General features: G+C 71.2%; 51 protein-coding genes and 3 tRNA genes (1 of these 54 running past the window's edge). 22 read left to right on the forward strand and 32 right to left on the reverse strand.

Going from position 1 to position 56,117, the window contains the following annotated elements; genetic code table 11:
- Positions 1–512 (reverse strand): class I tRNA ligase family protein (locus tag VF289_RS06515; protein ID WP_330882299.1); only part of this gene is annotated, 512 nt, incomplete at its 3' end.
- A 483-nt stretch (positions 513–995) separates the two neighbouring features.
- Here VF289_RS06515 and VF289_RS06520 point away from each other — a divergent pair.
- Positions 996–1,211 carry a hypothetical protein gene (locus VF289_RS06520; protein WP_330882300.1) on the forward strand — a complete coding sequence of 72 codons (216 nt, stop codon included), beginning with the start codon at positions 996–998 and terminating at the stop codon, positions 1,209–1,211.
- Between the two features lie 201 nt (positions 1,212–1,412).
- The gene (locus tag VF289_RS06525; protein ID WP_330882302.1) at positions 1,413–1,679 is read left to right on the forward strand and encodes a 2Fe-2S iron-sulfur cluster binding domain-containing protein; all 267 of its coding nucleotides are present in this window, start codon (positions 1,413–1,415) and stop codon (positions 1,677–1,679) included.
- A gap of 87 nt (positions 1,680–1,766) precedes the next feature.
- Here VF289_RS06525 and VF289_RS06530 read toward each other — a convergent pair whose 3' ends face one another.
- The 6 genes from VF289_RS06530 to VF289_RS06555 all read right to left on the reverse strand — a co-directional run bounded on the left by VF289_RS06530 (position 1,767) and on the right by VF289_RS06555 (position 7,762).
- On the reverse strand, positions 1,767–1,991 hold the full coding sequence (locus VF289_RS06530) for a hypothetical protein (protein ID WP_330882304.1): 225 nt from the start codon (positions 1,989–1,991) through the stop codon (positions 1,767–1,769).
- 329 nt (positions 1,992–2,320) lie between these two features.
- Positions 2,321–4,225 carry an ABC transporter ATP-binding protein gene (locus VF289_RS06535; protein WP_330882306.1) on the reverse strand — a complete coding sequence of 635 codons (1,905 nt, stop codon included), beginning with the start codon at positions 4,223–4,225 and terminating at the stop codon, positions 2,321–2,323.
- Positions 4,225–5,064: an SDR family oxidoreductase gene (locus tag VF289_RS06540; protein WP_330882308.1), complete on the reverse strand. Its 840-nt coding sequence runs from the start codon at positions 5,062–5,064 to the stop codon at positions 4,225–4,227. Before VF289_RS06540 ends, VF289_RS06535 begins: the two co-directional genes overlap by 1 nt.
- A gap of 63 nt (positions 5,065–5,127) precedes the next feature.
- Positions 5,128–6,033: a cation diffusion facilitator family transporter gene (locus tag VF289_RS06545; protein WP_330882310.1), complete on the reverse strand. Its 906-nt coding sequence runs from the start codon at positions 6,031–6,033 to the stop codon at positions 5,128–5,130.
- On the reverse strand, positions 6,030–6,416 hold the full coding sequence (locus tag VF289_RS06550) for a metalloregulator ArsR/SmtB family transcription factor (RefSeq protein WP_330882312.1): 387 nt from the start codon (positions 6,414–6,416) through the stop codon (positions 6,030–6,032). The genes VF289_RS06545 and VF289_RS06550 overlap by 4 nt, the downstream gene beginning before the upstream one ends.
- A gap of 86 nt (positions 6,417–6,502) precedes the next feature.
- Positions 6,503–7,762, reverse strand: coding sequence for a dicarboxylate/amino acid:cation symporter (locus VF289_RS06555; RefSeq protein WP_330882314.1), 1,260 nt, complete (start codon positions 7,760–7,762; stop codon positions 6,503–6,505).
- Between the two features lie 181 nt (positions 7,763–7,943).
- On the opposite strand from VF289_RS06555, the gene VF289_RS06560 reads away from it, so the two are divergent.
- The 5 genes from VF289_RS06560 (at position 7,944) to VF289_RS06580 (ending at position 13,278) form a co-directional block, all read left to right on the forward strand.
- On the forward strand, positions 7,944–8,738 hold the full coding sequence (locus VF289_RS06560) for an ABC transporter permease (RefSeq protein ID WP_330882316.1): 795 nt from the start codon (positions 7,944–7,946) through the stop codon (positions 8,736–8,738).
- Positions 8,731–9,582, forward strand: coding sequence for an ABC transporter permease (locus VF289_RS06565; protein ID WP_330882317.1), 852 nt, complete (start codon positions 8,731–8,733; stop codon positions 9,580–9,582). The genes VF289_RS06560 and VF289_RS06565 overlap by 8 nt, the downstream gene beginning before the upstream one ends.
- A complete protein-coding gene (locus VF289_RS06570) occupies positions 9,579–10,643 on the forward strand; it encodes an ABC transporter ATP-binding protein (RefSeq protein WP_330882319.1) in 1,065 nt (354 codons plus the stop codon). The genes VF289_RS06565 and VF289_RS06570 overlap by 4 nt, the downstream gene beginning before the upstream one ends.
- A gap of 120 nt (positions 10,644–10,763) precedes the next feature.
- Complete coding sequence (locus VF289_RS06575; protein ID WP_330882321.1) at positions 10,764–12,056, forward strand: hypothetical protein; 1,293 nt, start codon at positions 10,764–10,766, stop codon at positions 12,054–12,056.
- A gap of 163 nt (positions 12,057–12,219) precedes the next feature.
- Positions 12,220–13,278, forward strand: coding sequence for a lipoyl protein ligase domain-containing protein (locus tag VF289_RS06580; protein WP_330882560.1), 1,059 nt, complete (start codon positions 12,220–12,222; stop codon positions 13,276–13,278).
- Between the two features lie 297 nt (positions 13,279–13,575).
- Here the strand turns inward: VF289_RS06580 and VF289_RS06585 are convergent, their stop codons facing one another.
- On the reverse strand, positions 13,576–14,352 hold the full coding sequence (locus VF289_RS06585; protein ID WP_330882323.1) for a metallophosphoesterase family protein: 777 nt from the start codon (positions 14,350–14,352) through the stop codon (positions 13,576–13,578).
- 461 nt (positions 14,353–14,813) lie between these two features.
- Here VF289_RS06585 and valS point away from each other — a divergent pair, with 461 nt between their 5' ends.
- Positions 14,814–17,492: a valine--tRNA ligase gene (gene valS, locus VF289_RS06590; protein WP_330882325.1), complete on the forward strand. Its 2,679-nt coding sequence runs from the start codon at positions 14,814–14,816 to the stop codon at positions 17,490–17,492.
- A gap of 400 nt (positions 17,493–17,892) precedes the next feature.
- Here the strand turns inward: valS and VF289_RS06595 are convergent, their stop codons facing one another.
- Positions 17,893–19,188, reverse strand: coding sequence for a hypothetical protein (locus tag VF289_RS06595; RefSeq protein ID WP_330882327.1), 1,296 nt, complete (start codon positions 19,186–19,188; stop codon positions 17,893–17,895).
- Positions 19,189–19,354: 166 nt separating this feature from the next.
- Here VF289_RS06595 and VF289_RS06600 point away from each other — a divergent pair, with 166 nt between their 5' ends.
- A complete protein-coding gene (locus tag VF289_RS06600) occupies positions 19,355–19,831 on the forward strand; it encodes a PH domain-containing protein (protein WP_330882329.1) in 477 nt (158 codons plus the stop codon).
- Between the two features lie 95 nt (positions 19,832–19,926).
- Here the strand turns inward: VF289_RS06600 and selB are convergent, their stop codons facing one another.
- The 3 genes from selB to VF289_RS06615 form a co-directional block, all read right to left on the reverse strand.
- The gene (selB, locus tag VF289_RS06605) at positions 19,927–21,714 is read right to left on the reverse strand and encodes a selenocysteine-specific translation elongation factor (protein ID WP_330882331.1); all 1,788 of its coding nucleotides are present in this window, start codon (positions 21,712–21,714) and stop codon (positions 19,927–19,929) included.
- Between the two features lie 2 nt (positions 21,715–21,716).
- Positions 21,717–23,156, reverse strand: coding sequence for an L-seryl-tRNA(Sec) selenium transferase (gene selA / locus VF289_RS06610; RefSeq protein WP_330882333.1), 1,440 nt, complete (start codon positions 23,154–23,156; stop codon positions 21,717–21,719).
- Between the two features lie 67 nt (positions 23,157–23,223).
- A tRNA-Sec gene (locus VF289_RS06615) sits at positions 23,224–23,318 on the reverse strand.
- A 76-nt stretch (positions 23,319–23,394) separates the two neighbouring features.
- Here VF289_RS06615 and selD point away from each other — a divergent pair.
- Positions 23,395–24,420: a selenide, water dikinase SelD gene (gene selD, locus VF289_RS06620; RefSeq protein ID WP_330882335.1), complete on the forward strand. Its 1,026-nt coding sequence runs from the start codon at positions 23,395–23,397 to the stop codon at positions 24,418–24,420.
- 136 nt (positions 24,421–24,556) lie between these two features.
- Here selD and nrfD read toward each other — a convergent pair whose 3' ends face one another.
- From nrfD to VF289_RS06660, 8 genes are all read right to left on the reverse strand, one after another.
- Positions 24,557–25,672, reverse strand: a complete 1,116-nt coding sequence (nrfD, locus tag VF289_RS06625) for an NrfD/PsrC family molybdoenzyme membrane anchor subunit (RefSeq protein ID WP_330882337.1) — start codon at positions 25,670–25,672, stop codon at positions 24,557–24,559.
- Complete coding sequence (locus tag VF289_RS06630; protein WP_330882339.1) at positions 25,669–26,670, reverse strand: 4Fe-4S dicluster domain-containing protein; 1,002 nt, start codon at positions 26,668–26,670, stop codon at positions 25,669–25,671. Before VF289_RS06630 ends, nrfD begins: the two co-directional genes overlap by 4 nt.
- A complete protein-coding gene (gene fdnG / locus VF289_RS06635; RefSeq protein WP_330882341.1) occupies positions 26,667–29,963 on the reverse strand; it encodes a formate dehydrogenase-N subunit alpha in 3,297 nt (1,098 codons plus the stop codon). Before fdnG ends, VF289_RS06630 begins: the two co-directional genes overlap by 4 nt.
- Before the next feature lie 131 nt (positions 29,964–30,094).
- Positions 30,095–30,757 (reverse strand): hypothetical protein, encoded by a 663-nt coding sequence (locus VF289_RS06640; RefSeq protein WP_330882343.1) that lies wholly within the window; start codon positions 30,755–30,757, stop codon positions 30,095–30,097.
- 209 nt (positions 30,758–30,966) lie between these two features.
- Complete coding sequence (locus VF289_RS06645) at positions 30,967–31,362, reverse strand: chorismate mutase (RefSeq protein WP_330882345.1); 396 nt, start codon at positions 31,360–31,362, stop codon at positions 30,967–30,969.
- Positions 31,359–32,699, reverse strand: a complete 1,341-nt coding sequence (clpX, locus tag VF289_RS06650) for an ATP-dependent Clp protease ATP-binding subunit ClpX (protein ID WP_330882347.1) — start codon at positions 32,697–32,699, stop codon at positions 31,359–31,361. The genes VF289_RS06645 and clpX overlap by 4 nt, the downstream gene beginning before the upstream one ends.
- A 254-nt stretch (positions 32,700–32,953) precedes the next feature.
- Entirely contained in the window at positions 32,954–33,616 is a 663-nt protein-coding gene (locus tag VF289_RS06655; protein WP_330882561.1) for an ATP-dependent Clp protease proteolytic subunit, read from the reverse strand.
- A gap of 73 nt (positions 33,617–33,689) precedes the next feature.
- A complete protein-coding gene (locus VF289_RS06660; RefSeq protein ID WP_330882563.1) occupies positions 33,690–34,265 on the reverse strand; it encodes an ATP-dependent Clp protease proteolytic subunit in 576 nt (191 codons plus the stop codon).
- 399 nt (positions 34,266–34,664) lie between these two features.
- Between VF289_RS06660 and VF289_RS06665 the strand changes: the two genes are divergently transcribed.
- Positions 34,665–35,492: a C40 family peptidase gene (locus VF289_RS06665; protein WP_330882349.1), complete on the forward strand. Its 828-nt coding sequence runs from the start codon at positions 34,665–34,667 to the stop codon at positions 35,490–35,492.
- 212 nt (positions 35,493–35,704) lie between these two features.
- Here the strand turns inward: VF289_RS06665 and VF289_RS06670 are convergent, their stop codons facing one another.
- From VF289_RS06670 to VF289_RS06680, 3 genes are all read right to left on the reverse strand, one after another.
- Complete coding sequence (locus VF289_RS06670) at positions 35,705–36,286, reverse strand: dihydrofolate reductase family protein (protein WP_330882350.1); 582 nt, start codon at positions 36,284–36,286, stop codon at positions 35,705–35,707.
- A gap of 130 nt (positions 36,287–36,416) precedes the next feature.
- Positions 36,417–37,802 (reverse strand): trigger factor, encoded by a 1,386-nt coding sequence (tig, locus tag VF289_RS06675; RefSeq protein WP_330882352.1) that lies wholly within the window; start codon positions 37,800–37,802, stop codon positions 36,417–36,419.
- A gap of 84 nt (positions 37,803–37,886) precedes the next feature.
- Positions 37,887–37,960: transfer RNA gene (locus VF289_RS06680), tRNA-Pro, on the reverse strand.
- Between the two features lie 137 nt (positions 37,961–38,097).
- On the opposite strand from VF289_RS06680, the gene VF289_RS06685 reads away from it, so the two are divergent.
- Positions 38,098–38,168: transfer RNA gene (locus VF289_RS06685), tRNA-Gly, on the forward strand.
- 60 nt (positions 38,169–38,228) lie between these two features.
- On the opposite strand, the gene VF289_RS06690 is transcribed toward VF289_RS06685, so the two are convergent.
- Together VF289_RS06690 and VF289_RS06695 are read right to left on the reverse strand one after the other, a co-directional pair.
- Positions 38,229–38,906: a class F sortase gene (locus tag VF289_RS06690; RefSeq protein WP_330882354.1), complete on the reverse strand. Its 678-nt coding sequence runs from the start codon at positions 38,904–38,906 to the stop codon at positions 38,229–38,231.
- Complete coding sequence (locus tag VF289_RS06695) at positions 38,896–39,606, reverse strand: CHRD domain-containing protein (protein WP_330882356.1); 711 nt, start codon at positions 39,604–39,606, stop codon at positions 38,896–38,898. Before VF289_RS06695 ends, VF289_RS06690 begins: the two co-directional genes overlap by 11 nt.
- Positions 39,607–39,815: 209 nt before the next feature.
- Between VF289_RS06695 and VF289_RS06700 the strand changes: the two genes are divergently transcribed.
- Positions 39,816–40,367 carry an RNA polymerase sigma factor gene (locus VF289_RS06700; protein WP_330882358.1) on the forward strand — a complete coding sequence of 184 codons (552 nt, stop codon included), beginning with the start codon at positions 39,816–39,818 and terminating at the stop codon, positions 40,365–40,367.
- On the forward strand, positions 40,364–41,101 hold the full coding sequence (locus tag VF289_RS06705) for a hypothetical protein (protein WP_330882360.1): 738 nt from the start codon (positions 40,364–40,366) through the stop codon (positions 41,099–41,101). Before VF289_RS06700 ends, VF289_RS06705 begins: the two co-directional genes overlap by 4 nt.
- Positions 41,102–41,170: 69 nt before the next feature.
- Here the strand turns inward: VF289_RS06705 and VF289_RS06710 are convergent, their stop codons facing one another.
- On the reverse strand, positions 41,171–41,815 hold the full coding sequence (locus VF289_RS06710) for a response regulator transcription factor (protein WP_330882362.1): 645 nt from the start codon (positions 41,813–41,815) through the stop codon (positions 41,171–41,173).
- Positions 41,812–42,912, reverse strand: coding sequence for a sensor histidine kinase (locus VF289_RS06715; protein ID WP_330882364.1), 1,101 nt, complete (start codon positions 42,910–42,912; stop codon positions 41,812–41,814). The genes VF289_RS06710 and VF289_RS06715 overlap by 4 nt, the downstream gene beginning before the upstream one ends.
- A 120-nt stretch (positions 42,913–43,032) precedes the next feature.
- On the opposite strand from VF289_RS06715, the gene VF289_RS06720 reads away from it, so the two are divergent.
- The 5 genes from VF289_RS06720 (at position 43,033) to VF289_RS06740 (ending at position 48,007) form a co-directional block, all read left to right on the forward strand.
- Positions 43,033–43,779: an ABC transporter ATP-binding protein gene (locus VF289_RS06720; RefSeq protein WP_330882366.1), complete on the forward strand. Its 747-nt coding sequence runs from the start codon at positions 43,033–43,035 to the stop codon at positions 43,777–43,779.
- Positions 43,776–44,570, forward strand: a complete 795-nt coding sequence (locus VF289_RS06725) for an ABC transporter permease (protein WP_330882368.1) — start codon at positions 43,776–43,778, stop codon at positions 44,568–44,570. Before VF289_RS06720 ends, VF289_RS06725 begins: the two co-directional genes overlap by 4 nt.
- Positions 44,571–44,666: 96 nt before the next feature.
- The gene (locus VF289_RS06730) at positions 44,667–46,250 is read left to right on the forward strand and encodes an Ada metal-binding domain-containing protein (protein WP_330882369.1); all 1,584 of its coding nucleotides are present in this window, start codon (positions 44,667–44,669) and stop codon (positions 46,248–46,250) included.
- Positions 46,247–46,771, forward strand: a complete 525-nt coding sequence (locus tag VF289_RS06735; protein ID WP_330882371.1) for a methylated-DNA--[protein]-cysteine S-methyltransferase — start codon at positions 46,247–46,249, stop codon at positions 46,769–46,771. Before VF289_RS06730 ends, VF289_RS06735 begins: the two co-directional genes overlap by 4 nt.
- A gap of 12 nt (positions 46,772–46,783) precedes the next feature.
- On the forward strand, positions 46,784–48,007 hold the full coding sequence (locus tag VF289_RS06740; protein ID WP_330882372.1) for a PLP-dependent aminotransferase family protein: 1,224 nt from the start codon (positions 46,784–46,786) through the stop codon (positions 48,005–48,007).
- Here VF289_RS06740 and VF289_RS06745 read toward each other — a convergent pair.
- From VF289_RS06745 to VF289_RS06755, 3 genes are all read right to left on the reverse strand, one after another.
- A complete protein-coding gene (locus VF289_RS06745; protein ID WP_330882374.1) occupies positions 47,982–48,725 on the reverse strand; it encodes a class I SAM-dependent methyltransferase in 744 nt (247 codons plus the stop codon). The two genes, VF289_RS06740 and VF289_RS06745, sit on opposite strands and share 26 nt — an antisense overlap.
- A gap of 91 nt (positions 48,726–48,816) precedes the next feature.
- The gene (locus tag VF289_RS06750) at positions 48,817–50,376 is read right to left on the reverse strand and encodes a hypothetical protein (RefSeq protein ID WP_330882376.1); all 1,560 of its coding nucleotides are present in this window, start codon (positions 50,374–50,376) and stop codon (positions 48,817–48,819) included.
- Entirely contained in the window at positions 50,373–51,041 is a 669-nt protein-coding gene (locus tag VF289_RS06755; RefSeq protein WP_330882378.1) for an ABC transporter ATP-binding protein, read from the reverse strand. The genes VF289_RS06750 and VF289_RS06755 overlap by 4 nt, the downstream gene beginning before the upstream one ends.
- A gap of 331 nt (positions 51,042–51,372) precedes the next feature.
- On the opposite strand from VF289_RS06755, the gene VF289_RS06760 reads away from it, so the two are divergent.
- Positions 51,373–51,912, forward strand: coding sequence for a CarD family transcriptional regulator (locus tag VF289_RS06760; RefSeq protein ID WP_330882381.1), 540 nt, complete (start codon positions 51,373–51,375; stop codon positions 51,910–51,912).
- A gap of 57 nt (positions 51,913–51,969) precedes the next feature.
- Here the strand turns inward: VF289_RS06760 and VF289_RS06765 are convergent, their stop codons facing one another.
- The gene (locus VF289_RS06765; RefSeq protein ID WP_330882382.1) at positions 51,970–53,286 is read right to left on the reverse strand and encodes an MFS transporter; all 1,317 of its coding nucleotides are present in this window, start codon (positions 53,284–53,286) and stop codon (positions 51,970–51,972) included.
- Between the two features lie 64 nt (positions 53,287–53,350).
- The gene (locus VF289_RS06770) at positions 53,351–54,061 is read right to left on the reverse strand and encodes an SRPBCC domain-containing protein (protein ID WP_330882384.1); all 711 of its coding nucleotides are present in this window, start codon (positions 54,059–54,061) and stop codon (positions 53,351–53,353) included.
- Between the two features lie 195 nt (positions 54,062–54,256).
- Here VF289_RS06770 and VF289_RS06775 point away from each other — a divergent pair, with 195 nt between their 5' ends.
- Together VF289_RS06775 and VF289_RS06780 are read left to right on the forward strand one after the other, a co-directional pair.
- Positions 54,257–55,003, forward strand: coding sequence for an HAD-IA family hydrolase (locus VF289_RS06775; RefSeq protein WP_330882386.1), 747 nt, complete (start codon positions 54,257–54,259; stop codon positions 55,001–55,003).
- Positions 55,000–56,117, forward strand: partial view of a glycoside hydrolase family 65 protein gene (locus VF289_RS06780; RefSeq protein ID WP_330882387.1) — the 5' portion only. 1,429 nt of this gene lie beyond the right edge of the window; only the first 1,118 of its 2,547 coding nucleotides appear in the window; it begins with the start codon at positions 55,000–55,002; the stop codon falls past the right edge of the window. Before VF289_RS06775 ends, VF289_RS06780 begins: the two co-directional genes overlap by 4 nt.

The raw sequence follows: 56,117 nt of genomic DNA on the forward strand, positions 1-56,117 counted from the left end.
AGGGTCTTGAACGCCCACAGCACCGACTCCATAAAGGTGACGTCGAGGGTCTTGTAGTCGTTCTCGAAGTCGACCCACCGGGCCTGGCGGGTGACATAGTCCTCCCACTCCTTGGTGTACTTCAGCACCGACGCCTGGGCGGCGTTGTTGAACTCCTTGAGCCCCATCGCCTCGATCTCGGACTTCTCGGTCATGCCGAGCTCCCGCATCGCCTCGAGCTCGGCGGGCAGGCCATGGGTGTCCCATCCGAATCGGCGGTCCACCTTGTTCCCGCACATGGTGCGGAAGCGCGGGATGACGTCCTTGACGAAACCGGTGAGCAGGTGGCCGTAGTGCGGCAGCCCGTTGGCGAAGGGCGGGCCGTCGTAGAAGACGAACTCCTCGGCGCCCTCGCGCTGCGCGATCGAGGCGCGGAAGGTGTCGTCGGTGCGCCAGAACTCCTGGATCGCGTTCTCGAGCGCGGGCAGGTTCGGCGAGGGGACGAGGGAGTCTCCGGTGACCGGGTAGACCATGGGGGCGGACCTCCGAGGAACGTCAGGGGCGGCGAAAGGACGGCATGCGCTCCGAGGACGCTTCCCGACCCGGGGGTCGGTGGCGCGGTACCACCTCGGTTGATGCCTCGCGCCGACGGATGCGACGCAGGGGCCTCCCCTTGTTCCTCAGCTGTGACGGGCTGGTCCCGGCGGGTTCTACTGCGCTCGAGCCCGAGGGCGGTGAGCGGTTCTTCCCGCGGCTCTCCGGTGATGGCCGGGTCGATGCCGATGGCGAGCAGTGTACGTGCCCGCCGAGCCGCGGTCACCCCTGCTCCGGGCCGACGAGACACGGGGAACAGCCGGACGCACAGGCGGTGCCCCGGCAGGAGACGGCCACGGGCAGGCCGCCGCCGCCGTGATCCCAGCGGATCAGTGCCTGATGCACAGCACCTGCCCAGCTGAGGACGGTCGAATGGGGTCCGACGGCACGAGGGTGCCGCCGCCCCAGCTGGAGGAGACGAGATGGACGATCACCCCCGACCCCGACGGTTGCGCGCGACGGCCGGCACCTCCGCGATGGGCGCTGCGGCGCTGCTGGTCCTCAGCTTCGGACCGTCCGCCCTGGCGGTCTCCCCCACCCCCACCACCGCCGCGCCGCCGCGCGCCGCGGTCTCCTCCCCGGCACCGCTCACCTCGCCCCCGCTCACGGCCCCGCGTCCCGGCGACGAGGACCGCTGAGCCGCTGAGCCGCTGAGCCGCTGAGCCGCTGGGCCGCTGGGCCGCTGGGCCGCTGGGCCGCTGGGCGAGTCTCCGGCCGGCGACGGCCGAGCCGGAGGAGGCACGGGTCACCTCGTCGCGGCCCGGATGTCGTGGAACACTGGGACCTCCACGGTTCCGCCCTGATCCGGGGCGGACGACGCAGAAGCAGCGAGGTTGTCGATGTTCGGAGAGCCCTTTACCGCCAAGTGCCTGAAGTCCGGGATCACGGTCGAGGTCGGCGAAGGTCAATCCCTCCTCCAGTCACTGCTCGACGCCGGCGTCTCGATGGACTACTCCTGCGAGGGCGGCGTCTGCGGGACCTGCGTGGTGCCGCTGGTCTCCGGCGAGGTCGAGCACATGGACGAGTTCCTCATGGAGGACGAGCAGGAGGATCAGATGATCACCTGCGTCTCGCGGGGTGAGGGCGAGATCGAGATCGACGTCTGAGCATTCTCCCGGCCGCGCTCACGCCGTGAGTCGCCGCGCCGGCTGAGCGGACGCGGCGCTCAGAGCCCAGGGTTCAGAGCCCGGGGATCAGAGCCTGGGGCCGGCGACGATCCACGCCGTCACCACCAGGACGATCAAGGCCGCGGCGCTCCCGATCGCGAGGGGCAGTGCGAGGCTCGGACCGGTCACCAGCAGGATGAGCACCCCGAGCGCGGCCACGGCCAGCAGGAGCGAGAAGAGCATCGGGCGACCCATGGCGGGCTTGGGCCCGCGCAGCCGGTGTGCGGCGTCCTGGGGATGCGTGATCGCCATGCTGGGGTCCTCTCCGCCCTGGTGATCCAGGAGCGTTGCGGCGGTGGGAGCCCCCGCACGGTGCGGGACGAGCTCCGATGTCCCGATCATCTCCCGGACGGCATGGCCCCCACATCCTGCGCAGGGTGGAGATGCGCCTCCCCCTTTGGTCGTACACCCGGGTCCCCCTCCTTCGGCCGCCGAACACCCGGAGCCCGGTCGCTCGGCTCCCCATCGCTCGGCTCCTGACCGCTCAGCGCCTGACCGCTCGGTGCCTGATCACTCTGCGCCTGACCGCTCGGTGCCCGATCACCCAGCGCCCGATCGCCCAGCTCCCGATCGCCCGACTCTCAATCGCCCGGCGCCGACTCCGCCTCGTCCTCGCGCCAGGCGTCCTGCCGAGCGAGCTGGGAGAAGAGTCCGCCGGCGGCCACCAGCTCCTCGTAGGTGCCGCGCTCCACGATGCGCCCGGCCTCCATCACCAGGATCTGGTCCGCATGGCGGATGGTCGAGAGGCGGTGTGCGATCGAGACGGTGGTGCGACCGCGTGCGGCGGCACCCAGTGCCCCGGACATCGCGCGCTCGGTGGCGACGTCGAGGGCGGAGGTCGCCTCGTCCAGCAGCAGCACTGGAGGGTCGCGCAGGATCGTGCGGGCCAGCGCCAGGCGCTGCTTCTCCCCGCCGGAGAAGCGGTAGCCCCGCTCCCCCACCACGGTGCCGTACCCGTCAGGAAGGCTCATGATGTGGTCGTGGATCTGGGCGATCCGGCAGGCGGCCACGAGCTCCTCCTCGCTCGCCCCGGGCCGGGCGAAGCGCAGGTTCTCCGCGACGCTCGCGTGCAGCAGATAGGTCTCCTGCGTGACCACGCCGATGCTCGCGGCGAGGGATTCCATGGTGATCTCCCGCAGCTCGTGACCGTCCAGGGTGATCCGCCCGGCGGTCGGCTCGTAGAGCCGGGCCATCAGATAGCCGGTGGTGGTCTTGCCGGAGCCGGTCGCTCCCACCAGGGCGGTGTGCTTCCCGGCCGGGACCACCAGCTCCAGTCCGTGCAGGGCCGGCTCCTCGGATCCGGGATAGGCGAAGGTGACGGCCTCGAAGCGGATCTCTCCGCGCACCGCGGTGGGGTCCAGAGCCACCGCGTCAGGAGCATCCTGGATGAGGATCGGTGCATCGAGGTACTCGAAGACCCGCGTGAACAGTGCCAGGGAGCTGTTGACCTGGTTCGCGACCCGCAGCAGCCCGTTCAGCTGCGGGAACAGGCTCGACTGCAGCGCGATGAAGGCGACCAGGGTGCCGATGGTGACGCCCTGCCCGTCGGGATCGGAGAACAGCAGGTGACCGCCGAGCAGATAGGTGAGCGCCGGGAACAGCGCCATCAGGGTGGTGAACACGGCCATCTGCCAGCGGCCCGCCATCGTGGAGCGCACCTCGAGGTCCGCGAGCTCTCGGGAGTCGGCGGAGAAGGTGCGGGTCAGGGCCTCGGTGCGGCCCATGGTCACCCCGAGCAGGATCCCCGAGACGGACAGCGACTCCTGGATCCCGGCAGAGAGATCCGCGGCCTTCTCCTGTCGGGCGCGAACGATCTCGCGGCGACGTCGGCCCACACGACGATTCATCCAGACCGCGAAGGGCAGCGCCACGAGCGAGAACAGGGTCAGGCGCCAGTCCAGGGCCGCCATCGCGACCAGGGCCATCAGCACGCCCGCTCCGGCGGAGACGATCTGCGTCATCACCGAGGTGACCACCGCCTGCATCGACCCGATGTCGGAGAAGATGCGGGACTGGACCTCCCCGGTGCGGGTGCGGGTGAAGAAGCCCAGGCCCATGCGCTGCAGGTGGGAGAAGACGGCGACCCGCAGATCGTGCATGACGGACTGTCCCACCCGGGTGGAGAGCATCGACTGGGTGACTCCGAGGGCGCTGGAGACCACGGTGACCGCGATCAGCCCGCCGACGGACCAGGCCAGCACATCGGCCCGCTGCTCGGGCAGGGCGACGTCCACGATCTCGCGGATCAGGAACGGGGAGACCACTCCGGCGGTCGCCGCCAGCACGATCAGCAGCAGCACGGCGGCGAGCGTGCCGCGGTAGGGGCGGAACAGGGCCAGCACGCGCCGCACATCGGGACGCTGCCCGGGCGCGAGTCCCAGATCCTCGCCGGGCCGCCCGCCCGCGCCCTCGGCGCGCATGCCCCCGCCGCCCAGGCCGCCGCCGCCCATGCCGCCGCCGGGAGCGCCTCCTCCGCCGAAGGTCATCAGACCCCGCGGTGGCGAGCGACGCGGTGCGCCGCGGCCTGGGCCAGGGGGCGCACGGTGACGAGGTCGAGGTTCACATGATGCGGGGCATTGAGCGCGTAGGAGATGACGTCGGCGCAGTCCTCCGCCGTCAGCGGCTCCTCGACCCCGTCGTAGACGGCGTCGGCCGCGTCCTGGTCCCCGAGCCGCACCAGGGAGAACTCCTCGGTGCGGACCATGCCGGGGGCGATCTCGATGACCCGCACCCGCTCGCCGTTCAGCTCGAGCCGGAGGGTGCGGGCCAGCATGTGCTCGCCGGCCTTGGCCGCGTTGTAGCCGGAGCCGCCCGGATAGGGCTCGTGCGCGGCGACGGAGGTCACGAAGAGCACGTCGCCGCGGCCGCTGCGGCGCAGCGCGGGCAGCAGGGCGCGGGTCACCCGCAGTGCCCCGAGCACGTTGGTCTCGTACATGCTCTGCCACTTGCCCAGATCCGCCTCGGCGACGGGCTCCACGCCGAGTGCCCCTCCGGCGACGTGGACGACGGCGTTCAGGGTGTCGCCGAAGAGCTCCTGCGCCCGCTCGGCGAGCGCGGCGACGGAGTCCTCATCGGTCACGTCCACGCCGAGCACGGCACAGCCCGTCTCCTCGGCGAGAGCGCGCAGCCGCTCCTCGCGGCGGGCGACGGCCAGCACCTCCCAGCCGTCGGCGACCAGGCGCTGCGCCGTCGCGCGGCCGATGCCGGAGGAGGCACCGGTGACGACGGCGGTGAGGCGGGCCGGGGCGCTCGCGGTGCTCACGGCGTCGCCAGCACTCGCGCTGTCGGAGGAGTTCGCACTGTCGGAGATGTTCGGGGTGGTCATGGGCTCAGCGTACGCGTGCGCCGTCGGCCCCGAGAGGGCGATCCGCGCACCCCGCGCAGGAGCTCACCAGCCGATCTCGAGGCAGCCGTGATGGTCGGTGGGCTCGGTCTGGACGGTCGCGTGCGCGATCCCGTGGGTGGTGCTGAGCATCTCCTGGGCGGCGTCGAGCACCGGGTGAGGATCCACCGCCGCCTCCACGACCAGGTGCACGGTGGCGACCTCCATCCCCGAGGTGAGGGTCCACAGGTGCAGATCGTGCACGTCGGAGACGCCCACGATCGCGGCGAGGTCGCGGCGCACCAGCTCGGGGTCGATCCCGGCCGGAGCGGCCTGACCGAGCACGCCGAGCACTTCACGGGCCAGGAGCACGGCGCGCACCGCGATGAAGGCACCGACGGCGAGCGCGACCGCCGTGTCGATCCAGGTGGCACCGGTGACGCGCAGGAGCACGGCGGCGACGATCACCCCGATCGAGCCGACTGTGTCCGCCATGACCTCGAGGTATGCGCCCTTGACGTTGAGGCTCTCCCCGGCGCCGCCGTGCAGCATCACCAGCACGGCGAGGTTCACGATCAGCCCCAGGACCCCGACCACCAGCATGGGGCCGGTGTCGATGTGGACCTCGCGGCCCAGGCGCCCGATCCCGGCGATCACGACCGCGGCCGCGACACCCAGCATGATCAGCACGGCGAGCAGGGAGGCGAACACCTCGATCCGGTAGTGGCCGAAGGTGCGCCGACCGCTGCGGTCCGGGCGCACGGCGATGACCGTCGCGGCGAGCGCGGCCGCAAGGGTGACGACGTCCGCGGCCATGTGCCCGGCGTCGGAGAGGAGCGCGAGGGAGCCCGTGAGCAGTCCAGCCACCAGCTCGACGACGAAGAAGCCCCCGATCAGGACCAGGGCGAGAGCGAGACGCCAGCGATGGGCGCCGCCGGCGTGGCCGACGGGAGGGCCGTGGCTGTGGCTCACGGGGTCGCCCTCCTGCCCGCGCTCCGCTCGGGGTGCTCCATCTCGCTGTGCGCAGTGTGGGAGATCGCGAGGTCCAGCAGCATGCGCACGTGCGGGTCGTCGAGACGGTAGAAGGCCCGCCGGCCCTCACGACGCACGGCGACGATCCGATGGGCGCGCAGCAGCTTCAGGGCGTGCGAGACGGCGGACTCCGAGTGCTCGGTGACCTCGGCCAGATCGCTCACGCACAGCTCCCCCTCGAGCAGGGCGACCAGCAGCCGCAGCCGCGAGGGGTCGCCGAGCAGGGAGAACACGTCGGCGACATCGGCGACCGCGGCCGGTGCGGGGAGGCGGCCACGGAGCGAGTCCAGGGCCCGGACCTCGACATCTGCACGATTGCTCATATGTGCAGTGTGTCAGATGTGGGGGCGGGGGTCCACCCCGGCAGCCACCCCCGCCGCCGTCGACCGTGAAGAGATCCGACGGCGGCTCAGACGCCGTGCACCTGCGGGTGGTGCTGCTCGGCGAGGTCACCGGAGACCCGGCCCTTGGACAGCTTCGTCATGACGGCGGCGATGGCTCCGTCGCCGGTGACGTTGGTGGCCGTGCCGAAGGAGTCGATCGCGATGTAGGCCGCGATCATGAGCCCCACCGCGGCCTCGCCGAAGCCCAGCATCGAGGCGAGCACACCGGCAGCAGCCATGATCGCGCCGCCCGGGACGCCCGGGGCCGCGATCATCACCACGCCGAGCATGAACACGAAGCCGATCAGCGCACCGAGGTTCAGCGGCATGCCGGTCACGATCATGATCGCGACGGCGAAGGTGGTGATCTTCAACGTCGAGCCGGCCAGGTGGATGGTGGCGCACAGCGGCACGACGAAGTCGGCGATCGCGTCGGGGATGCCGTTGCGCTTGGCGCACTCGGTGGTCACCGGAATGGTCGCGGCCGAGGAGCTGGTGCCGAGCGCGGTCATGTAGGCCGGCAACATCGTCCACAGCATCCTCAGCGGGTTGCGGCGCATCGCCCAGCCGGCGACGCCGTACTGCGCCAGCAGCACCACGACGGTCATGACGAGCACCAGCACGATCACGGCGAGGAAGGTGCCGATGACGGTCCAGATCTGACCGTTCATGGTCAGACCCAGGAACATGCCGAAGATGTACAGCGGCAGCAGCGGGATGATGACCGCCTCGATGATGCGCACGATGATCGTGCGCAGCTGCACGAAGGACTCCTGGAGCGCGCCCTTGCTCACCAGAGTCAGGCCGATGCCCAGGCAGAAGGAGAGCACCAGCGCCGTCATCACGTCGAAGACCGGCGGGATCTCGATCCCGAAGTAAGGCGCGATCGCGGAGTCCTCGGGATTCTCCAGCGCGTCGATGCTCGCCCCGTCCAGCATCGACGGCAGCAGCAGCAGCGAGAGGATCAGCGCGAACAGCCCGCACAGGATCGTGGAGAGGTAGGCGATCCCGGCTGTGGCGACGAGCATCCTCCCGGCGCCGCGGCCGAGCTCGCCGATCGCCGGGGTCACCAGGCCCACGATGATCAGCGGGATGAGGAAGCCGAGGAACCCGGAGAAGAACCCGTTGAACGTGGTGAATACGCGGGCGACCGCCTCGGGCAACACCAGGCCCAGCAGGATGCCCAGCACAATGGCGACGAGGATCCGCGGCAGCAGACCGACACGCTTCCGGCGCGGCGCGGGCGGGGAGGAGGGGTCGACGACGGTGTCGGAGGAGGAGGTCATGGGTCTGCTCTCACAGGCGGAGGGTGGGGAACCGGGCCAGCGTAGACGTGACGGGGACGGTCCCCATGCCGGGCCGAGCCGATGCGCTCGGCGCACCGGCGGGCAGAGAGATCCCATCCCAGGTGGGCGCATCGCGGGTGCACTCTTGTGGCACGTCCCACAGATCGTTAGGCTCGCGCGGGTGCCCACGTACTGGACGATCGCCGCCGCGTCCTTCCGCCAGTACTCGACCTACCGTCTGGCGACCGCCGCCGGGGTCTTCACCAACTCGGTCTTCGGCCTCATCCGTGCCTCGATCCTGTTCGCCGCGATCACGACCGCCGGCGGCGAGCTCAGCGGGTACACGATCGCCCAGGCGGCGACCTATGTGTGGCTGGGACAGGCGCTGCTGGCCCCGATCGAGGCCTTCGGCACCCGGGAGGTCTCCCAGCGGGTCCACCAGGGGGACGTGGCGATCGACCTGCTGCGCCCCACCTCATTCCTCGGGCTGTTCTACGCGCAGAAGCTGGGACGCGCCGGCTTCCTGCTGCTGGGCCGCGGAGTGCCGCCGCTGCTGATCGGTGCACTGATCACCGGCCTCGCCCTGCCGGAGGATCCGCTGTCCTACCTGCTGGGTGCGGTCTCCCTGCTGCTGGCGATCACGGTGGCGTTCTTCGCCGACATGCTGGTGAACCTCGCGGCATTCTGGCTGCTGGAGACCCGAGGCCTGACCGTGGTCTACACGGCGGTGATGAACCTGCTGTCGGGCTTCCTGATCCCGATCGTGTGGTTCCCGGACTGGCTGCTCGCCCTCGCCCGGGCCACCCCTTTCCCCTCGATGATCCAGACCCCGATCGACACCCTCTCCGGCCGGGTGCCGCCGCTGGAGGCGCTGCCTCTGCTGGGGACGCAGCTGGGCTGGACCGCGGTGCTCACCGCCGCGGCGCTGCTGATGCTGCACGCCGGGGTGCGGAGCGTGGAGGTGCAGGGTGGCTGAATCCTCCCGTCCCGTCGGCCGGCCGGATCCCGCGGATCGCCCCGTCTCCACGGCCCGGATGGTCCGGACCCTGTACGGCTCCCGAATCCGCTCGCAGGCGAGCTTCCGCACCAGCTTCCTCGCCGACATCCTGGGTCAGGTGCTGGTGGTGGGCACCGAGTTCCTCGAGCTGTGGGTGATCCTCTCCCAGGTCAGCACGCTCGGCGGGATGACCCTGCCGCAGGTCGCGGTGGTCTACGGGCTCGGCGCCCTCGCCTTCGGGATCGGGGACATGCTCTTCGGGGAGATCGACGGCCTCTCCGCCCAGATCAAGTCCGGGAAGCTCGAGACCCTGCTGATCCGGCCCGTGCCGGTGCTGCTGCAGATCTCGAGCCTGGACCTCTCGCTGCGCCGCATCGGACGGATCGTGGTGGGCCTGGGCATGTACGTCACCGCGCTCGCGATCGCCGGCTTCGCGCCGACCCCCACCACGCTGCTGCTGGCCGTGCTCGCCCCGCTGGCGGGTGCGTTGCTCTTCGGCGCCCTGTTCACGGTCGCCGGCGCTCTGCAGTTCTGGCTGGTGGACGGCCGGGAGTTCGCGAATGCCTTCACCTACGGCGGCAACTACGTCGCCACCACTCCCGGCGCAGTGTTCGCGCTGCCGCTGCGAGCCTTCTTCACCTTCGTCATCCCGGCGACGCTGATCGCCTACGCCCCCACCCTCGTGCTGCTGGACCTTCCCGGTCCGGCCCTGATCCCGGCCTGGGCCGGCTGGCTGGGCCTGCCGGTCGCGCTCCTGGCCTGGAGCATGGCCGCTCTGCTCTGGCGCGCGGGGATCCGCAGATACACAGGAGCCGGTGGATGAGCACCCCTGAACACTCCCGCCATGGTCCGTCGACCTCCCCGCCCGGCGGCACTGCGCCGCCGGACGCACGCGGGAGCGCCTCGGAGAGCGCACCGGCCGTCGTCCTGGATCGGCTGCGCCGGGACTACGTCGTCCGCGCGCCCGTCGCGGGCTCCCGTCGTCGCCGGCGACAGGTCGTGAGGGCGGTGGACGATGTCTCCCTGCGCATCGAGCGCGGTGAGACGGTGGGCTTCGTGGGCGCGAACGGAGCCGGGAAGTCCACCACCATCAAGATGATGACCGGGATCCTGCAGCCCAGCTCCGGCACGGTCCGGGTGTTGGGCCGGGACCCGGTGCCGGAGCGGCGCCACCTCGCCCGGGAGATCGGAGTGGTCTTCGGCCAGCGCTCCCAGCTGTGGTGGGACCTGCCGCTGCGGGACAGCTACCGGATCCTGGCCTCGATGCACCGCCTCACCGACCGTGTCCGCGAGGCACGGCTGGAGCGGCTGGTGGAGGGGCTGGATCTCGGCGGGTTCCTGAACCGGCCCGTCCGGCAGCTCTCGCTCGGCCAGCGCATGCGCGGCGAGGTCGCCGCGGCGCTGCTGCACTCCCCTGGGCTGGTCGTGCTCGACGAGCCGACGATCGGTCTGGACATGGTCTCCAAGGAGGGCTTGCGCCGCTTCCTGCGGGAGGACCGGGCCGAGCGCGGCACCACCCTGTTCCTCACCACGCACGACATGGGGGACGTGGAGCGGCTGTGCGATCGGATCGTGGTGGTCAACTCCGGCACGGTCGCCTACGACGGGCCTCTGGAGTCCTTCCGGGAGCGCCTCGGCGCGCCCCGCGAACTGACCGTCGACCTCGAGGAACCCGCCGCCGCGCTGGACCTGCCGGGGACGGCGAGCACCCTGGCCGTCGAGGCGGACGGGATCCGACACCGGATCGCGTTCTCCGGTGCGGAGCTGACCGTGCCGGCCCTGCTCACCGCGATCAATCGCCAGGCGGAGGTTCGCGATCTCGCGCTCACCGAGCCCGCGATCGAGGACCTGGTGCGGCAGATCTACGCCCGCGATCGCCGCTGAGCCGGACGCCGACCGACACGCCAGCCCCACGACCTGCGCCGATACCTCGTATGCAGGGTGAATACTGAGCGACTACCGTGCGGCGGAGCGACGTCCTGCACGTCCTGGAGAAGGAGGATCATGGCACGCTCGTACGCCACCGTCGGACAGATGCTCACCTATGCCGTGGATCGCTCCGCCCTCTCCCCGGACCTCGAGCCGCCGGCGGAGCGCCACGTACGGGTCGAGGTGATCCTGCGGCACATGCTCGAGTTCGTGCTGATGTCCCCGCGCAGCCGCGACGCCTTCCTGCGCACCATCGCGGGCACGGAGCACACCACCGGCTCCATCGCGGCTGCTCCGAGGTTGCGCAAGAGCTCCTCCGATCTGGTCGCGGAGCTGCTGCCCACCTCGAGCGAGACCGACGACGGCGCCCGCCTGGGGATCGCCCTGCGCGTCGGCGGCCCCTTCTCCGTCGCCCGCCTGCAGGAGATCCGTGCGGCCCTGGGCCCGTCCTCCCATCATCTGCTGGTCGCGATCGCCCGGCACACGGACCGCGACGAGCTCGACGGCGAGCTGCCGGACGGGGTCATCGCCACCAGCTGGGCGCGCGTGGGCCGACGGATGCCGAAGGCCGACCCCGGCCACGCCCATCTCTGGGAGACCCTCGCCGAGGTGGGAGAGAACGCCGGGCGGCCCGTCGTCCAGTACCCGGTGGACGCGAAGAAGCTGCTGACCAAGACCTCGACCGCCCGCGAGTTCCGGGCCCATCTGGATGTGCTCCGGCAGGCCAGCCGCAGCCTGCTGGGCACCAGTGCGCACTTCTCGACCCGACGCGGACAGACCGACGCCCATCTCCAGGCGGGGGTGGGACGGCTCCGCACGGGCCTCGAGTTCGGGGAGGTCGAGGACGGCACCCCCGTGCACTTCCGACGCACCGGGGAGGAGCCGGTGCCGCTCGGCATCGGCCGCCTCGAGACCGACGAGGAACGAGGCGACGCCCGGGCCCGTCTGGACGGGCTCGCCCGACGGACCGCCTGGCGCACCGAGACGGGGCGCCCGCCAGGACGGGGTGAGCTCATCGGCTCCCCGGCCTCCCCCGAGCTGGAGGGGGCGCGCCTGCTGCTGTGGGCGCTCTTCAACCCCATGCTGCTGCGCGATCGCGGTTTCGAACCGGCCTCGTCCCGCCGTCAGCCCGCCCTCACCGCGACCTCGATGGGACTGCGGCTGCTGCACCGCGGCGACGAGTCCGGCACGGAGTACCGCCTCTGGGTGGGCGGGGATCGCGAGTGGACGAACCTCATCCCCCGCGTCACCCGGGAGGGGACCTCCCAGCGCCCCGCCGAGACCTACGCGGTCGCCCCGCGCAAGAGCCAGTCCACCGCGGACTTCGTCTGGGAGGTCCATCGCGCGCTGCGGTCGCTCACGATCTGAGGCGCCGCCGCCGAACAGTGCCGCCGCCGCCGACCCGGGATGCTGCTCATGAACAGGACCGCCGGGCAGCTCATGCGGGACAATGGCAGGCATGGAGAGAGCAGGCATTGAGAGAGCAGGCATGGACGAGCACAGCGACGAGACCGTCGCTGACGGCACCGTGATGAACGGCCAGTACAAGGTGCGCGGCGGCAAACTGGTCTCGGTGGATGTCACGGTCACCGACGGCCGGATCGCCACCGCCCATGTCTTCGGGGACTTCTTCCTCGAGCCGGATGACGCCCTCGAGGATCTGAACGCCGCCCTGGTCGGCATGCCGACCGAGGCGACCGCGGCAGAGCTCGGCTCGGCGCTGACCGCGAGGCTGGAGGCCCGCCCGGAGCCGGTCTCGATGATCGGCTTCTCCGTCGAGGCGGTCGCGATCGCGGTGCGCCGGGCGCTCGGGCACGCGACCAGCTGGGACGACCTCACCTTCGACGTGATCGGTCCGCGGGTGCTGCCGCCTGTGATGCACGTGGCGCTGGACGAGGTGCTGCCGAACGAGGTGATCGCCGGGCGACGCAATCCGCACTTCCGGATCTGGGACTGGGACTCCCCGCTGGTGGTGATCGGCTCCTATCAGTCGCTGCGCAACGAGGTCGATGCCGAGGGTGCGGCGAGGCACGGCATCGGGGTGGTGCGCCGCATCACCGGCGGCGGGGCGATGTTCATGGAGCAGGGCAACTGCATCACCTACTCCCTAGTGGTGCCGACCTCCCTGGTGGAGGGGCTGACCTTCGAGCAGGCCTACGCGTACCTGGACGACTGGGTGATGGGAGCCCTCGCGGAGATCGGGGTCAGGGCCCACTACGTCCCGCTGAACGACATCGCCTCCGAGCAGGGCAAGATCGGCGGCGCCGCCCAGCGCCGCTTCGCCGGCGGGGTGCTGCTGCACCACGTGACGATGAGCTACGACATCGACGCGGACAAGATGGGCGAGGTGCTGCGGATCGGCCGGGAGAAGCTCTCCGACAAGGGCACCCGCAGCGCGAACAAGCGCGTGGACCCGATCCGATCGCAGACGGGCATGGCGCGGGACCAGATCATCGACGGCTTCCTGGACTTCTTCCGCACCCGCTACGACACCGTCGGCTCCGAGTACACCGAGGACGAGCTCGCCAGGGCCCGCGCGCTGGTGGAGACGAAGTTCGGCACCGAAGAGTGGACCGCGCGGGTGCCGTGAGCCGTGGGCGCGAGCCAGCGCCTGCCGCGAGCGGCCCCGGCCTGCGTCAGGCCACCCTCGGCAGCCCGCTCGAGGCCGCCCCTCCGCCGGCCAGCGCCAGCACGCGACGTGTCGCCGAGCGGCCTATGGCGAGGCCAGCTGGCATATATGCCACCGTGCGCCGCCATGGGCCGGCCCAGACCACCTCGCCCCTCCCCATGGGCCGGCCCAGAGCTCGGGCGCTCCAGACGACTGCCCGCGGCAGGGGTTGTGCATCGGAGATGGCCGGTATCTCGGTGATCAGGGCGAGATCGGTGTTCAGAGCGAGAGGAGCCCTCGCGCGGCATGCTCGCCGCGATACACACCCGTGCGCAGCTCGATCTCGTAGGCCTCGAGCTCGGGCATGCACAGGGCACGGGCCGCATCGATCTCGGTCTGCGCGTCATAGGGCACCCGGACGAACTGCACCCCGAACGGGACATCCTCGCCGTCGGCTCGCGCCGTCTTCGCGTGCCCCTCCAGGATCACGTAGGAGGGCGTCGGATCGTCGAGCTGATTGCCGACGCTGCCGGCGTTCACCAGCACCCCCTCGACTCCGGACCTCAGGTACGGCTCATGGATGTCTCCGTAGACGACGACGTCGGCACGGGGGAGCTCGCCGGTGAAGGGCGTGGGCTCGAACATCATCGCGAACTGCTCCGCGCTGTGGTCCCGGTGCACACGGGTGAACTCGTCGATCGGCGAGGCGTGCAGCAGGCGCACTCGTCGGCCTGAGAGCTCCACGTCGACGCTGCCGGGGACGCCGAGCAGCCATCGCCTGTCCTCAGCGGTCAGCTCTCCGCGCCACCAGGCGTGCGCCTCGCCCCGGCTCTCTCCGTCACCGGCGACGAACACCTCCCAGTTTCCGCGCACGGTGGCCTCGCAGCGTTCCCGGGTCAGCGCCGTGCAGGCGGAGCCGCGGGGTCCTTTGCCCACCACATCACCGAGATTGATGACGCGGGAGATGCCCCGCGCGGCGATATCGGCGAGCACCGCCTCGTAGGCGGTGAGGTTGCCATGCACGTCAGAGACCAGGGCGAGGCGTTCCAGAGCCATGCCCCCACCGTACGGGGCGCGGGCGGATCAGATGCGGGGACACGGCAGCCAGTCACTTCCGTCTCTCGCCGACTGCCGCCGCCACGCCAGCACCCGGCACCTCCCGACGCCCGCCAGCCTCCGCCCCGCGTCACGCGATGTCCTGCCGGCACCCCGCCGCGTGTCACACGATGGCCTATGCCGCCGTGAGGTGGCATATACGCCACCTCACGGCGCTATAGGCCCTCCCACGACATCCGACGACGGCAGCGCCGGCCGGGGCCGGGCCGGCCAGGGCCGGGCCGGGGGTAGGGTCGGGTCGGGGGCGGGTCGGGGCCGGGCCAGGCCGGGCCGGGCCAGGCCGGGGTCGGGCCGGGTCGGGTCGAGTCCCGTCGGGCCCCGCGCGTGCCCTCGGCACGCGAGGGCGCTCACACTGTCGCCGCCTGCGTTGCACGGCGTCGCAGACCTGGAACAATGTCCCCATGACCGATACCGCACCGCGCCCTGATTCCACGATCCCGGACCGCCCCTCCCTCGAGGGTCTCGAGGAGAAGTGGGACGGCGTATGGAGCGAGCAGGAGCTCTACGCCTTCGATCCGGAGACCACGCGTGACCAGGTGTTCAGCGTCGACACCCCGCCGCCCACGGCGTCGGGCTCCCTGCACATCGGCCACGTCTTCGGCTACTCCCAGGCGGACATGATCGTGCGCTACCAGCGCATGCGCGGCAAGAACGTGTTCTATCCGCTGGGCTGGGACGACAACGGCCTGCCCACCGAGCGCCGCGCCCAGAACTACTACGGCGTGCGCTGCGATCCCACGTTGCCCTATGACCCGGACTTCACTCCCCCGCAGGAGGGCGGCTCGAACAAGTCCGCGAAGGCCGCGAACCAGCTGCCCATCTCGCGGCGCAACTTCATCGAGCTGTGCGAGCAGCTCACCACGCTGGACGAGAAGTCCTTCGAGGAGGTCTTCCGCACCCTGGGCCTGTCGGTGGACTGGAAGCACAGCTACCAGACGATCAACGCCCGCTCCCGCGCCACCTCCCAGCGCGCCTTCCTCGAGAACCTCGAGGCGGGCCAGGCCTACCAGTCCGAGGCCCCCACCATGTGGGACGTCACCTATCGCACCGCGGTGGCTCAGGCCGAGCAGGAGGACCGCGACCGCGAGGGCGCCTACCACCGCATCGGCTTCACCCGCACCGCTGCCGGGGCCGGTGAGGACGCGACCGTCTACATCGAGACCACCCGCCCCGAGCTGCTTCCCGCCTGCGTCGCGCTCGTCGCGCACCCCGACGACGAGCGGTACCAGGGCCTGTTCGGCACCACCGTCACATCTCCCCTGTTCGGGGTCGAGGTGCCCGTCCTGGCGCATCCCCTCGCCCAGCCGGACAAGGGCGCCGGTATCGCGATGATCTGCACCTTCGGCGACGCCAATGACGTCACCTGGTGGCGCGAGCTGTCCCTGCCCACCCGCTCCGTGGTGGGGCGCGACGGCCGCTTCCTGCCCGAGGCGCCGTGGATCACCACCGCCGAGGGGCAGGCCGCCTACGCCGAGCTCGCGGGACTGACGGTGTTCAGCGCCCAGAAACGCGTGGTGGAGATGGTCACCGAGTCCGGCGACCTGGTCGGCGAACCGACGAAGATCTCCCACCCCGTGAAGTTCTACGAGAACGGCGACAAGCCGCTCGAGTTCGTCACCTCTCGCCAGTGGTACCTCACCAACGGTGGCCGCGACACCTCCGAGGGCGGGCTGCGCGACGAGCTGATCGCCCGTGGCGAGGAGCTCACCTGGCATCCCGCGTACATGGAGTCCCGCTACCGCAACTGGGTGGAGGGCCTGACCGGGGACTGGCTGATCTCGCGCCAGCGCTTCTACGGCGTGCCCTTCCCGGTCTGGTATGCGGTGGGCGCCGACGGCGAGACCGACTACGACACCGTGCTCACCCCGTCGGTCGAGGCGCTGCCGATCGACCCCACGATCGATGTTCCCCGCGGCTACACCGAGTCCCAGCGCCATCAGCCGGGCGGCTTCGTCGCCGACCCGGACATCCTCGACACCTGGGCGACCTCGTCGCTGTCCCCGCAGCTGGCCGGCGGCTGGATCGACGAGGACGGGGACCTGTTCGACAAGGTCTACCCGATGGACCTGCGTCCGCAGGGCCACGACATCATCCGCACCTGGCTGTTCTCCACGATCGTGCGCTCCCACCTGCAGCAGGATGCGCTGCCGTGGAAGCACGCCTCGATCAATGGCTGGATCCTGGACCCGGACCGCAAGAAGATGTCGAAGTCCAAGGGCAACGTGGTCACCCCGCTGGGGCTGCTGCAGCAGCACGGCTCCGACGGGGTGCGCTACTGGGCCGGGCGGGCACGTCAGGGCGTGGACACCGCCTTCGACGAGGGGCAGATGAAGATCGGTCGCCGCCTGGCGATCAAGATCCTCAACGCCTCCAAGTTCGCGCTCGGCTTCGGTGCGGCGCCCGCCGATCCCGCGGGCCGTCTCGCGGCGGATCCGGCGGTGGTCACCGATCCGCTGGACCGGGCCCTGCTCGCGCAGCTGGCGACCGTGGTCGAGCAGGCCACGGCGGCCTACGAGGACATGGACTACGCCCGTGGCCTCGAGGTCGCCGAGCCGTTCTTCTGGGCGTTCTGCGACGACTACATCGAGCTGGTCAAGGAGCGCGCCCACGGCAACTCGCCCGATGGTGAGGCCGGTGCCGCCTCCGCACGCGCGGCCCTCGCGATCACTCTCGAGGTGCTGCTGCGCCTGTTCGCCCCCGTGGTCGTGTTCGCGACCGAAGAGGTCTGGTCGTGGTGGCGCGGTGGCAGCGTGCACACCCAGGCCTGGCCCGAGGCCGCTCCGCTGCGGGAGGCCGCTGCCGGTCAGGATGCGGCGCTCGTGGACACCGTGGCACAGGCAGCGATCACGCTGCGACGCATCAAGTCCGACGCGAAGGTCTCCCAGAAGACCCCGATCCTGTCCGTCACCGTCGTGGCCCCGCAGGCGGCGCTCGCCCATCTCGAAGCCGCCGCCGATGACCTGACGGCGCTGGGACGGATCGAGCAGCTCGAGCTGGCCGTCGGGGAGGGCGAGGAGATCCTCACCCGCGACGTCGAGCTCGGCGAGCCGCCGGTCAAGCAGCCCCGGAACCAGGGCTGACCCCTTCGCGGCGGCCACGAAGGGCTCTCCATGCGCTCTGTCGCCGTCCGTGCAGGATCGAGCACCTCGCTCCTGTAGGACGCGGCGGCGCTCGTCGTCATCGGATTCTTCACGGCGCTGTTCTCCGTGGCGCTACTGTTCCGCGGGGGGCTGGTGAGTGCCCTGCTCGTGGCGTTGTTCGGGCTCCTGGTGATCACGGCACCCGTGGTATCTGCGGGCCGGGGACACCGTCCTCAGTGCCCACCAGCAGTGGCTCGCCGAGCACCCTCCGCAGGGTCGCTGACCGTCCGGACAGCGGCGGACGGCAGCGGCTGGATCGAAGGGGCTGACGGGGATCGTGCCCCCACCGCACGGTCCGAGCGCTGATCACCAGAGTCGGGGCGGTGCCGTTCTCACGGGATCAGAAGGGCCAGTTGTCGGCAACCCAGTTTCCCGCGTCGCGGGCTGCACCCGAGGCGTCGCTCAGGGCGTCGTCGATGTTGTAGTCGCCCGGGGTGAAGGTATCGACGATCTCGTTGGGGTGGATGGCCACCGTGAGGTCGCCGGTCACCCCGCCACCCAGTGCGACCTCACCTCCGATGCCGAAGGAGATCTCATCGGTGGAGAAGGCGCCGCCGGTGTCCCCGCCGATGCCCGCACCGGCCTGAGCACCGGCAGAGCCTTCCGCGAAGAACCATCCACCAGGTGATGTCTGTTCGAAGGTGGCAGCGCCCTCCGCCCCCGCGAAGGCGGAGGCTCCCGCACCCCACTCCGCACCGTTGATCTGACCGTTCTCGTTCCGTGTGAGATTCGCGTAGGCGTTCGCTTCGGCATGGGCGCCCGCATACCCCTCGACACCCAGTTCATTGCTCGCCCCGAACGGCCCATGGGCCGTCACCGACAGATCCCCATAGGCGCCGATGCCGGCTCGCGCGCCCCCGCTCACACCATCAGGACCGCCACTGACCCCAGCCTCTGCATACGCCTCGGCGCCCACGCGCCCTCCGGCGGAGAGCAGCGGCTCGCCGTCGGGCCCGTACAGGGCTTCGTCAAGACCGACCTCCGCACCGGCGCGTGCCCCGGCGCTCGCTGTGTAATTGCCGAACTCGTCCTGGGTGACGTGGGCACCTGCGCTCGCCCGAGCCTCCGCACGGACGTCGACATAGCCCGCATCGTTCTCGATCTCCCGACCCTCCCAGTAGGAGCCGCCCGCATCGTGCTGCCCGATCGGTCGACCGTCGGCCGCGACCTGCCCCTCGCCGAAGTCGTCTTCGGCGCCGAACATGGACTGGTCCCCGGTCGCGCCTCCGCCGGTGAACCAGTCATCGAGCCCGTCGGCGACATCCCGGATGACGTCGGGGGTGAGCGGGGATCCGGGCACCGGTCCGACGATCGGGGGCATGTCGTCGAGGAGGTCGCGGAGACGGTCGAGAATGCCACCGCCGTCGCCGCTGCCGGAGGCCTCGTCCTGCTCGTCGGCGTTCTTGTCCAGCTCGTCCCCATGACCGCGGACCTCGTCCGAGGCCGAGCGAAGGCCCGGCTCGACGCTCCCGTGCCAGAGGTCGCGGAAGGCGTCGGCGTCCGGTCCGACCCATGCCACTGCGTCGATGAGGGCCCTCGCCCGCTCTGTCACCTCGAGGATGCTCTCGGCACCCTGCTTGCACGCTGTGCCGTGCCCGCGCATCTGCTCGGTGTCGCCGCCGTAGAAGCCCGCCATGCCGTCCACCCTCGATCGTTGCTCACCCTGATCTCTCCAACGCTAGCCCGAGCCCGGACCGACGACCATGGGGACAACTCCCCACCGGGCCCGCCCAGGGTGCTGGACCCCGACGGCAGGCAGTAATGTGGCATGGTCCGTTCACCATCCCAGCTCGGAGAGCACAGTGCCCACGACCATCCGCAGCAATGACTCACGGATAAACTTCTTCGTCGGTCCCCTGGTGATCCTGATCGGGATCGGGGGAGCGCTCACGGCGGTGATCCTGTCCATCGCGATGCAGACCGCATGGTTCCTGATGCTATTCATCCCCGCTCTGCTCGGCGTGGGCGGAGGACTGTTCATCCTCTGGATCGCCCGCCGCGCCCGACTCGTGATCGACGACGACGGCTTCCGGTGGTGCGGCTTCCTCGGAGCGGAGCAGTCCCTGCGCTGGGAGCAGGTGCACCAGCTGCTCCCGCCCCCGGCGAACCAGAAGCAGACCGTCCTGGTCGCCCAGCTGCACGACCGTCGACAGGTGCCGGTCAGGGCCCTGTGGACGTCGCAGACCTCCCCCGCCGCACTCCTGGGGGCAGCGGACCACAGCGAGGCGCAGAACGCGCTGCTCGACGCACACAGGGCCTGGCTCGCGGCGCGGCGCTGACCTCTGTCCCCCGCCAGCAGGCGCGCATCGCCGTACGGCCCAGGCACACGGCGCCGTACGGCAGAGCAGAGCACTCAGCACTCAGCGCTCAGCGCTCAGCGCACGATCTCGCGGAGTCCGGCCGTCACCCGTCGGGTCCATCCCCGGCTGTCGAGATGCTCGAGCAGCGGGATCACAGTCCGACGAGTGGTGCCCAGGGCTCGGCGCGCCGTACTGGCGGTGAAGGGCTGGGGCAGCGCCGCCAGTTCCCTCATCGCCAGCGCCGGTGAGCTCGGCAGCAGGACCACCTCTCCGGGCAGGCGCAGCAGGCGTCCCTGTGCTGCAGCCGCGGCGAGCTCGCGCGGTCCGAGGTGCAGTGCGGCGAGTTCCTCCGCCTCCGGTGCCGCGAAGGGGGCGATGAGCAGCCGCTGCTCGAGGGAGGAGATGCCGGCCTCCGCGGCACCGAGCCCTCTCGCGACGGAGCCGTCGAGCACGCGGCCGTCGCGTCGCTCGAGGCCTGCGGCAGCGATGACGGTGTCCAGCAGCGTGGCATCGGGCAGGGCGAGTGCATCGACCGCTGCTTTGCGGGGGATGCCTGAGGAGAGCGGATCTGAAGCGCGGTCCCGGTCCAGCAGAGCGTGCAGCTCTGTGGTCCAGCGCCCGAGCGCGTCGGTCGAGAACAGCCAGCCCTGCGCTCTGTGGAGACCTTCGGGGAGCGGGGACCGCACGATGATCCCGAAACGCTCGAGCGATGCCTCCCGCAGCGCGCCCCGTCGCTGCACCTCCACTCCGGCATCACCACCTGCGGGCATCGATTCCAGGGTGGCACGGCGGCGCGCACCGTCCCCGCGGCGCCCGAGCACGGGCGGATCGACGTCGAGCACCAGCGCACCGCCGTGCACCGATCGACTGCCGCTGCCCCGGAGCACGATCGGGTCCCCGACTCTCACCGGGAGCGGTCGCGCCAGGGTGAGCCGGGCATGGTCCGCGCCGAAAGGGCGCACCCTGGCAGGGACAGCAGCGGTGCCCATATGGACCATGATCTCGGGCGCGGCATCGTCCAGCGCTCGCCCCGTCGTCCGGCGCACATCCAACTGAGCGGTGATCTCCCAGGCCCCGGGGGTGAGCAGCGCGTCACCGCGCCCGATCTCCTCGGTGCTCACGCCGCGCAGGTTCACCGCGGCACGACTCACCGGACCCAGCTGCTCGAGCGCCCCACCCCGACTCTGCACTCCGCGCACCACCACGTCGCGGCTGAGCCCCGCCCCGCACAGCGCCAGCTGGTCTCCTCGGCGCAGCGTGCCGGCGGCGAGTGTCCCGGTGACCACGGTGCCGGCGCCGGAGATGCTGAAGGCGCGGTCCACCCAGAGCCGCACCCTGTGATCCGCCTCGGGCGCTCGAGCAGCGGCGACGACGGCGTCCAGCTGGTTCCTCAGCTCGCTCAGCCCCTGCCCCGTGACCGCGGAGACCGCCAGGGCGGGGGCATGGGCGAGACCGGTTCCGGACAGCTCCGCACGGGCCTGGGCAATGACGTCCGCGACCCGCTCCGGAGCCAGGTCCCTGCGGGTGACGACGATCAGGCCCTGGTCGATGCCGAGCGCGGCCAGCGCGTCCCGATGGTCGCTGGACTGGGCCTGCCAGCCCTCGTCGGCCGCGACCACGAAGCACACGATCGGGGCGGGGCCGAGGCCGGCGAGCATGTTGCCGAGGAAGCGCTCGTGGCCGGGGACGTCGACGAAGGAGATCTCGGCGCCGGAGGGAAGGGCGGTCCAGGCGAAGCCGAGGTCGATGGTCAGCCCGCGGCGCCTCTCCTCGGCCAGACGATCCGGCTCGATCCCGGTGAGGGCTCTGATGAGAGTCGACTTGCCATGGTCGACGTGCCCAGCCGTGGCGATGACCTGCACGGTCAGTGACCTGCAGGGGTGTCGGACCGGCCAGGACCGGGCAGGGCGGGGCCGCGCAGGGCGGAGCCGGGCGAGGCAGACCCGGGCGAGGCTGCCCCGGGCGCGGCAGACCCGCGGAGCACGGCACGAGCTGCGGTCACCGCGGTGGCCACGCGCTCATCCGCCTCGGCAGGGAGGCAGCGCAGATCCAGCAGACAGTCGCCGTCCCGCACGGTGGCGACCACCGCCGGATCACCGGTGCGCAGCGGGGCGGCGAGCTCTGCCTCGAGGGCGAGCGCCCAGCCGGGCAGCGGCACCTCGGCCCCTCCCCCGCCGCCGACGCGACCTTCATGGACGAGCACTCGCCCACCTACCTGTGCGGCGAGGCGCTCGGTGCGCTCGCGCACGGCGTCCGGGTCCTGGCGCAGCGCCTCCAGCACCGGAGGGACGGGCCCGGTGAGGGTCGCCTCGAGCGCGGCGAGGGTGAGCTTGTCCGCGCGCACGGCGCGGGCGAGGGGGTGGCGGGCGAGGCGGGCGATGATCTCGGAGCTGCCCAGCAGGATCCCGGCCTGGGGGCCGCCGAGCAGCTTGTCGCCGCTGGCGATGACCAGGTCGGCGCCGTCCCGCAGAGCGGTGGCGGCATCGGGCTCCTCGGGCAGTCCGGGTTCGGGACGCAGCAGCCCGCTGCCGAGATCCGCGATCAGCGGGAGCCCGGCCTCGCGGCAGGGGCCGACGAGCTCGCTCAGGCCCACCTCGGAGGTGAAGCCGATGACGCGGTAGTTGCTGGTGTGGATCCGCAGCACGCACCCTGTCTCGGGGCCGATCGCCTTCGTATAGTCGGCGAGGTGGGTGCGATTGGTGGTGCCGACCTCGCGCAGGCCCGCACCGGTGGAGGTGATCAGCTCCGGCAGGCGGAAGCCGGCACCGATCTCGATCATCTCGCCGCGGCTGAGCACCACCTCGCCGCTGCCGGCGAGCGCCGTCACGGCCAGCAGCAGGGCGGCGGCGCCGTTGTTGACGACCAGGGCATCCTCGGCCTCGGGGCAGGCGGCGAGCAGCGCCGCCCGGGCACCGGCTCCGCGCCGGGAGCGGGCGCCGGTGCCGAGATCGAACTCGACGTCGGTGTACCCGGCGGCATCCTGGAGCGCTGCGCGCGCGGCGTCCGAGAGCGGCGCCCGGCCGAGGTTCGTGTGGACGATGACCCCGGTCGCGTTCAGGACCGGGCGCAGGGAGGTGGCGGAGCGGTCCCCGAGAGCGGCGAGGATCTCGCCCTCGACCTGCTCGGGGGTGATCTCCCCTGCCCGGGCACGGTCCTGGGTCGCGCGCACGATGCCGACCACCACGCGCTCGCTCAGCGTGCGCGCCGCCCCCGCGATGTCCGGATGCGCCAGCAGGTGGTCGGTGCGCGGGATCCGTCGGCGCGGGTCCGAGCTCTCCTCACCGGGCTGCGGGGGCACGGGCACGGGATCTCCTGGGGCTGGCTCGGTGGTGGGGCTGGCTCGGTGACGTCGTCATGGGACGACGAAGGATTGGCGGAGGCGGACGGGAATCGAACCCGCCAGACCGAGATGCTCGGTCTCACCGGTTTTGAAGACCGGGGCGCCCACCAGGACACGTACGCCTCCGCGTTCCAAACTATCACCGCCGGACCAGGGACGACTCGGCCTGTCACCTCCAGGCGGGACGGCCTAGGCTCGAGCCATGAGCGAGAACCCGATCCGGCCCGTGTCCCAGCCCGCGATCCGACTGACCACGATGGCGCACGGTGGCGGCTGCGCCTCGAAGATCCCGCCCGGAGAGCTGGAGGACGTCGTGTCGGCGTTGGCCGGCCAGCAGTACGACCAGGTGATCGTGGGCCTGGAGGACGGCGACGACGCCGCCGCGGTGCGGATCGGTGGGCCCGACGGGAACACCGCGGTGCTCTCCACCGCGGATTTCTTCACCCCGGTGGTGGACGACGCCTTCGACTGGGGTCGCATCGCGGCCGCGAACGCCCTCTCCGACATCTATGCGATGGGAGGTGAGCCGGTGGTGGCGATCAACCTGGTGGGCTGGCCTCGCGGGGTGCTCCCCTACGAACTGCTGCAGCAGGTGCTCGCGGGCGGGCTCGAGATCGCCGGTGAGGCGGGAGTGCCGGTGATCGGCGGGCACTCGGTCGACGATCCGGAGCCCAAGTACGGCATGGCGGTCACCGGCACCGCGCATCCGGACCGCCTGCTGCGCAATGACGCCGCCGAGGCAGGGCTGCCGATCACGCTGACCAAGCCTCTCGGGGTGGGTCTGTTGAACAACCGGATGAAGTCCACCGGTGAGGTCTCCGCCGCGGCGATCGCGTCCATGACGGCACTGAACCGGGACGCCTCGCGGGCCGCGCTCGCAGCTGGGGCGCGAGCGGCGACCGATGTGACCGGCTTCGGACTGCTGGGGCACCTGTTCAAGATGGGCCGCGCCTCCGAGGTGGGAATGGTGATCGACCGGAGCGCCGTGCCCCTCGTGGAGGGGGCGGCCGAGGCGCTGCGCGACGGCTACGTCTCCGGAGGGACCCGGCGGAACCTGGAGTGGGTGCAGGCGAGCGGTCAGCTGCGTGCCGGGGCCGGCACCTCCGAGGACGATCTGCTGCTGCTCGCGGATGCGCAGACCTCGGGCGGGCTGCTGGTGATCGGTGAGGTGCCCGGCTTCCCGATCATCGGCGAGACGGTGGAGGGTGCCGGGATCGACGTGCGCTGAGATGCCGGCACGCCCACCCTTCCAGAGAGAACGCCCTCATCAACGTCACAAAGCGGGGTGAATGGCTCGGTCTATCGCCCCGCTGTGCGTCACTGGCGCGGGGCGAGGGCTGCCCCGTGAGTGCGCGGGGCGGGGCTCAGCCGGCGGTGGTGATCGAGTCGTCGGTGGTGCCGGCGGCGCGACGGGCGGCGAGGCGTTCCTTCTGCGGGGTGACGACGCGGCGCGGGTCCTTCACGGACTCGAGTCCCGCGTACAGCACCCCGAAGCGGGTCAGCGCCGAGGAGGCGAGCAGGGCCGCACCGCTCGCCGCAGCGACATAGCGGTTGCGACCCCCGAGCAGGGTGCCGATGCCGCCGGCGATCGCGAGGCGCTCGGACCACTTCAGCAGCGTTCCGGCTCGCCCTGTCTCGAGCGGCTCGGCCTCGAGCGGATGCATCGACCGCTTCATGAGGTGCATCGAGAGCACGTCCCCCGCCACCCCTGCCGTGGCGAGCACCCGGGCGGGCCCGGCCTCCTCGACGGGGGTGGTCACCATCGCGGCACCGCCGGCGGCGAGGCTCGCGGAGGAGGCGAAGAGGAAGGAGAGGTGCTCGCGACCCGCCTCCCAGGTGGGGACGATGGTGTTGCCGAGCAGAGCTCCGGTGTAGGAGGCCAGCAGCGGGGCGAGCACGGCCTGACCGGCCGCGGTGGGGGTCTCGAGCGCGCCGAGCAGGGAGCGCAGCGGACCGAGCGGGAGCCTCTGCCCCGTCAGCCGGTCCACCTCAAGGGCGGCGAGCACCCCGGAGAGGCTCCCGAACCCGGCGAGGATCCAGGTGCCCAGGCTCATCGGCGAGCTCACCTTGACGGTGCGCATCATGTTCAGGAACCGCTCGGGCCTGCCGAGGTCCTCGATCAGGGCGACGGTGCCCACGCCGACCGCGCCGAGGGCGATCAGGCGGGTGCTGCGGCGCAGCAGGGGACGGCCGGTGCAGTGCGCTCCGAAGGCGAGCAGTCCGCAGCCGCCGGCGATCCCGCCGAGGAACAGGTACACCGCGATCGGCTCCTTCCACGGCGGAGCCTTGACGATGGGACGGCCGTAATAGGAGTCGAACTCGTCGGCGCGCTCGACCTCGACGTCCTCGACGACGGCACCCTCGCGGGAGCCGTCCCCCATCCCCACCTCGGTGAGAGCACGGCGGCGGCGACCCCTCCCGCGGCGACGACGGCGGGCCCCTTCGGGCGGGCGATCGGCGTCGAACTCGGTGAGGCTCATCGACGCCCTCCCAGGAAGGACAGCGCGGCGACGGCGACCATGCCCGCAGCGGCGAGGCCCACTCGGGCGTAGGTGGCGGGCAGGGACTTCGTGGGGACCTGCGGATCCGGCGGGAGCCCGTAGACCTCGGGCTCGTCCAGCAGCAGGAACACCGAGCCGGTGCCGCCCACGCCGTCCTTCGGGTTCGCCCCGTACAGCCGGGCCTCGGTCATGCCGCGCTCGTGGAGGTCGGTGACGCGCTGCTGCGCCTCCGTGGTCAGGTCGGGGTGATCGCCGAACTTGATGGACTGCGTGGGGCAGGTCGCGGAGCAGGCGGGCTCCTGGCCGTCGACCAGCTTGTCGTAGCAGAGGGTGCACTTGCTGGCGGTGCCCATCCGGTCCACCGGGTCCTCGCGGTGGGCGAAGGGGGAGATGGTGCCGTCGTCGCGGCGTTCGATGACGCCGAAGGGACAGGCGCTCACGCAGGTGCCGCAGCCGTTGCAGACGTCCTGCTGGACCACCACGGAGCCGAACTCCGAGCGGAAGATCGCACCGGTCGGACAGACGTCCAGGCAGCCGGCGTTGGTGCAGTGCTTGCACACGTCGGAGGACATCAGCCAGCGGAACTCGGGGGTGTCCGGCGGGGTGCGGTCGGTGTCCGAGAGGTCCCCGGCCGGCGTCGCGCCGCGGCGGCCCGAGGACTTCGGTCCGATGCCGGGCATCCCGAGGCTGACGAGCGTGCGCCCAGACTCCCGGGCCTGCTCGATCCGCTCCTGACCCTGCTCGACGAAGGCGACATGCCGCCAGGTGTTCGCGCTGAGCTCTCCGGTGTTGTCGTAGCTCGAGCCGAGGATCTCCAGATTCCCGTCGATGGGGTTGTGGTTCCACTCCTTGCAGGCCACCTCACAGGCCTTGCAGCCGATGCATATCGAGGTGTCGGTGAAGAAGCCCTTCCGCTCGTGGGTGTGGTCCCAGCCCGAGCTGGCAGCAGGTCCGTCCGGTCCGGCGAGCAGGCTCATCGGTGCTTCATCTCCTTCATCGACGGTTCTCCGCTGGGCACTGCCCCGGCCTCCTCCGGCCCCCGCACCGCATGCGCCACCGCGTCATCGGCGGGACCGGCACCCGGCGCGCCCTCGGCACCGTCGACCGCCGGGTGCTCGGCCAGGACCAGCCCGGCACGGCGGCGGTAGGCCTCGACCAACTCCCCGCGCTCCGCTCCCCGTGGCCGGCGCCCCGGGATCAGGGTGCACGAGTTGTTCTTGCTGTTCTGGATCTGGGTGTTGGCGTCGAGATTCATCCCGATGAGGTCGTTGGCACCGTCACCGGTGATGATCGCCTCGGTGCCCTGGCCCCAGTGGAAGGGCAGTCCGATCTGGTGGACCGTCCGCTCCCCCACCTGCAGCGGGACCATCCGTTCGGTGACCAGCACCTTCGCCTCGATCGCGCTGCGGGCCGAGATGATGGTGGCCCAGCCGTAGGGCTCCAGGCCCACCTCCTCGGCGAGCTCCGGGGAGACCTCGCAGTACATCTCCGGCTGGAGCTCGGCGAGATACGGCAGGAAGCGGCTCATGCCGCCCGCGGTGTGGTGCTCGGTGATCCGGTAGGTGGTGAACACATAGGGATACACCTCGCCGCCCGGACCCATCGCCCCGGGAGAGCTGAGATTGTCCTCGTCCCGGAAGGTGACCCGGGTGGGGTTGGACTGCTGCGGGTACAGCGGGTTACGGATGTTCGACTCCGGGGACTCGTAGTGGGTCGGCAGCGGACCGTCGACCATCCCGGTGGGCGCGAACAGCCAGCCGCGGCCGTCGGCCTGCATGGTGAACGCATCGGTGCCGGAGAGCGCCGCCGCCCCGCCCTGATGGGGATCACCGGGATCATCCGGTCGCTTGGTCAGGGGGAAGTCGGGGATGTCGTCCCCGGTCCACTGACCGGCCTCCTCGTCCCACCACACCAGCTTCTTCCGCTCGCTCCATGGCCGGCCCTGAGGGTCGGCGGAGGCCCGGTTGTAGAGGATGCGACGGTTCGCCGGCCAGGCCCATCCCCAGTCGGCGGCGATCTCATCCTGCTCCGTGCCGGGGGTGCGACGGCGGGCCCGGTTGATGCCGTCGGCGTAGACCCCGGCGTAGATCCAGCAGCCTCCGATCGTGGTGCCGTCGGCCCTCATCTCTGCGAAGGAGCTCAGCGGCTGGCCGGCCTTCTCCCCGACGAGGTGGCGGCCGTTGATCTCGGCGAGCACCGCCTCGGCGTCGGGCTCCCCGTGCCCATTGACGGGATAGTCCCAGGTGAGCTCCAGGATCGCGCGGTCGCGGGGATCGGTGGAGTCCTTGAGCTTCTCACGGATCCGCACCCCGAGGTCATACATGAACTCGAGGTCGCTCTTCGCGTCTCCGGGCGGCTCGACGGCCTGGTCACGCCATTGCACCATGCGCTGGGTCTGCGTGAAGGAGCCCGCCTTCTCGGTGTGGTTCGCCGCCGGCAGGAAGAACAACTCGGTGGCGATCTGCTCCGGGGAGAGCTCGCCGGATTCGATCTCCGGGCCGTCCCGCCACCAGGTGGCGGATTCGATCATGTAGAAGTCCCGCACCACCATCCACTGCAGGTGCGACATGCCCAGGCGCTGGAGCCGTCCGTTGGCGGAGCCGACGGCCGGGTTCTGTCCGAACAGGAAGTACCCGTCGACCCCGTCCTCGAGCATCCGCATCGTGGTCTGGTAGGTGCCGTGGGCGCCGGTCAGCTTGGGCAGATGGTGATATCCCCAGTCGTTCTCCGCCGTCGCGTGATCTCCCCACCAGGCCTTCAGCAGATTGATCGTGTAGACGTCCGCGTTCGCCCAGAAGCCCTTCTGCTCCTTCTTGCCGATGGTGCGGACGAACTCGGCGAAGTCGTCCTGGCCCACCTTCGGCATGGGCAGGTAGCCGGGCAGGATGTGGTAGAGCGTGGGGATGTCGGTGGAGCCCTGGATCGTGGCATGGCCGCGCAGCGCCATGATCCCGCCACCCGGGCGGCCCATGTTGCCCATCAGCAGCTGCAGGATGCCGGAGGTGCGGATCATCTGCGCCCCTCCCTGATGCTGCGTCCAGCCCAGCGCGTAGGCGAACATCGTGGTCCGCTCCCGCCCGGAGTTCTCGGCGATCGAGGTCGCCAGATGCTCGAAGTCCTCCGGGGAGATGCCGCAGGTGTCCTGGACCATCTGCGGGGTGTAGCGGGCGTAATGGCGCCGGAGGATCTGGAGCACGCTGCGCGGATGCTGCAGGGTCTCGTCCCTCTCCGGCAGACCCCGGGCGATGCTGTCCTCGTCGCCGGCGTAGGCCCAGGCGGAGTTGTCGTAGGTGGACGTCTCGGGGTCATAGCCGGAGAACAGGCCGTCGAGGTCCTCGGGGTCGCCGTACTCCTCCGAGATGAGCGTCGAGGCGTTGGTGTACGCCTGGACGTACTCCTTGAAATACAGCTCGTTCTCCAGCACGTGCCGGATCACGCCGCCGAGCAGGACGATGTCGGTCCCGGAGCGGATCGGTATGTGCCGATCAGCGTTCGCGGAGGTGCGGGTGAAGCGAGGATCCACGTGGATGACCCGCGCGCCGCGCTTCTTCGCCTCGATCACCCATTGGAAGGCGACCGGATGCGCCTCGGCCATGTTGGAGCCCTCGATGACGATGAGGTCCGCATTGGCGAAGTCCTGCACAGGCTGCGTGGCACCGCCACGACCGAACGAGGCTCCCAGACCGGGAACCGTGGCGGAGTGTCATATGCGGGCCTGGTTCTCCATCTGGATCGCGCCCGCGGCCGTGAAGAACTTCTTGATCAGATAGTTCTCCTCGTTGTCGATGGTCGCACCGCCGAGGCTGGCGATGCCCATCGTGCGCTTCAGAGGCCGGCCGTGCTCGTCCTGGTCCTCCCAGTGCTTGCGACGGGCGGCGATGAAGCGATCGGCGATCATGTCCATCGCCGTGTCGAGCTCGAGGTCCTCCCACTCGGTGCCGTACGGCCTGCGGTAGCGGACCGTGGTCTGACGGAGGTAGGAGTTCGCGAGCTGCTCGCTGGCCGCACCCTTGGGACACAGGCGGCCGCGGGAGACCGGGGAGTCCGGATTCCCCTCGATGTGGACGACCCGACCGTCCTGGTGATGGACCCGCTGACTGCAGCCGACCGCGCAGTAGGGGCAGACGCTGTCCACGACGCCGTCGGCCGAGGCGGTGCGCGAGGCGGTGCTGCGGGTCGCCGCGGACGTCACTGCGCTGCCGCGCCCCGTGGGATCCGCCCCACGGAGCTGCCGGAGGACCGGCCAGTCGAGGAACGTGAGGCGTGCCATGGCTGAATGCTATCAGCGAGCACGCCGGGAGGTCGGCCCGTCAGCAGACCCCGCCCCTGGCCCGCCGGGAGTCTCTGTCGCCGACGGATCGGGAGCCCCGGCCGCCGACAGCTCGGCGTCGGCTGCCGGGCTCAGATCCGGTAGACGTCCGGACGCGGCAGCGGCTGCGGCAGCGGCCAGCTGTCGGGGATCGGCAGCGGTTGCGGGAGCGGCTGGGGCAACGGCCAGTCGCGCGGCAGCGGCTGCGGCATCGGGATCGGTGCGGGGCCCGGCACCGGCAGCGGGGTCGGCAGCGGTATCGGCGCCGGGAGCGGCTCCAGCACCGGCGGGAAGGGCATCACCTCCGGTGTCGTGAAGCAGCGGATCAGCCGCGCCTCCGGGAACCCGAGGATCGGAAGCGTCTCACCGCGCGGCATGATGTTGCAGTCCGGGAGCGGGATCGTGGGCGTCCTGGGTGCCAGGACCGGGCCGCCGAGCTCCGGGCGTGCGAGGACGTCGGGCAGGGGCAGGATCGGTCCGATCGGTCCCCAGATCTCCGACGGGTCCGGAAGGCCGGGCAGTGTCGGGATCCCGGGGATGCCCGGGAAGCCGGGTCCCCGCACGCCGCCGCCGTCGCCGCCGGAGACCTCGTCCTGCTCCTCGGCGTGGCGGGTCAGCTCGTCACCGTCGGCGCGCAGCTGCTCGATCACCTGCTCGAGACGCGAGCGCACCTCCCCGCCCCAGCGCTCGCGGAACGCCTCGGCATCCGGCCCCACCCACTCGACCGCGTCGATCACTGCTCCGCACGCGGCCATCAGGGACTCCACCGTCCCTGCCGCACCGGTGCTGCCCCCCCCCTGCTGCCTCACAGCCCCGCTATCGGCTCCCCAGAACCCGCTCATTCCGCTCTCCTCCTCCAGGATGACTTGACTGAGAAGGAATCTACGGAGAATGCCGTGGATCGTCGATGGGGAGGACTCACCATGCCCTCCTCCGCGCGATGACGGCCACCCGGGCAGTGCCGTCAGCTCTGGCCGGAGCCCTCGTCACGGATCTGCTCGTGGTGGCGGATCACCTCGGTGACGATGAACCTCAGGAACGCCTCGGCGAAGGTGGGATCCAGGCCCGCCTGGTCCGCCAGCTCCCGCAGGTGCGCGATCTGCTCCTGCTCCCGCGCCGGATCTGCCGGAGGCAGCCCGTGCTCAGCCTTGAGCATCCCGACCCGCTGGGTATGCGAGAACCGCTCTGCGAGCAGGTGGACGAGGGCTGCGTCGATGTTGTCGATGCTGCGCCGTTCGCTCACCAGCAGCTGCCGGGCCCGTTCCGCGGCGGGGGCGTCCCCCGCGGCGAGAGCGGAGGAGTCGGGACCTTCCGCAGGGAACGCGGCGCCTGCCGGGCCCGCGTGATCGGTCGCCGTCATGCGGAGCGCTCCTGCTGGTCCTGCCCGGTCTCGGTCTCGGCGTCCTTGCCGGTGAGCATCAGCGGGGCCCGCCCCTCGACGACCACGCCCTCGGTGATCACGACCTTGACCACGTCATCGCGCGAGGGGATGTCGAACATCACCGGCTGCAGGGATTCCTCGAGGATCGCTCGCAGACCGCGAGCACCGGTGCCGCGCTCGATCGCCTTGTCCGCGACGGCCTCCAGGGCGCTTCGCTCGAAGTCGAGCTCGACGCCGTCCAGGGCGAACATCTTCTGGAACTGCTTGACCAGGGCGTTCCGGGGCTCGGTGAGGATGGTGATCAGTGCGTCGCGATCCAGGTTCGCCACACTGGTGATCACCGGCAGGCGCCCGATGAACTCGGGGATCAGGCCGAACTTCAGCAGGTCCTCCGGCTGCAGCTTGCCGTAGAGCTGCTCCTGCTCGAGCGGGGAGTGCAGCTCCGAGCCGAAGCCGATCCCCCGCTTGCCGATGCGATGACCGATGATCTCCTCGATCCCTGCGAAGGCACCGGCCACGATGAACAGCACGTTCGTGGTGTCGATCTGGATGAACTCCTGGTGGGGGTGCTTGCGACCGCCCTGCGGCGGCACCGCGGCGACGGTGCCCTCGAGGATCTTCAGCAGCGCCTGCTGCACGCCCTCCCCGGAGACGTCCCGGGTGATCGACGGGTTCTCGGCCTTGCGGCCGATCTTGTCGACCTCATCGATGTAGATGATGCCCCGCTCGGCCTTCTTGACGTCGTAGTCCGCGGCCTGCAACAGCTTGAGCAGGATGTTCTCGACATCCTCACCCACATAGCCCGCCTCCGTGAGCGCGGTCGCGTCCGCCATCGCGAAGGGGACGTCGAGCATGCGGGCGAGGGTCTGGGCGAGGTAGGTCTTCCCGCAACCGGTGGGGCCCACCAGCATCACGTTGGACTTGGCGACCTCGATGTCGTCACGCTCGGGGTTCGCCTCCTCGGCGAGGCTCGCGGCGGCGCTCCTGGCCGGCGAGGCGGCCTGCTCGGCATCCTGCGCGCGCACACGCTTGTAGTGGTTGTACACCGCGACCGAGAGCGCGCGCTTGGCGGGCTCCTGCCCGACGACGTACTCCTCGAGGAAGTCGAAGATCTCGCGCGGGGCCGGCAGCGGGGCCTGCTCCTGCGCGCTGGGCTGCGCCGCCTGGATCTCCTCGGCGATGATCTCGTTGCACAGTTCGATGCACTCTTCGCAGATGTACACCCCGGGTCCGGAGATCAGCCGCTCGACCTGCTTCTGCGACTTCCCGCAGAAGGAGCATTTGAACACGTCGGCCCCATCGCTCGTACGCGCCATGTCCGTGTCCTCTCGTCAGGCGATCAGCAGTGCGCTCCGCAGAGTCCGCGGAGGTACTCCCGCGGTCGGCGAACCCCCACCACGGTACCGCGAACCGTGGGACGAACCCGGGAGGCGGCCACCCCTCGAGCGGCGCGTCCCTCACGGTGACCTCGACCCCCGGGCGCTCTCGGGCAGCCGGGGGTCGAGGGGTCGTCGGCAGGTCGTGCGATGCCGCCGCGGAGAGGGCGTGAGCCGTCAGCGGCGGCGGTGGATCACTTCGCGATCTGTGCGCTCGGAGACTTGCGGGACTCCAGCACCTGATCGATCAGGCCGTACTCGAGGGCGGACTGCGCGGTGAGGATCTTGTCCCGCTCGATGTCCTTGCTGATCTGCTCCTTGGTGCGGCCGGAGTGGCCGGCCAGGGTGTCCTCGAGCCAGCCGCGCATGCGCATGATCTCGTTCGCCTGGATCTCCAGGTCGGAGGCCTGACCGCCGCCGCCCTCCCCGCCCATCGCGGGCTGGTGGATGAGGATCCGGGCGTTGGGCAGCGCGAGACGCTTCCCGGGGGCGCCGGCGGCGAGCAGCACCGCGGCGGCGGAGGCCGCCTGGCCGAGGCACACGGTGGTGACCTCGGGCTTGATGTACTGCATCGTGTCGTAGATGGCGGTCAGCGCCGTGAACGAGCCGCCGGGACTGTTGATGTACAGCGTGATGTCACGGTCCGGGTCCTGGGACTCCAGGACCAGCAGCTGGGCCATGACGTCATCCGCGGAGGCATCGTCGACCTGGACGCCCAGGAAGATGATGCGGTCCTCGAACAGCTTGGTGTACGGGTCCTGGCGCTTCATGCCGTAGGCGGTGCGCTCCTCGTACTGGGGCAGCACGTAGCGCGAGGTCGGCATGGCCGCCGCGCGGCCGGCCTGGGCGATCGGCATGGCGCCGAAGGGACGGGGATCGAAGGTCACGGGGTCTCCTTGCGTGAAGGGTTCGCTGGATGTCGCGGGAGGGTCACTCGGCGGTGCCGCCACCACCGGTGACGTCGCCGGAGCCGCTGATGATCTTGTCGATGAAGCCGTACTCGAGGGCCTCCTCGGCGGTGAACCAGTTGTCACGGTCGGAGTCGAGGGTGATCTGCTCGATGCTCTTGCCGGTCTGCTCGGCGATCAGCTCGGCGAGCGTGCGCTTCATGGAGAGGATCAGCTCGGCCTGGATCTTGATGTCCGTGGCCGTGCCGCCCAGCCCGCCGAGGGGCTGGTGCATGAGCACGCGGGTGTGGGGCGTCGCGTAGCGCTTGCCCTTGGTGCCCGAGGAGAGCAGGAACTGGCCCATCGAAGCGGCCATGCCCATGCCGATCGTCACCACGTCCGGCTTGATGAACTGCATGGTGTCGTAGATGGCCATACCTGCGGTGATCGAACCGCCGGGGCTGTTGATGTAGAGGTAGATGTCCTTGTCGGGATCCTCTGCCGCCAGCAGCAGCAGCTTCGAGCAGATCGCGTTCGCGTTCTCATCGCGCACCTCGGAGCCGAGCCACACGATCCGTTCGCGGAGCAGGCGCTGGTAGACGTTGTCGTCCAGGCCCATCGGGGTGTCGCCCGCCGCGTTGCGGGGCGGGGAGGGCTGAGTGCTCTGTGAGGACACGGGTGCTCCTTCATGCCGGGAATCGTCGATGGGTCGACTCTAGGCGCTGGGCGGGCTCCCGATGGCCCCTGTTCGCCGCAGGCGCACTGGCTCGAGGCACGACCGGAACCCGACGGATGTGCACCGTCCCCCGCTGCTTCGTCAAGTCCGGGCGAGATCGGGTCACGAGTCCGCACAGGTGCGTAAAGACCGTCCCAAGACACCTGCCGGGCTCTCCCAAGCCTGCTGACTCCGCGTCCCGACGGCTCTTATGTTGTCCAGGTCGCCTCGACTTCGGTCGTCACCACAGCCTGCATCACTCCCCGGCACCCGGCCGGGCCCGGAAGGAACGAACCGCACATCATGGCTCAGAACAACACGCATCGCATCCCCGGCCGAGCCCAGCTCCCGACCCACCACGCACAGCGCGCGGCTCGCGGTCTCGGTGGAGCAGCGGTCCTCGGAGGCGTCGTCCTCGGCACCGCCTTCACCGGCGGCGCCGCGCAGGCCGCCCCGGCAGCCCCGGCCGCTCCGGCCGTGAGCGCCCCCTCCGCGCAGACCGCCCCCGCCGCACCGTCCATCACCGCGCCGTCGGCCGTCCTCGATTCCACGCAGAAGCTCCGCTGGGGCTCGCGCGGCGGTGCCGTGCAGGATCTGCAGTCCGCGCTGAACGATCACGGTGCGGGTCTCTCGGTCGACGGCGTCTTCGGCAAGCGCACCCACGCCGCGGTCAAGAACTACCAGTCCTCCAGCGGCCTCCAGGTCGACGGCGTGGTGGGCCCCAAGACCCGCGCCTCCCTCAACGGCGGCGGCGTCTCCACCGGCGGCACCGCCGCTCCGGCCTCCTCCTCGAGCTCGAGCGGCAGCGCGATCGTCGACGCCGCCCGCTCCGCCATCGGCACCCCCTACAGCTGGGGCGGCTCGTCCCTCGGCGGCATGGACTGCTCCGGCCTGGTCAACTACGCCTACCAGGCCGCCGGCATCAGCGTGCCGCGCACCTCCAGCCAGATCGCCAACGGCGGTCGCTGGATCTCGCAGTCCCAGGCCCAGCCCGGCGACATCGTCGCCTGGTCCGGCCACGTGGCGATCTACGCCGGCAACGGCCAGATCATCGACGCCTCCGGCTCCAAGCAGCGCGTCGTCGAGCGCTCCATCTGGGGCAACCCGATCGGCTTCGTGACCTACCGCTGATCCGCGCTCGCAGAACAGCCTGCGGCCCGGCTCCCCTCGGGGAGCCGGGCCGTTCGCATGCACGGGCACGTCGCCGAGGAGACGGTGCCGAGGAGACGGTGGTGGCCGTGGCGGCGGTGCTCGGTGGCGACGGGCGGCAGCGGTCGGCGGCTGCAACTCCCACCCGAGGGTCCCGAGCAGGAGCGGGGCCCGCCCTCCCGCCGGGAGCGTGCTCAGCGCGGCCGGTAGATCCGGCCGAAGGCCGCCTCGGCGCCCACGATGGGGCCCACCAGCTCCCACTCGACCAGCCGCCCGCCCGGGACCTCGAACACCCTCACACCGTCCCCGAGCATGACGGGCGCCGAGAAGTACTGCAGCTCGTCGACGAGATCGTGCTCGAGGGCCTGCCGGGCGATATCAGCGCTGATGATCTGCACGTCCTTGCCCGCGGCGAGCTCCTTCGCCCTCCGTACCGCCTCCACCACGTCCAGGTCCCACGCGGTGACCGACGGATCATCGGCGAGCTCCTCGGGCCGGTGGGTCAGGATGATCTCGGTGCCCGACCAGGCGCCTCCGTAGGCCTCGGCGGTCAGCTCGCCCCGTTCCTCCGCCTGCTCCCGCGCGGCGTCGTAGCCGCGGCGCCCGGAGAGGATCACGCCGACCCGCGCCGCGAGCCCGGCGGTCACCGAGCGGTCCATCGGCGGGCACGCCTCGAGCCAGGCCATGTCATGGCCGGGGCCCGCGAGGAACCCGTCCAGGGAGGCGGTGAACCCCCAGGTGACCTTGCTGGTGGCAGGAGTGGTCGGGAATACCATCAGGGACCTCCGTGAGCGGGCGCACGACGATCGCGGCCCGGACTCCGAAGTCTTCCACCGACGGCGACGGGCCGCCATCCCGGAGGGGATGACGGCCCGTCATCGAGCGCCCCTGGAGAGGGGCGGAGGGTCACTCGGAGTCGGTCGACTCCGCGGCCGCATCGTCGGCCTTCTTCGCCGGAGCCTTCTTGGCAGGAGCCTTCTCCTCGGCAGCCGCCTCGGCGTCGCCGGACTCGTCGGACTCCTCGCTCGACAGGCCGAGGTCCAGGACGTCACCGGCGGCGTTCTTCACGATCACGTCCGCGAGCACCACGTCGAGCGCCTTGGAGCGCTGCACCTCGGAGAAGATCTGCTCGAGCTGACCGGACTGGGCGAGCATCTGCAGGAGCTGGTTGGGCTCGATGCCGTACTGCGCCGAGAGCTGCGTCATGTAGTTCATGAGGTCGCCCTGATCGACGTTCACCTCGCGGGTGCCGTTGATCTCGTCGAGCAGGAACTGGGCACGGACCGCCTTCTCGGTGTCCTCGCGGATCTCCTCGCCGTGCGGGTCTCCGGCCTCCTTGCCCTCGTTCTCGAGGTGGGAGAGGATCTCGTCCTCGACCAGCTGCTCGGGAACCGGGATCTCGAGCTCCTCGAGGAGCTTCTCGAGCAGAGCATTGCGGGCCAGGGCCACGCGGTTGCCCTCGGCGTCGGCGGCGGCCTGCGTCTTCAGGTCCTCCTTGAGCTCGTCGATGGTGTCGAACTCGGAGGCCATCTCGGCGAACTCGTCATCGGCCTCGGGCAGCTCGCGCACCTTGACGGACTGCGCGGTGACCTTGACCTGCGCCTCCTCGCCGGCACGGTCGCCGCCGGCGAGCGTGGAGACGAAGGTGGTGGTCTCCTCGGCGGAGAGCCCGATGAGCGCCTCGTCGAGGCCCTCGAGCATGTTGCCCTCACCGATCTGGTAGGAGACGCCCTCGACGGACTCGATCTCCTCGTCCTCGATGGTCGCGACCATGTCGAGGGAGACGAAGTCGCCGTCGGCGGCGGGACGGTCCACGCCCACGAGGGTGCCGAAGCGCTCACGCAGCTCGTCCAGGCGCACCTGGACGGCGTCGGCGTCGACCTCGGGCTCCTCGATCTCGACCTCGTAGGTCGAGAAGTCGGGCAGCGCGATCTCGGGGCGCACATCCTGCTCCACGGTGAACAGGAGGTTGCCCTCCTCGGAGCCGTCCAGGCCCGGGACCTCGTTGACCTCGACCTCGGGGCGGCCGACGGGCTTGATCTCCGCCTCGGCCGCGGCCTTCTGGTAGAAGTCGGGAAGGGCGTCGTTGACGGCCTCCTGCATGATCGCGGGGCGACCGAAGCGCTGCTCGACGAGCTTGGAGGGGACCTTGCCCTTGCGGAAGCCCGGGATCTGCACCTGATCGGCGATCTTCGTGGTGGCGGCCTCGACGGCCGGCTTGAGGTCGTCGAAAGGCACCTCGACGGTGAGCTTCACCCGGGTGGGGCTGAGCTTCTCGGACTCGGTCTTCACTGGTCAGGTCTCCCTGTGGATGGACATCGGATGGACGTATCTCGTCGCGCCCCGGTACTCGCACGGCGGCGACCCGGCGCGGAGTCGGGGTGACAGGATTTGAACCTGCGACTTCCCGCTCCCAAAGCGGGTGCTCTACCAAGCTGAGCTACACCCCGGAGGGCAACCCAGGGAATATTACCCGCTTCCCCGGTGCGATGCCCCGGTGGATCGGGGCCCTGTGAGCAGATGCATGTCGCCTCCGCCACTGCGGATGTGCTCTCGAGGCGCTGATCTGGTTCAATGGTGCGGCAACGCGGGCGTAGCTCAATGGTAGAGCCTCAGTCTTCCAAACTGATTACGCGGGTTCGATTCCCGTCGCCCGCTCCGAATGTTCGGGCCCCGGCCTCACGCCGGGGCCCGAACGTCTCTCGGAGGCAACGCCTCTCAGCGGCGATTCGGGACCAGCGCCGTCGCGAAGACCACGAGGTTGTCGCGATACGACTGCTCTTCCTCCACCCAGGGCCCCTTGCACGTGATGAGTCGAAGAGTGTCCTGCGACCCGCCACCGAAGACGTCTCTCGTGGGGAAGTCGTCCTTGTCATGGCTCTCGACGCGGTCCACCAGGTACGAGACCAGACCGCCGTCCACGCTCCGCACCTCTGCCCGGTCGCCGGGCACCAGTTCGGAGAGCCTCCAGAACACCGCGGGGCCCTCGTGGGAGTCCACGTGCCCGGCGATCACCGTGGGGCCCGCAGCGCCCGGCAGCGCTCCCCCGGAGAACCAGCCGAGCCGATCGGCGTCCTGGGGCACCTCCAGGGACCCGTCCTCGAGCAGGCCCAGTACGATCAGCTCCTCGTCCAGATCGATGGACGGGACAGAGACCGACGCGGGGGCCCGCTGGGAGGTCGTCGAGGAGTCATCCTCCGCTGACGGCCCCCCGTCCGCCTGCTCAGGTGCGTCCCGGTCCGGAGTCGGCGGATCAGCGGACCCGCCCCCGCCGGTGGGCGTGCCGTCCGGGCCCGAGGGACCGGACGGCACGGTGCACGCGGCGAGCGCCAGGGCCGATAGCCCGGCCGTCAGCACCCACCGACGTGGAGGAAGGTCTACTGCCTCACCGCGCATCGGTGCGGCGACGAGCGATCAGGACCGTCCCGATTGTTGCCGCACCGACCGCCCCTGCGGCCACCGCCCATGCGGAACCGGCACCCTCGTCGGCGGCGCCACCCTGGCCGGTGTCGATCCCGCCGACCGGCACCTGAGTCAGCTGGCCGCGAACGGCTCCGGCCGGGTACTCGGCGGTGTGCGTGTCCGCCGTGAAGGCCGCAGGATCTGCCTCGATCTCCTTCAGGGAGAATCCTTCACCGGTGTCCACTCCGTCCTCACCCTCGAGGCCGGTGGTGAAGGGGCCCTGCATGCACCCGGAGCTGGCCAGCTCACCCTCACCCTCGGGATTGGGGAACGCCAGTCGCGGCGGCCCCGCCTCGCCGGCCGCCGCGGCATGGATGTGCGTGGCGGTCCGGGCCGGGCTCTCGTACGGCGGCGTCACACCGTCCAGGGTGATCTCGTAGCAGATGATCTCCTCGTCCGAGTTGATCCAGAACATGAACTCCCCGCTCGCGCCCGGCTCGCCGTCCACGGGGTTGCCGTCGGAGTCGATGACCTCGTCAGGACTCGCGTGTGCTGTGAAGGCGCTGGTGAAGGTGTCGGGCCGCTGAACCTCGTCGTCGGCCAGCGCGGGAGCGGTTCCGGCGACCGTTATGAGTCCCGTCAGTCCGGCGGTGGCCGTCAGTGCGGCGATACGTGTCCTCGTCGTCGTGCGCATGGTCTGCCTTCCGGTCTAGCGGTACCGCGAATCGGGGCCGCTGTGCCCGGATATACTCCGGCGGGAGTGATCCCGTTCACCTGAATCTCGACTTCGTCTGAGTTTCTCCAGAGCCTCTGCGACATCCCGGGAGAACCTAGCTCCGGTTGAACGCTTGGTGCGCCGGTGCCGTACTCCTGGGACAGGTGCCTGTTCGAACGGAGAAGACCGTGCTGGCGACGACGAACGCGGAAAGGGTGGTCGCGCTGCCCCCGGAGTCCCCTGAAGGTTTCGACGTCCACCGGGCGTACGGCGAGCACGGAGGTGCTCTCTACGGCTTCGCCTTCAACTCCACTCGGGACGGCGATATCGCTGAGGACTGCGTGCAGGAGACGTTCGTCCGGGCATGGCGGGCTCGGGAGAAGTACAGCGCCGATCGCGGCTCGCAGCGCACGTGGTTGTTCGCGATCGCCCGCAATGTCGTCGTGGACGCCCTTCGGGCGCGCGCCCGCCGACCATCCCCGGTTCCCGACGAGCACCTCGAGGGCGATGCCGAGCCGAGGACTGAGGCGAGCGCGGTGGTGGACCGGATTGTGATCCACTGTGCGCTGGCGACCTTGAGCGCGGAGCATCGGGAGGTCATCGTCGCCGTGCAGCTGGACGGACTGACCTATCAGCAGCTGTCGGAACGGACCGGGGTGCCGGCTGCGACCCTGCGCACGAGGATGTTCTACGGGATGAAGGCCTTGCGCGACGAACTGACCGAGGAGGACCACCGATGACGGACTCCACATCGCGCCGCGAGGAGCTGATCGCCGCCGCCCTGGCCGGCGAGCTCGACGAGCAGGAGCGGCAAGAGTTCGATCGGGCCTGCGCCGCGGACCCTTCGATGCTCCGAGATCTGGACGAGATGCGGGAGACCGTCGCGCTGCTCGAGCGAGCAGGGATCCGCTGGGAGGAGACCGTGCTCCCGTCCAAGCTGGAGCAGCGGGTCCTGGCTTCCACGACAGGTCAGCCGCGCAGCGCAGCGCCGACGCCGCTCGCGAACGACGCGCCGACCTCCCGCCCGCGCGCCGGGTGGGCGGGACGGCGCGCGACGCCCGCTCTGCTCGGGCTGGCCGCCGCCGGTCTCATCGCCATGGGCGCTCTCGGCGGCGTCCTCGTCGATCATCGGCTCCAGGCGCCGCCGGCCGGACCCCCGGGTGCTCTGGGTGCTGTGGAGGAGGTCGCGGTCGGGGACCTGCCTCCCGGCGCGTCGATCGATGTCGCCCTGGTCGCGCACACCTGGGGCACCGAGACCGTGCTGGAGATCGACGGTCTCGAGGTCGGGGAGACCTATGAGGTCGTCCTGGTGCGCGAGGACGGTCAGGAGATGCCCTCGGGCACCTTCCTCGGTGCGGAGGTCACGATCGAGTGCCGCCTGAATGCGGCGGTGATGCGCGAGGACGTCTCTGAGGTGAGGATCCACGACGCCGCCGGGAAGGTCGTGGTGGCGTCGGAGGTCCCGACGATCTGACCACGGACGTCCTGGGAGGAGATGATCTCCTCCGCCCGGGCCTCCGTATCGACTGCTCCGAGAACCCCCTCACCCCAGTACGCCCTCGCGCAGGGCTCGCAGCACGGCGCTGGTGCGGTCGCGGGCCCCCAGCTTCTGCAGGATGGTCGAGATGTGGTTCTTGACGGTGCCCTCGGCGAGGTGGAGCAGGCCCGCGATCTCCCGGTTGCTGTACCCCTCGGCGAGCAGGCGCAGCACATCGATCTCCCGCTCGGTCAGCGACTGGACCGGAACGGCCTGGCCCTCTGCCGGCACCGGCCCCGAGCGGATCGCGCGCAGCAGCCCATCGGTGATGGACGGGGAGATCAGGGTGCCTCCCCTCTCGAGGGTGCGCACGGCGTGGGCGAGCTGCTCGACGGTGACATCCTTGAGCAGGTAGCCCCGGGCTCCGGCGCGCAGGGCTCGCAGCACCAGCTCGTCGTCATCGAAGGTCGTGAGCACGAGGACCGGCACCTGGGAATCCTGCTCCCGCAGCTGCTCGAGCGCCCCGATCCCGTCGGTGCGCGGCATGCGCAGGTCCATGAGCACCACGTCCGCCGGGTGCTCGGCGATCGCCGTCAGCGCGGCCCTGCCGTCCTCGGCCTCGGCGACCACGTCGATCCCCGCCACCTGGAGCAGCGTGCGGATCCCCTCGCGCACCAGCGCCTGGTCGTCGACCACGATCACCCGTGTCATGACGTCGCCACCCGTCCGGTGACCGTGAAGCCGTGGTCGCCCTCGACGGTCAGCTCCCCGCCGAGCTCCTCGAACCGCTCACGCAGTCCGCGCAGGCCGTTGCCGAGCCGCGGTGCCCGGGCTCCGACGCCGTCGTCCCGCGCGCGCAGCGTCGCCTGCCCGTGATCGCAGGAGAGGTCGATCTGCAGCCGGGAGGCGTCGGCGTGGCGGATCGTGTTGGTCACCGCCTCCTGAGCGAGGCGGAGGAACGCGATCTGCTGCTCCTCCCCCAGGTCCAGGTCCGGGTCCACGTCGATGTCGACCTCGAGTCCGGGCAGCCCCTCGACCATGCTGCGCATCTGCTGCAACAGATCCACGGGCTGCCTCCGCATCTCCCCCACGGTCGAGCGGACGTCCCGCAGCAGCGCCCTCGCCACCTCGTCGGCCCGGTCCACGTGCTCGCGCACGTGCTCGGGGCCCACGTGTCTGGCAGCCTCGAGGTTCAGGGTCAGCACCGTGAGCTGGTGCCCGATCAGGTCATGCAGCTCGCGGGAGATCCGCAGCCGTTCCGCGGTGCGCGTGGTCTCCGCGAGCAGGATTCCGGCGGCCCTGAGCTCCACGTGCGCCTGGGCCAGTTCGGTGCGCATCCTCTGCTCCCGCAGCAGGGTGGCGGTGCTGAACACGGTTGCCAGCTGGATCAGCAGGTAGAAGCCGCTCAGCATCAGCATCTCCACCGCCGGCGACCCCGCCTGCACCGTGGTCAGCAGCACCACCCCGGTGTTCAGCAGCACGATCACCATGCTTCCCGCCAGGGGCACCACGTAGGTGCTCATCGCCGCCGTCACCACGACCAGGACGACCAGCAGGCCCATCCCCGGCACGGTGAGCACCAGGGCCCAGGAGGTGAGCACCGCGATCGTGAGGGAGGAATGCGGCACGGGCGGTGACGAGGACGCCCCCGAGACGAGCACGGAGACGATGTAGAGCACCAGCAGCGCGATCCACAGCACGCGCGGGATCAGGGGGTCGATAAGACCCAGCAGCGCCGGCGATGCGACGGCCACCGCGATGACCAGCATCGCGATCCCCGCCCAGCTCTCGGTGCCCAGTCTCCGCATTGCACCACCCTAGATCCCGGCCGGTCCGGCCACCCGTGCCGATCGTCATGGTGCGCCGGTGCGGGAGCGATGACGGCGGGCACGCGTGCGAGGGAGCTCCCTCTCCGTAGCGTCGGTGCCATGTCTCCGCTGAGCACGAAGAACCCCGCCGTCCAGGTCCAGCACCTCACCAAACGCTACGGTCGCCGCGTCGTCGTCGACGACATCAGTCTGCACATCGCCCAGGGCGAGACCGTCGGGATCCTCGGCATCAACGGGGCCGGGAAGACCACGACCGTCGAGGTGATCGCCGGTCTGCGCCGGCACGACGAGGGGAGCGTCTCGGTGCTGGGGCTGGACCCGCACCGTGACCGGGGTGCGCTGCGCCAGGTGCTGGGGGTCCAGCTGCAGGACGCCGAGCTGCACAGTGCGCTGACCGTGCTCGAGCTGCTCGAGCTCTACCGGAGCTTCTACCCGGACCCGCGTCCGGTGGCGGAGCTGCTGGACCTGGTCGCCCTCGAGGAGCAGCGCAACGTGCGCTTCGAGAAGCTCTCCGGCGGCCAGCAGCAGCGGCTCTCGGTCGCTCTCGCCCTCGCCGGCAGGCCCCGCGTGGTGATCCTCGACGAGCTGACCACTGGGCTGGACCCTGCGGCCCGGCGGCGCATGTGGCGCACGATCGAGCAGCTGCAGGCCGACGGGGTCACGATCCTGCTGATCAGTCATGCCATGGAGGAGGTCGAGCGGCTGTGCGACCGGATCGTGCTGCTGCAGGCGGGTCGCGTGCTCGCCACCGGCACTCCGGCTGAGCTCGTCGCGGAGGCCGGCACCTCCACCCTGGACGAGGCCTTCGTCCAGTTCACCGGACATGAGATGGAGACCGCCGAATGAGCACCGTCGCACCTGCCTCCCCTGTTCCTGCACCTGTGCACGCCCGGCATCCGGGACTGCGTTCCCTCGGGACCATGGTGGTCTCCGAGGCGAAGATGGTCCGGCGTGATCTCGCCGGGATGATCACGCCGCTCGGACTGCCTCTGCTGATACTGCTCACCAGTGCGGGAAGCACAGCCGACGTCGAGGTCGGCGAGGGCTTCACGGCCCTGGACATCGGAGTCCTGCCGATCATGCTGATGATGGTGCTGACGATGATCGGGGTGCTGAACATGCCCAGCTTCCTGGCCTACTACCGCCGTTCCGGCGTCCTGAAGAGGCTCTCCGCCACCCCCGCGAGCCCGCTGATGGTGCTGGCCGCCCAGGTGATCGTGTCCGTGCTCCAGTCCGTGCTCGGGATCGGGCTGGCGCTGGGGTTCACGGCCGCGGTGTTCGGGCTGAACCCGCCCGCTCATCTCGGCACGGCCCTGGGAGTGCTGGGGCTCTCCGCCGCGGCGATGTACGCGCTGGGGATGGTGGTCGCCGCGATCTCGCCGACGCCGAACTCGGCCGTGGCGATCGGGCTGGTCGGCTTCCTCGGCCTGGGCGCGCTGGGCGGGATGTTCGGAGGTCGCGACGCCCTGCCCGAGACCGTGGCCCGGATCGGGGACCACCTGCCCTTCGGCGCCGGAGTGCAGGCGCTCCAGCAGGCCTGGCTCGGGCTCCCGCTCGAGGCGGCACCGCTGCTCTCCCTGGTCGCCGCCGTGGTGGTCGGAGTGGTGGTCTCCGCCCTCTTCTTCCGCTGGGAGTGAGCACAGGAGCTGTCCTCACAGTCCGGCGGCCGGGCTGAGGACCGCACTGTCCGGATCCCGCTGGCGCCGCAGGCAGCCGAGGGGTTCACTGGGGGCATGGAGATCCTCACCGACGATCAGCGCTATGCCGCGATCACCGCGCGCGATGCGCGCTTCGACGGCGTGTTCTTCACCTGTGTGCGCTCCACCGGCATCTTCTGCCGCCCCTCCTGCCCCTCGCGCACGCCGCGTCGGGACCGGGTGGAGTTCACCGCGAGCGCCGCCGCCGCGGTCGAGGCCGGCTACCGGGCCTGCAAGCGCTGCGGTCCGCTCGCGCCGCCCGGCGCCGAGGCCGACGACCCTGCCGGCACTCTCGCAGATCGGGCTCTGGGGCTGATCCGGGCCGGTGCCTTGGATGCCGGGCCCGACGGGAGCCGGCCCGTCAGCGGCCTCGCCGCCCGCCTGCACGTCACCGAGCGCACCCTGCACCGCGCCCTGGTGGAGCGCACCGGGTCCGGGGCGGTCGCGCACGCCCGGATGGCGCGCGCCCGTCGGGCCCACGAGCTGCTGGGCTCGACCACCTGGCCGATGGCGGACATCGCTGCTGCAGCCGGCTTCGGCAGCGAGCGACAGCTGCACGAGACCGTGAGCCGGATCTATGGCCGACCCCCGTCGGCGATCCGTGACCGCGCACGACCCCGCGGCGGACCCGCGGTCACGACCGACGCTGCGCGACCAGCCGACGCGGCGAGCACAGGCCGGGCCATGGCTCGCGACGCGGCCGTCGAGGCCGCTGGCGCCGCGGAGGTCCACGCGGACCTCGCCGTGCGCCGTCCCTTCGACGGCGCAGGCCTGGCCCGATGGTTCGCCGCCCGGGCGCTGCCCGGGGTCGAGCACGTCGAGGGGCTGACGTGGACCCGGGCCGTGGGGCTCCCCCACGGACCCGCGGTGCTGCAGGTGGACCTGGGGGCCGCCGAGGGGCCCCTGCCGCTGACCGCTCGCCTGGCCGATCTGCGGGACTACGCGGCCGCCGTCGCCCTCTCCCGGCAGCTGCTGGATCTCGACGCCGATCCCCACGGCATCGACGACGGGCTCCGCACGGCGATGCCGGTCCTGGGCCCGCTGCTGGCGGCCCGTCCCGGGGTGCGGATCCCCGGCACCCCGAGCCTCGCCGAGGCGCTGCTGTGGGCGATCGTCGGCCAGCAGATCACGACCGACCGCGCCCGCGCCCTGATCGAGGCTGCGACCGATCTCGCCGGTGTCGCTCTGCCCGCTTCGCTGCGCACCGCGCAGGTCCATCGGCTCGCGGTCTCGCCGCACGAGGCCGGAGCCCGGGCCGAGGAGTGGTTCCGTGGTCCCGGTGCCCGGCGGCGCACCCTGACCGAGGCGCTCACCGCGACCCCCTCGCCCGAACTGCCCGTGCCCGCACTGCGCGAGGCGCTGCTGGCGATCCGCGGGGTCGGGCCCTGGACCGCCGACTACGCCCTGCTGCGCGGGGCCCGGGCGATCGACGTCGCGCCCCCGCGGGACGTCGCGCTGCTGGCCGTGGCCCGTGCGCTCGGGCTCGCCGAGAACTTCACCGACCTGGACCGCACGCTCGGGGCGGCCTCCCCCTGGCGCAGCTACGCGGTGATGCATCTGTGGCACCACCGGGACACCCTGCCGGACCATCAGCGCACCCTGAGGAAGGACCTTCCATGACCTCCACCGCTCCCACGACCTCCGAGGACCGCCCCCGCCTCCACCGGCACCTCGAGACTCCGCTGGGCGACTATGTGCTGGCCGCGACCCCGGATGGCCTGGTCGGCGTCTGGCGCGAGCACCAGAAGCACTACCCCGCCCCGGAGCGGCTCGGTGCAACGGCCTGCGGCCCCCACGCCCTCCTCGACGAGGCCCAGGCCCAGCTGCTCGAGTATCTGCGCGGGGACCGGGAGGACTTCGACCTGCCGCTGGCTCCCGAGGGCACCGACTTCCAGCGCGCCGTCTGGGACCACCTGCGCACGATCCCCCGCGGGGCCACCACCACCTACGGGCAGATCGCCCGCACCCTGGCACGGCCCCGCGCCGCACAGGCCGTCGGCGCCGCCGTCGGCTCCAATCCCCTGTCGATCGTGGTGCCCTGCCACCGGGTGCTGGGAAGCACCGGATCGATGACGGGCTATGCGGGCGGGATCGAGACGAAACAGGCACTGCTGCTCCTCGAGGGCGCCCTGCTCACGTGACACCATGGACGGATGACGCCGTCCCCTTTGCAGGTCCCTGCGCAGCATCCCTTCCGCTTCCCCGTCGCCGCCCGGTACGCGGGGATGGAGTCCTCCCCGCTGAAGGACATCTTCGCGCTCGCTGCGCTCGAGGGGGTCGTCTCCTTCGCCGGCGGGATCCCGGATCCGGAGCTGTTCGCCCTCGAGGACGTCACCGCCTGCTACGACTGGGTGCTCAGCCACCAGGGCCACCGTGCGCTGCAGTACGGGGTCAGCGAGGGCGAGGTCGAGCTGCGCGAGCAGGCGGCTCGCCGTCTCTCCCGGGACCTGCCCACCGATGCCTCGCAGATCCGGGTCACCTCCGGGTCCCAGGAGGGGCTGTTCGTGGTGGCCCAGGCGCTGCTCGAGCCCGGCGACGTGGTGCTGGTGGAGTCGCCCACCTATCTCGCGGCGGTGCAGGCCTTCTCCGTCCACGGCGCCCGCATGATCGGGGTGGACACCGATGACGACGGGGTGATCCCCGAGGCCCTCGAGGAGGCGATCCGCACCCACCATCCGCGGATGGTCTACCTGATCCCCACCTTCCAGAACCCCACCGGGCGCACCATGCCGATCGCACGCCGGCAGGCGGTGGCCGAGGTGCTGCAGCGCACCGAGGTGCCGCTGGTCGAGGACGACCCCTACGGGGCGCTGAGCTTCTCCGGCAGCACCTGGGCACCGATCGCGGCGCTGCCGGGCATGGGCGAGCGCACGATCCTGCTGAACTCGATGAGCAAGCTGATGAGCCCGGGCGTGCGGATCGGCTGGATGCGGGCGGAGGGCCCGATCCTGGACACCCTGGCGGTGGCCAAGGCCGCGATCTCCATGCAGTCCTCGGTGGTGGACCAGCTGACGGTCGCCCGCTATCTCGAGACCACGGATCTGGATGCGCATGTCGCCCGGGTGAGCGCGGTGTACCGCGATCGCCGCGACGCGATGGCGGCGGCGATCGCCCCGGTGCTGCCCGACGGCGCGCATGTCACCCACCCCGAAGGCGGGATGTTCCTGTGGGCCGCGCTCGGCGAGGGCTACGACGCCCAGCTCATGCTCCCCGAGGCGGTCGCGGCCGGTGTCGCCTACCTGCCAGGGTGGTCCTTCTTCGCCGACCACGCAGACCGCTCCACCATGCGCCTGAGCTTCGTCACCCATTCCCCGGCCGTGATCGAGGAGGCCATCGGGCACCTGGGCGAGGTCATCGCCCAGCACGCCGAGGGCTGAGCGCCGCCTCTCCCGGCTTCCGCCAGCGCAGGGTCGCCCGGAACCCCTCCCGCCGGCGGATCACCGCGCCGGGCAGCAGCACGCCCGCCTGCTCCCGCAGGGTGCCGAGGGACCAGGCCGCCTTCCGCACCGGGACGGTCGGGCCGGGCTCCGCGGAGCGCGCCGGCCGTGGATGCTTCGCCAGGCCGATCAGCGGGTTCGTGACGACACCCGCGAGATCCCAGACCTGATCGCACGTGGTGACGGGCCTGGTGAGCGTGACCACGAGCAGCCGCCCGCCAGGACGCAGCAGTGCCCGCGCGTGACCCAGCGCGGCATCGAGCTCCATGTGATGCAGGGAGGCCACCATGGTCACGGCGTCGTAGTGCTCCGCATGCTCCGGCAGGGCGGCGTGCTCGGCGAGGGTGCGCCGCCGGATCCTCACCGGGGAGGGCGGCGCGAAGCGGGTGGCGGAGGCGAAGGCCATCTCCGGATCGGGATCGATCCCCTCGACCTGTCCGCCCGGGCCGAGCGCGCCGGCGAGCGCCGCCACCAGATCGCCCCGCCCGCAGCCGACGTCGAGAACCCGGGCGGTGCCCGTGGGCAGGTGGCGCAGGATCCAGGGGTGGAAGTGCGCGTTGTGGTTCCACGGGTGTCGGGCGTTGACGGCGGCCAGGATGCGGCCCGCCCGACGGACCAGCGGGTTGTCGGTGGTGCGCACGTTCCAGGCATCGTTCATCGGCTGCTCCGCCCCGATCTCGTACGCGTGCTCGTCCCTGTCCTCGTGACTGTCGTCATCGCCGTCCTCGCACCTGTCCTCATCGCCGTCCTCATCTCGTCAGCTCCCGCAGCCGGACTCGCGCCATCAGCGCCATCACCGCGGTGAGCACCACGGCTCCGCCGAGCAGCCACGCGGGTCCCAGCAGGCCGAGACCGGCGAGCACCGCACCGCAGACGAGGGCGAGCAGGATCGCGTCGGACTGCCAGGCCAGCATCGGAAGGATCGAGAGGTCGCCCTGGGCGGTGGGCATCGGGGTGACCAGGGCCAGCGGGAGCGGCCCCTTCGCCGCATCCCGGACTCGCCCGATGATCATCACCGGCGCCAGGGCGACCGGCAGCAGCACCGCCTCCCACAGCCCCGTCCCCGACAGCCCCGGCCCGCCGTCGACGGCGAACCCGGCCGCGACGACGCCGGTGAGAGTGCCTCCGAGGGCGGCGAGCAGGCTCAGCAGGAGCAGCGGCGCGATCGCGTGCAGCACCACCTGGGTCGCGGCCGACTGCCCGAACAGGGCCGGGGCGCCGAGGGTGTGGACCCCGTGCCGTATCCCGTCGACCAGGGTGCCGCCGGCGCCCCACAGCGCCGCGGCGCCCAGCAGCACGGCTCCCCACGACAGGGGACCGGTGAGAAGGGTGGAACCGGCCAGCACTGCGGCCGCCAGCAGGCTCGTGACCACACCGACGACGAACCGTTCCGGGCTGCGCAGCCAGGAGACCGCATCGCGCCTGGCGTACAGCAGCACCAGCGGCCGCGGACCGATCGCGCGCAGGCGGCGGCCGGCCGAGGGCGGGGTGCGGAACATCCCCGAGGCCCCGGCGAGGTCCCCGGTGGTGGCGAGCGTGCCCGCGGAATCCCACCGCGCGGCCTGCTCCCGCAGCACGCTTCCTCGCACACGGTCGAGCAGGAGGATGCCCACCCCGCTCACCAGGAGACCGGCGAGCAGCAGCCCTGGCGCCCAGAGCCCGACCCCCGGCGCAGTGCCCATCCCTTCGGACGCCATCGGGTAGGCGCGCCCGGGCCCCGGCATCCCCGGCAGGAAGGAGCCGAGCACCGAGGCGGCCGCCAGGCCGCCCGCCAGCAGGCGACGGGCTCCGCCTCGCAGCAGCTCACCGCTCAGCCAGGCCCCACCGAGCAGCAGACCGGTGCCCGCCGCCGCGATCACGAAGTGCACCGCCCCGCTCGTCGCGGCGTGCGCGGCGCTGACGAGGGTGACGGCGACCAGCGCTGCCGCTGTGAGCGCCGCGAGCACGGGCACCAGCAGCGCGCGAGCCAGGGGACGCCACAGTGCCGTGCGCCGGCGGATCCCGCTCGCGGCGAGGGTGGCGGTGAAGAACGGTGGGAGCAGCGCCGGGCCCCGCACCGCGCCGAGCAGCACCAGCGCAGCGGCCGCGGCGAAGGCGAGGGAGGTGGTGGCCTGCGGCGCGAGGGGGTGGGCCAGCGCCGGGATCACATCGGGACGCGCCAGCAGCGAGCCGGCCATCTGCAGGCCCGGAGCCGCGATCACCAGGGCGCTCAGCGCCACGACGTACAGCAGGTAGAGCACGTCGGCGCGGGTGCGGGCCTGGGAGCGCTGCGCCCACACCTCGCGGACCGCGGTGAGCTCTCCGCTCACGGCGCGTCCTCGAGGTGGAGCCGGGAGTCGGCGAGCGCCTCGAGCAGTCGGGGGCTGTGAGTGGCCACCACCACGGCGGTCCCGGCCTCGGCCCGGGCACGGAGGGCGAGGATCACCAGCTCGAGACGGTCGGCGTCCAGTCGCTGCTCGGGCTCGTCGAGCAGCAGCACCCGGGCGGGACGGGCGAAGGTCAGGGCGAGGGAGACCAGCTGGGTCTGGCCGCTGGAGAGCTCGTGCGGGAAGCGGCGGCCCAGCTCGGTGATCCCCAGCTCCTCGAGCAGCTCCGCAGCGCGCTCGGCGCCGTCGGCCGCCGGGATCCCCCAGGTGGCAGCGATGAACTGCAGGTGCTCGGAGACGGTGAGGTCCCTCGCCGTCTGCGGCGGCCCGATGAGAGCTCCGAGCGCGCAGCGGAAGGCGCGGTCTCGATCGTCCGGGACCCGGCCCTCGATCCGCACCGTGCCCGCCGTGGGATCGATGAGCCCGGCGAGCACCCGCAGCAGGGTGGTCTTCCCGGAGCCGTTGGCACCGGTCAGCGCCAGAACCTCCCCTGCTCGGACGCCGCCGGTCGCCTCGAGCAGCAGCACGTTGTCGTCGACCACGACGCCGACGTCCTCGAAGCGGACGAGCTGGGTCTCGGCATCGGTCGTCGCAGCGGCAGAGGTCATGCCCTCATACAACCGCATCGTCGGGCGGGAAGCTCTCCGACTTCCGTCGACGTCGACGTCTCGGCGGGAGCCGTCGCCCGCGTCCACCGGGGATCGGTGTGATCCAGACGGAAACGTCATGCTCTGGATATGTTGTCAGATCCGTGAGAGAATGGGGTGGCGCCGTCGTAGGTGCCGCCACCCTGTTCCTGCAGGTCGAGCGGCACTCGAGCTGTTCTCATCACCCCGTTCTCCGGACTCTGACCGAGTCCTGGTGGCATGGGGTGCGGCCGCCTCGACCCCACCAGGTCCGGGGTACCGCCGGCGCGCAGGTCCACTGAGGAGGTACCCCTTGTCCGTTGCCGCTGCATCCGTCGACACGACCGTCCCGAAGGTCGGCGACGTGCTCACCCACCCCGTCCACGGGCCGGTGCGCATCGTCTCCCTGTGCACCCGCACGGTGCGCGACACCGAACGGGAGTATGTCGACCTGGTGGTCATCGATGACGAGATGCGCATCTCGGTGCCGGCCGACGGCAAGGACGTCATCGGCCTGCGCCCGCTGCTGGGCGAGTCCGAGATCGTCGAGATGATCGCACAGCTCGCCGAGCCGATCCCCGCCCCGGAGAAGAAGGCCTCCTGGGCCCACCGCATCAAGTCCCTGCAGATGCAGCTGCAGACCGGCCGCCTCACCGATCGCGTCGAGGTCATCCGCTCGATCGTGCGCGACTCGGGCGGCACTCCGTCGAGCCTCGCCGAGCGCAACCTGCTCAGGCAGGCCATCGATCCGCTGGCCTCCGAGATCGCGATCGCCCGCGGGGTGCCGCGCGAAGGCGCCCAGGAGCTGCTGCAGAGCACCGCGGAGAACGCCCTCGAGGCGGACGCCGCCTGATCGGGCGCACCCGCACCCTCACGACGGCGGCCCTGCGGGCCGCCCTGCTGCCCCGCCTCATCTCCCCCGGGTCCCCCCGGAGGGTGTGACGCGGGGCAGTATCCGTGACAGCCATATCCCGCCGGCGACGCAGACGGCCCCGGTCGCCGCGCCGGCGATCGCCACCGGCGCGAAGAGCGTGATCCCGGTGACGACCAGGGGCGCTGCCAGCCGGCCGGCACCGAGCATGGTGTTCCACCAGGCGAGATAGGCGGTGCGTCCGTGCACCGGGGACACATCGATCCCCAGGGTCATCACGATCCCCGAGCCCAGTCCGTTGCCCAGCCCGATCAGCAGCGAGGGCACCAGCAGTGCGATCAGCGCCGCCGTCCGTCCGTGATCCATGAGCACCGTGCCGAGCAGGGCGAGCAGCAGGAACCCGACGCCCATCAGGAGGGCGCAGGGCACCGCGACCGCCGCGCGGCCGTAGCGATCCATGAGGGTCCCGGCGGGCAGCACCAGCAGGATCTCCAGCGCCGCGCTGACGCCGAACACGATCGAGATCCATACTGGGTCCAGGCCGAGAGCATCACCCAGGAGCGGCACGATCACCGGCCGGTTCACCCGGGCCATCATCACCGGGGCGATGCCCGCTCCCACCGCGACCATCCGACCCAGCACCGCTCGGTCCAGGCCTCTGCGGGCCTCGCTGCGGGGACGACGGCTCCCGCCCGGCGGGGCGGGCCGAGGCCCCGTCTCCCCCGGCGGCAGGAAGACGGCGATCATCACGGTGCCCGCTGCGGCGGCGACGGCGAACAGGACGAACACCCAGGCCATCGAGCCCAGCGCCATCACCACCGCGCCGAGCAGCGGCCCGATCACCTCGCCGATGCGGATCACCCCGCCGAACAGGGTCATTCCGCGGGCGCGCATCGTCGGCGGCAGCGCGGAGCCGAGATAGGACTGTCGCCCCAGGTGCCACACCTGCATGGCCACCGCCATCACCAGCAGCAGCAGCACCAGGGCCACTCGGTGGACCGCATCGCCCCCGCCTCCGCCCAGCACCGGCCCGATCACCGCAAAGGCGGCGAGGTTGGAGAGCACCAGCAGCACCCCCGTGAGCACGAGCGCGGATCGTGCCCCGATCCGTGCGATCAGCCGCCCGGCGGGGATCGGCCCGAGGAAGGAGGTGAGCCCGAAGATCGTGGTGATCGCTGCGGCCTGCGGGACGCTGAAGCCGAGGTCCCGCGCCAGGAGCGGCACCACCGGCATCAGGGCCGCGAGGCCCACGAACTCCAGCAGGGTCGGGGCGTAGACGGACGGGACCAGCGTGCGCAGCACCCGCCGCGAGCTGCCCGGATCACGGGGGGAGGAGCTCGCAGCGGGGGTGGTCACCGAGCGAGTCTGTCACCCGGTCGTGAGCCAGGGCAAAGAGTTCCGCCGACCGGACGCGAGCGGCTCAGACCTCGAGGTGGCGACGCACGGTCTCGCGCTCGCCCGCACGCGCGACCTGCTCGTCGACCCCGGCTGCGATCGCTTCCGCGGCCCACCGCACCGACCAGGCGCGCAGGTAGTCCGCGCCCTGCGGTCCGTGCAGCCAGTCCGGGGTGGGGGCCGGGGCGGGCACCAGGCAGGTGCCGCGCCAGCCGTCGGTGTGTGCGGCGAGGGCGAGCAGGGCGATCTCCCAGCCGACAGCCACGGAGCCGGGCCCCTGCCGTGCGAACTCCTCGGACCCGCGCCGCACGGTATGTCGCAGGCGCAGCTGCGTGGTGCCGTCGTCCTCGGGATCGAGACGGAGCAGCAGGGGCTCCTCCGCCCCGTCAGCTCCCGGTTGCCAGGTCAGCGAGAGCCGATGGGGCTCCGCGATCTGCAGCACACGGCCCGACACCCCTCCGGGCGCCTCGAATCTGCCGCCCTCGTGAAGGTCGCCGGAGACCGGCCCGAGCCAGCGTGCGAGCTCGGCGGGCCTGGTGAGCAGCGGCCACAGCCGGGCCGGGGCGAGGGCGATGTTCGTGGTGAGGGTGAGGACGGCACGCACCCGGCGGTGCCCGCCGGGGGTCGACCCATCGATCCCGAGCTCGTCGATCTCGAGCTCGCCGTTCTCGAGTTCATCGATCTCGAGCGCACGTCGCACCGCATCCACCACGGGCAGCGACTCCGTGACAGTCATCTTCTCCTCGGAAGGGTCTCGGCCGCTCCGCACCGGCGCTGAGCGCGGATGCGGACGAGGGCAGACTAGCCCACGAGTGCGCTCCACGGCCACGGCTGCCCCCACGCCCCGCCGACCTCCTCCGCCGCCGCCTCCGCCTCCGCCGCCGCTGCCGCTGCCGCTGCCGCTGCCGCTGCCGCTGCCGCTGCCCGTACGATGGCGCCCGTGACTGCTGAGCATTCCTTCCGACCTGCCGAGTTCACGGCCCACCTCTTCGATCTGGACGGGGTCATCACCCCCACCGCCGAGGTCCACATGCGGGCATGGTCCCGGATGTTCGAGGAGTTCCTCTCCTCACGAGGTGTCACGGAGCCGTACACGGAGGCGGACTACTTCGCCCACGTCGACGGCAAGCCCCGGTACGACGGGGTGCGGGCCCTGCTCACCTCCCGAGCGATCACCCTGCCCGAGGGCGAGGACTCCGACCCCGGGGACCAGACTCCGGGCGAGGAGACCGTGCGCGGCCTCGGCAATCGCAAGAACGAGCTGGTCCTGGCGCTGCTCCGCGCCGAGGGCGTGGCGCCCTATCCGGGCACGATCGCCTTCCTCGACGCCCTTCCCGCGGGCGCGCGCCTGGCGATCGTCTCCTCCTCGCGCAATGCCGAGGAGGTGCTGCGCGGGGCAGGCCTGCTGGAGCGCTTCGAGCACATCGTCGACGGCAACGTCGCCGCCCGGGAGGGACTGCCCGGCAAACCCGCACCGGACACCTTCACCCACGCCGCACGGCTGCTCGGCGTGGACCCCGCACGGTCGGTGGTCTACGAGGACGCCGTCTCCGGCGTGCGAGCCGGTGCCGCCGGAGACTTCGGCGCCGTCGTCGGGGTCGACCGCGGAGCCGGCACGGCCGAGCTCGCCGAGGCCGGCGCCACCCTCGTCGTCGTCGATCTGGAGGAGCTGGCATGAGTCGCCGCCGTTCCGTGCCCGCCGATCCCGTCGACCGCACCCACCTGCCGCTGGACGAGTGGCGCCTGGTCGAGTCCCGACCGAACGGCGACCTCGGCCATCTGGAGACCCTCTTCGCGACCGCCAACGGCTACCTGGGCATGCGCGGCACGCCGGAGGAGGGCCGCGACGTGGACAGTCACGGCACCTTCCTCAACGGCTTCCACGAAACGTGGCAGATCAACCACGCGGAGTCCGCCTTCGGCTTCGCACGCACCGGGCAGACCATGATCTCCGTGCCGGACTCCTCCGTGATGAAGCTGTACGTGGACGACGAGCCGCTGCTGCTGTCGATCGCGGACCTCGTGGAATACGAGCGCTGGATCGACTTCCGCGACGGGGTGCTGCGACGCGAGCTGATCTGGCGGACCCCGGCGGGCAAGCGGGTCCGGGTCAGCTCCTCCCGCATGGTGTCCTTCGCCCAGCGGCATCTCGCCCTGATGACGCTGCGGGTGGAGATGCTCGACGGCGACGCCCCGATCGCGATCTCCTCGCAGATCCTGAACCGGGAGGACTTCCGGGACGACTTCGGCGCCGGGGTCGACGGCAGCCCGGTCACCGACAAGGCCGATCCGCGCCGGACCACCGATTTCACCCACCGTGTGCTCGAACCGCTCCAGGACTGGCACAGCGATCGCCGCATGCTGCTCGGCTACCGGGTGGCGAACTCCGGCATGACCCTGGCCATCGGCGCGGACCACGAGGTGGAGTCCGACGCCCTGGTCGAGCAGCTCGTGGACACCACCGCCGACCTCGGCCGCCAGGTGGTCCGCGCCGAGCTCGGCCAGGGCCAGGCGCTGACCGTCCGCAAGGCGGTGGCCTACCACTCCTCGCGCTCGGTCCCCCACCGCGAGCTCTTCGACCGCTGCCGGCGCACCCTGGACCGGGTGCGCGGTGCGGGATTCGACGCGCAGCACGAGGAGCAGCGAGAGTATCTCGCGGACTTCTGGCGGAGCTCGGACGTCGAGCTGCCCGGGCAGCCCGCCGCCCAGCAGGCGACCCGCTGGTGCCTGTTCCAGCTCGCCCAGGCCGCGGCCCGCTCCGACCAGTGGGGGATCCCGGCCAAGGGCGTCAC

It is taken from the genome of Brachybacterium sp. (assembly GCF_036379615.1).
In the GTDB taxonomy this organism is placed as follows: domain Bacteria; phylum Actinomycetota; class Actinomycetes; order Actinomycetales; family Dermabacteraceae; genus Brachybacterium.

What these genes read in the sequence shown, in the direction of transcription:
- VF289_RS06550 (WP_330882312.1), bottom strand. Translation starts at nt 6,416, where the DNA reads ATGAGCAATCGTGCAGATGTCGAGGTCCGGGCCCTGGACTCGCTCCGT.
- VF289_RS06775 (WP_330882386.1), top strand. Translation starts at nt 54,257, where the DNA reads ATGGCGCCCGTGACTGCTGAGCATTCCTTCCGACCTGCCGAGTTCACG.
- VF289_RS06525 (WP_330882302.1), top strand. Translation starts at nt 1,413, where the DNA reads ATGTTCGGAGAGCCCTTTACCGCCAAGTGCCTGAAGTCCGGGATCACG.
- VF289_RS06665 (WP_330882349.1), top strand. Translation starts at nt 34,665, where the DNA reads ATGGCTCAGAACAACACGCATCGCATCCCCGGCCGAGCCCAGCTCCCG.
- valS (WP_330882325.1), top strand. Translation starts at nt 14,814, where the DNA reads ATGACCGATACCGCACCGCGCCCTGATTCCACGATCCCGGACCGCCCC.
- VF289_RS06555 (WP_330882314.1), bottom strand. Translation starts at nt 7,762, where the DNA reads ATGACCTCCTCCTCCGACACCGTCGTCGACCCCTCCTCCCCGCCCGCG.
- VF289_RS06735 (WP_330882371.1), top strand. Translation starts at nt 46,247, where the DNA reads ATGACCTCCACCGCTCCCACGACCTCCGAGGACCGCCCCCGCCTCCAC.
- VF289_RS06585 (WP_330882323.1), bottom strand. Translation starts at nt 14,352, where the DNA reads ATGGCTCTGGAACGCCTCGCCCTGGTCTCTGACGTGCATGGCAACCTC.
- VF289_RS06710 (WP_330882362.1), bottom strand. Translation starts at nt 41,815, where the DNA reads ATGACACGGGTGATCGTGGTCGACGACCAGGCGCTGGTGCGCGAGGGG.
- VF289_RS06730 (WP_330882369.1), top strand. Translation starts at nt 44,667, where the DNA reads ATGGAGATCCTCACCGACGATCAGCGCTATGCCGCGATCACCGCGCGC.
- VF289_RS06755 (WP_330882378.1), bottom strand. Translation starts at nt 51,041, where the DNA reads ATGACCTCTGCCGCTGCGACGACCGATGCCGAGACCCAGCTCGTCCGC.
- VF289_RS06705 (WP_330882360.1), top strand. Translation starts at nt 40,364, where the DNA reads ATGACGGACTCCACATCGCGCCGCGAGGAGCTGATCGCCGCCGCCCTG.
- VF289_RS06725 (WP_330882368.1), top strand. Translation starts at nt 43,776, where the DNA reads ATGAGCACCGTCGCACCTGCCTCCCCTGTTCCTGCACCTGTGCACGCC.
- VF289_RS06745 (WP_330882374.1), bottom strand. Translation starts at nt 48,725, where the DNA reads ATGAACGATGCCTGGAACGTGCGCACCACCGACAACCCGCTGGTCCGT.
- VF289_RS06720 (WP_330882366.1), top strand. Translation starts at nt 43,033, where the DNA reads ATGTCTCCGCTGAGCACGAAGAACCCCGCCGTCCAGGTCCAGCACCTC.
- VF289_RS06630 (WP_330882339.1), bottom strand. Translation starts at nt 26,670, where the DNA reads ATGAGCCTGCTCGCCGGACCGGACGGACCTGCTGCCAGCTCGGGCTGG.
- VF289_RS06540 (WP_330882308.1), bottom strand. Translation starts at nt 5,064, where the DNA reads ATGACCACCCCGAACATCTCCGACAGTGCGAACTCCTCCGACAGCGCG.
- VF289_RS06595 (WP_330882327.1), bottom strand. Translation starts at nt 19,188, where the DNA reads ATGGCGGGCTTCTACGGCGGCGACACCGAGCAGATGCGCGGGCACGGC.
- VF289_RS06575 (WP_330882321.1), top strand. Translation starts at nt 10,764, where the DNA reads ATGGCACGCTCGTACGCCACCGTCGGACAGATGCTCACCTATGCCGTG.
- VF289_RS06695 (WP_330882356.1), bottom strand. Translation starts at nt 39,606, where the DNA reads ATGCGCACGACGACGAGGACACGTATCGCCGCACTGACGGCCACCGCC.
- VF289_RS06770 (WP_330882384.1), bottom strand. Translation starts at nt 54,061, where the DNA reads ATGACTGTCACGGAGTCGCTGCCCGTGGTGGATGCGGTGCGACGTGCG.
- VF289_RS06530 (WP_330882304.1), bottom strand. Translation starts at nt 1,991, where the DNA reads ATGGCGATCACGCATCCCCAGGACGCCGCACACCGGCTGCGCGGGCCC.
- VF289_RS06580 (WP_330882560.1), top strand. Translation starts at nt 12,220, where the DNA reads ATGAACGGCCAGTACAAGGTGCGCGGCGGCAAACTGGTCTCGGTGGAT.
- VF289_RS06640 (WP_330882343.1), bottom strand. Translation starts at nt 30,757, where the DNA reads ATGGCCGCGTGCGGAGCAGTGATCGACGCGGTCGAGTGGGTGGGGCCG.
- VF289_RS06740 (WP_330882372.1), top strand. Translation starts at nt 46,784, where the DNA reads ATGACGCCGTCCCCTTTGCAGGTCCCTGCGCAGCATCCCTTCCGCTTC.
- VF289_RS06645 (WP_330882345.1), bottom strand. Translation starts at nt 31,362, where the DNA reads ATGACGGCGACCGATCACGCGGGCCCGGCAGGCGCCGCGTTCCCTGCG.
- clpX (WP_330882347.1), bottom strand. Translation starts at nt 32,699, where the DNA reads ATGGCGCGTACGAGCGATGGGGCCGACGTGTTCAAATGCTCCTTCTGC.
- VF289_RS06535 (WP_330882306.1), bottom strand. Translation starts at nt 4,225, where the DNA reads ATGACCTTCGGCGGAGGAGGCGCTCCCGGCGGCGGCATGGGCGGCGGC.
- VF289_RS06660 (WP_330882563.1), bottom strand. Translation starts at nt 34,265, where the DNA reads ATGGGCCTGGACGACAACGTCTACCAGCGCCTGCTCCGCGAACGGATC.
- VF289_RS06520 (WP_330882300.1), top strand. Translation starts at nt 996, where the DNA reads ATGGACGATCACCCCCGACCCCGACGGTTGCGCGCGACGGCCGGCACC.
- VF289_RS06570 (WP_330882319.1), top strand. Translation starts at nt 9,579, where the DNA reads ATGAGCACCCCTGAACACTCCCGCCATGGTCCGTCGACCTCCCCGCCC.
- VF289_RS06655 (WP_330882561.1), bottom strand. Translation starts at nt 33,616, where the DNA reads ATGCCGATCGCCCAGGCCGGCCGCGCGGCGGCCATGCCGACCTCGCGC.
- nrfD (WP_330882337.1), bottom strand. Translation starts at nt 25,672, where the DNA reads ATGAGCCTCACCGAGTTCGACGCCGATCGCCCGCCCGAAGGGGCCCGC.
- selD (WP_330882335.1), top strand. Translation starts at nt 23,395, where the DNA reads ATGAGCGAGAACCCGATCCGGCCCGTGTCCCAGCCCGCGATCCGACTG.
- VF289_RS06715 (WP_330882364.1), bottom strand. Translation starts at nt 42,912, where the DNA reads ATGCGGAGACTGGGCACCGAGAGCTGGGCGGGGATCGCGATGCTGGTC.
- VF289_RS06670 (WP_330882350.1), bottom strand. Translation starts at nt 36,286, where the DNA reads ATGGTATTCCCGACCACTCCTGCCACCAGCAAGGTCACCTGGGGGTTC.
- VF289_RS06690 (WP_330882354.1), bottom strand. Translation starts at nt 38,906, where the DNA reads ATGCGCGGTGAGGCAGTAGACCTTCCTCCACGTCGGTGGGTGCTGACG.